Origin of the sequence: Vibrio sp. Isolate32, assembly GCF_022397955.1 — a bacterium.
In the GTDB taxonomy this organism is placed as follows: domain Bacteria; phylum Pseudomonadota; class Gammaproteobacteria; order Enterobacterales; family Vibrionaceae; genus Vibrio.
This window is the reverse complement of sequence record NZ_JAKEUQ010000005.1, coordinates 57,672-115,342: the sequence shown is the minus strand read 5'-3', so window position 1 is coordinate 115,342 and position 57,671 is coordinate 57,672. Positions and strand designations below refer to the sequence as shown.

Here is a 57,671-nt window from a genome sequence, read left to right as displayed (position 1 = left end):
GTATCAGACCAATTCTTAGACCAAAAGGTTTGAACACTTTGTTCAAATGATATGAGCCAAATATTGCTCATATCATCGATTCTTCGCTCTTAATGAATATGTTCTTACTCACTTAGTTTTTATCTAGATCTCTTAGGTGATCAAGTAAGTATTCAGTGTAGTAAAGTGGCATCACTATGTGCTCTTTCTCTGTTGCTGGAGAGCCTTGAGTACCTGTAAGTTTGATCGTCTTGTGGGGCTTGCACTTTTCGATGTAAGACTGCAATGATTTTGCACGGGTTCGCTTACCGCTCTTCACTTCTACAGGCACAATACGGCCTAGGTCGTCAGCGATGATGAACTCTATCTCAGCCCTTGCGTCTCCCCAAGAGAAACTTGGTTCAATACCTAGTGCGGCGATTTCCTGTTGAACATAGTTTTCTACGACATACCCCTTGTATTCATAGCCTTGCTGTTTGATTTCACGGTAACCCGTACCGAGCATATGGTTCAACAGGCCTACATCAAAGAGAAATAATTTAACCGCATTTTCCTTCTGATAAGCAGCTAAAGGAGCACGAGGTTGTCCTTCAATAGGGTGGTTCTTTAGCGCAAGTCGACACTTGTGAAGCCATGTGATCGCACTTTCATATTCAGCATAACGAGATCTGCGTTCGTGAACGCCCTTGAATTTGAACCGCTTAACGGAGTCATCGAATACCGAAGATAACTGGGCTGGGATGCTTCTAAATACAGACTCGATGAGTTGCGCATCCACTTTTCCAGAGTATTTTCCGAAATCACGCATGTAGCCTTCAATTAAGTTTCGATGGACTTCAGAGACGGCTTCAATTCGGTCAATGATACTGAGTTGAGAGTTTTCGAACCACGAGTTTACGGCTTCAGGCATGCCGCCAACGAAGTAATAATCGGTTAGCAGCTCGATTAGCTTGGAATGAGCCGCAGAAGAACTCAGCTTTTGGTCAAACGCTTTTTGAAGAGCTTTCTCTCCAGATGCCCACAAAAACTCCCTGAAAGTCAGTGGTCTTAAGTTGTGCTGTTCAACTTTTCCAACAGGGAAGGAGGTGAGCAATCCAATATTGGAACCACTTGCAGCAACATAAGCTTTGGGAGCCTTTTCTGCAAAGTATTTAAGTGCGGTAACCGCTCTAGGGCATTCACCAATTTCATCTAAAATAAGTAGATCTGTAGATGGTTCGAAGGTTTGCCCTGTTAAGAGTTCAATATTGGTGATGATGTCATCAGGATTTAGAGAGCCAGAAAAAGCTTCCATTAACTCAGGACTTTCTAAGAAATCGATCCTTAGGACATTTTCGAATGTACTTCCTAACAGTTCCTGCAATAAGAATGTTTTGCCAGTTTGTCTAGCACCGTCAATCAGTAAAGGCTTCCTGGTTGGCTTGCCTTTCCAGGTGAGTAGGTTTTCAAGCAGTGTTCGTTTCATCTAGCCACCTCAGTGATAGCGATTTCATGTTCGATGTTCATTACATAAAAATGCGCGATAAAATGCAAGGGTAAACATTTTAACGCGCATTAAAATGCTTTTTTTGACATTTTTATGCGCGTAAAAGTGTGTATGTTGGTGTGCGCATGATTATGTGTGGTGGTGGGGGCTAGTCGCGATGATGAGTATATGGTGAGTGATTCATACCCAGTATAACCAACGACGTTATCAAGTGTTTATTTTGATGGTAAGACTTAAGTGATTGTTATTGTTGGTTTTATGGTTTATCTGAAATTGAATAATCAAAACAACAAGGTAAAAAGCTGCGTCATGTTATGGCAGAATTGGTGAGGTCTCGATTTAAGTATCATAAGGAATATTATGAATATCCAGCAAGTTTTTGAAGAGCTAGAAAAAGCGAGTGACTTTGAACTATTTCGGATCAAATCAGCCATAGAGAAAGTTTTAGAAGATCCAGATAGAGCAAAGGCTTTAAAAGCCAAAATGACGGTAGGTATGGAGGTGGAATATTTTTGTACTGAACGAAATCATTATATGCTTTGTAGCATATTGAAAGTCGGCAGGACTCGGGTGGAGATCCGTGAGAAAGAAACAGGTAAAGGTTGGTCATTGCCCTTTTACTTTTTGAACCTTGATCACATTGATACTGAGTTAATATCAAATAAAGCTGTAGGGCTGTCGAAGGCTGAGCTATCTATCGGTCAAACGGTGGGCTTTATCAGTAGTCGAGACAACCAAGAGTATATTGGACAAGTTTCCAAACTAAACCCCAAGAGAGCTGTTGTATTAGTGGCTAATACGGCTTGGACAGTACCGTATTCAATGCTATTCCCAGTGCTAGATTCAGAAGCGGGTCTGGTGAAACAAACATTGATACTTGGAGGTAATGTCGTGAAATAGTGTTTAGCGGTGTTCAATTTTTTCGGTTTGTTCATAAAAAATGAACGCTTGATGTGGCTCTTATCTTGAAGAGACCTCGCTAGCGTATAGGTGGCTATGGCATTGAGGGCAGATTGGTGTACTAGGTAGCGAAACTTGCCACTGGCATTGACACATGATGCACTCAAATTGAGCTGAACGTTTTGGTATAGGTGTTGGCAGGATAGCTTTCGTTGTTGATTGCCATGAGTCGGAGCGATGAAGGTTGACATTCCTCTGGTTGCGATGACGATATTGGTCATTACGAAAGCTCGGAGTAGGTGGTGGTGTGTACTGAGATGCCTTTAAGGATAATCGCTCAGTCGCTTCTTGTTCCAACTGAGCGTAGCGCGGATGAAATACCCACACTTTAGATTCGACATCGTTTTGAAGGTAATCTTTTAGTCTGTCCAGTTGCCGAGTCCCTGACACTTTATCGCGTGTAAATAGGTGATGTGTATCATCCAACTTGATTTCGAGCACACCGCATTGCCTGTTATGTGGTGTGAGCAACTCACTTGGAAGTGGACGGTTTGGGTGGGTGAAATAAATAACAAAGATGAACTCACCGACTCTGCCCATTACATCCACAATACATTTATCAAATAAAACTTCTTTATCGACGTTATCAAGTAAGATGGTGGATGATTTAGCAACCAAAAAATCTTCTGTGAAACACTTTCCTTTCGCTTGTTTTGTTAGAGAACTTCTGTACTCAGGAAGAACAATTGATATACCAGTTTCTATCACTTGTCTCGCCATCATGCGCACAGAAACAAAAAAAGAAAAATCACATTCTTTGTCAGTTCCTTCAACCTTACGGCTCGCATGAGCAAAGTGCCATTGCTTTTCTTCACCTTGTCTCGCAATCAGTGGTGTGTGGCAAGAAGGGCATATACAGCCGCAATTCTTCCCTCGCACAACATCAGCGACATCAACGAATGTCTGATCTTGGATTCTTAAGCCGAAAGGCACATGTTGAAGCAGCATCAAAACGTGAATAACTCTCAATTTAGCGACGGTATGTACTGATTTTAGGCAAGAATGCTTTATAAATATGTTAGATAGGTTGTGAATTGTGCCTTTGTTTTCGTATTGTCTTTTATACAATCGGTTATTAACTGCATGAAAGTGATGTAATTGTCGGGGTTAGATATGGATGAGCTTGAGCTAATTGAACAAAAGATTCATGAGCTGAAAAAGGATCTGGCTCAACTTGAACAGCAGAAGCAGCGTCTATTGACGCAAGGAGCGATTGAAAAGGAAGCTGCATGTGAAATGTCACCTCAGCAAAAACTGTCTATCTATCAGAGTTATTTTAAAGGCAATACTCAATGCTATTCGCATAGGTGGCAGAACCAACAAGGCAGAAGTGGTTATGCGATTGCTTGCGAAAACGAGTGGCATCAAGGTGTATGCGGTAAACCTAAAGTAAAGTGTTTGGAGTGCCCCAACCAAGCATTCAAGCCGTTAGGTGACGATACTATGTATGCCCACCTTACTGGCAAAGAGGTTGTTGGTTTGTATCCTATGCTGGCGAATAACACTTGTTGGTTACTAGCGGTTGATTTTGATAAAAGTGATTGGCAAGAAGCCTCTCTTGCGTATGTCGAAGTGTGCAAACTAAAAGGCATCGATTGTTTATTAGAACGATCTCGCTCAGGTCAGGGGGCACATGTATGGATTTTCTTTACACAGGCGACTGATGCAAAAGTAGCTCGGCAGTTAGGGTTCTATTTACTTGATGAAGCCATGAAAATTCATGGTGCTTTGTCATTTGATTCCTATGACCGCCTATTCCCTAATCAAGACGTGCTACCTATCGGGGGAATTGGGAATCTGATTGCTTTGCCGTTACAAAAACAAGCTCGTTTAAATGGAAACTCAGTGTTTGTCGATCACTCTTTTACACCATACCCTGATCAATGGGAGGTGTTAGCGTCGACGGGACGATTATCTATTGAGAAAATAGAATTACTTCTCGAAAGCAGAGTGGACCATCGAAATAATAGTGAAGATGGCGCATCAATCAAGCCATGGGAACGAACTGTGAACACAAGCGCTGCCATCTCAGACAAACCTAAGGCGTTAGACATCGTTCTCGCCAATCGATTGTACTTACCGATAAACCAAGTTCCGAATCCTCTAATTGCTCAGTTCAAAAAATTGGCATCCTTTTCGAATCCTAAGTTTTTCAAAGCCCAAGGGCTACGTTTGTCGACCAACGGAATTGCGCGTTTTATATGCTTGGCGGAATTAGACAGTGGTTACTTGAGCTTGCCGAGGGGGTGTTGGGATGACTTACAGGCTATTTGCTTAGAATTAGGGATTGCTCTCCAAGTTACGGATAATCGTTTTGTTGGTCAGGTACTAACGGACATGACATTTGTTGGCTCTTTGCGCTCAGCGCAAAGTAAAGCGATTGATGAGCTAATGCAGCATGATATTGGTGTTCTTCACGCTCCAACGGCCTTTGGTAAAACGGTAACGGCAATTGGTTTAATACAAAGGCGAGGAGTCAATACTCTGGTATTAGTGCATAACAAGCAGCTTGTTGACCAGTGGCAGGAGCGCTTAAAAGCTTTCACTCAGGGTATCGATATCGGCGTGTATACAGGAAGCAAGAAGAAACCGACTGGACAAGTTGATATCGCGACTTATCAAAGTTTGATAAACAGAAGCGACAATAGTGTTCATGCACTGGTGAAAGAATATGGTCAAATCATTGTGGATGAATGCCACCATCTATCAGCACCACAATATGAGCAGGTGTTATCTGAAGCGCATGCTAAGTACGTCGTTGGGATTAGTGCAACACTTGAAAGGCGAGATGGGCATCAACCGATCATATTTATGCAAGCAGGTAGAGTAAGGCATACCATAAAGTCAGAGCGAAACAATCAGTTTGCTCAGGTGCTAGATCGCCGAGAGCTGAACCTGGAAGTGCCTTTGCATTTATCTTCGAATGACCCAAAACCTCATATTTCCGAGATTTATCGTTGGTTAATGCTTCACCCTATACGTAACGCCACCATTGTTGAGGGGATTCAAAAAGAGGTCTCCAATGGCCGAGTTCCGATCGTGTTAACCGAGCGGAGAGAGCACGCCAATATCATTGCTGGTTTGCTTAATGATGTGGGGATCACACACCAAATATTAGTAGGTTCGATGAAGAAAAAGCAGCAAGCAGAGGTGATGTCGAAGCTAGGTAGTACACAGGTCATTGTTGCTACGGGACGTTTTGTAGGAGAGGGCTTTGATCTTCCACGCTTAGATACTTTGATATTGGCGCTGCCTGTGTCTTGGAAAGGCTCGTTAATCCAATATGTAGGACGAATACAGCGAGATTACAAAGGAAAAGAGGAGGTGAAAGTGATCGACTATATTGATACAAAAATTCCAATGTTGCTCAGGATGTTCAACAAGCGAGAAAAAGGGTATCGGGCATTAGGGTTTTTCGACAATGATCAGAGCACGTGGCAAAATAGCCTCATCTAGCTAGTTCTAAACTACAATTTTGCTGCGCGTACAACGTGATAGGGATAAAGGGAAAATGGATAGTAACAGTGAAATAAGGAAAATAGTTTTAGATCTATTTGTTCAAGAAGAACTTGCAGATGAATGGTTGAATACGCCCAAATGGTTTTTTGATGATTTGACTCCGTTAGAAATGCTACAAAAATCAGAAGGGAAAGAAGCCGTTTTATCCATTTTGGAGCGAATTCGCTATGGTGATTTCTCATAACATAGGATTTTGATGTTGGAAAAATAGAAGAAGTCATCCAAGTATCACTACAACTAATATTTAGCCATGGCACCTTTCAAATATGTGCCAGTTGTAGCAACCAAAGAAGATATGATTTGGTAATAAAGCCAGTTCATCACCATTTTTAAATAAAAAATAAATATAATTTCTGTATTACTTTTTAATTAATTATTCAACATTGAGTTTTGAATAAATTATTCAAGCTCATATACTTTTCCTATGTAAAAAACGATTTGTGATGAGTTTAATTTAAAGGACATTCGGCCTTTTTGGTCTTGGTTGATTTTTGCACAGCATGAGTGCGGTGTAAAAGTAGGCTCAATTTTAGGTCGCACTCTACCTTTGCCAAACTTGGCAGTGAATGTGCCAACATTGACAGTCGATGTGCCAAGTTTGGCAGAAGAAATTTATCTCGATTGGCTGCTTATTTCTTTAATAGAATGCAAATTTTTCATCCACTCCTTATATGTAATTATAACTTTATAATAGTTATAACGGTTATAATAGTTATAACACAAAAAATATAATTATTAAATCTAAAATTAGATCCTAAACGTTTATATTCTGATCTTGTTTTATTACCTGATCAATATTAATAAATGGTACTGCTGTTTAGTTTAATCATTTAATTTATTGGCGGCATAATTAAATGCTTTACTATTTGAATTTTATTTGATACTTATTTGTATATATTAACTATCACGTATTTTGGAATGTTTATTATGTATAAAGGTCAAACGTTATCTTTAAATAAAACAAATAGAAAAGAAGCTTTGAGAGGTTCTCAAAGCAGTAAACAAGATATTCAGGTTAAAGAGAGCCGTGTTCCTGGCTTGTATGGTTGTAATCGCTATAAGTCATCAAAGAGAAAGATTGAAGGTAGCAACATTGCGTTCAATCCATTTTAGAGTGGCTCCTAGTGGTATTAACAAACATCCGTATATTGATACCAGCTTTTGTTTAATTATGTGGGTATCATTAATCTATGGTATATAGTTTATGATACGAAAAGTTTATGATACCCCTATATTTGATACCAAAACTAGTAATGAGTGATTAATGCGTATTTTTGCATACTGTCGTGTTTCTACGACAGAACAGTCTACTGAAAATCAAATTATTGCTATCCGTCAAAAGGGATACGAGGTGAATGACTCTCGTGTTATCAGCGAAACGGTGTCTGGTTCTGTTGAGGCGATGAAGCGAGACAAATTTAAAATGCTGGTGGAGCATCAATTGGAATCCGGCGATATGCTGGTGGTTCTAAAGCTAGATAGACTTGGGCGAGATAACATTGATGTTCAGAAGACGATAACAGTGTTAGGGAAAAAAAGTATTAAAGTCGTTTGTTTGGATTTGCCAGTCGCCGATTTATCGAGTGCTGAAGGTAAGCTTATGCTCCAAATGTTCTCGGCTTTTGCTGAGTTTGAGCGAAATCGAATTAGGGAGCGAACCAAAGAAGGGCTTGAGCGTGCCAAAGCTGAGGGAAAAAAGCTTGGCAGACCTGCTGCTTTTGAAACAACTCGTTTAGTTCAGGAAAAAAAGCGAGATGGACTGTCTCAATCCAAAACAGCAGAAACGCTAGGTATTGGGATCGCCACCGTAAAAAGGCACTGGAACAAAAATATCAAATAGGTGTGGTTGGTAGCCTCAATATTATGCTGCGATTTGAATCTATAGATCTTGATAGAGTAGTTTCATAATAATTGAGGTAATACAGTACCTAAGAGCCACTAATACGTTAATATACCAATCAATAATTTATCGAATGTTGAGCTAGCTAGTTATGGATAAAAAGAAACTAACAGAACGAGATATTTGTACAAAATTCATCTTGCCCGCAGTTAAAAAGGCTGGTTGGGATATTCATACACAAATTCGTGAAGAGGTTTCTTTAACCGCTGGTCGCATTGTCGTTCGTGGTCAGATGGGCGCTCGCACTAAAGGGAAACGAGCAGATTTCGTTCTATATCACAAGCCTAATCAACCTCTTGCTATTATCGAAGCGAAGAAAAATACCTTACCAATCGCTGCGGGTATGCAGCAAGGCTTATCCTATTCTGATATCTTAGAAGTACCGTTTGTGTTCAGTTCAAATGGTGATGGCTTTATCTTTCATGACAAAACAGGCCTTTACCCTCAAACAGAGCAAGAGTTAACGCTTGATGAGTTTCCATCTCATGAAGAGTTATGGAGTAAGTATCAAGAATGGAAAGGCTACAAGCCACAAGAACTTGCTGTCATCACTCAAGATTATTACGAAGATGGGAGTGGAAAATCTCCGCGCTACTACCAGATGCATGCGATTAACAAAACTGTTGAAGCTATTGCTAAAGGACAAGATCGAGCTTTGCTAGTTATGGCAACGGGTACGGGGAAAACCTACACAGCATTTCAAATTATTTGGCGATTATGGAAAGCCGGAACTAAAAAGCGAATCCTGTTCCTTGCTGATCGAAATATCTTAGTTGACCAAACTAAAACCAACGACTTTAAACCGTTTGGTAGCGCCATGACTAAGATCACTGGTAGAAAAGTTGATACATCTTACGAGATATTCTTGTCTCTTTATCAGGCTATTACTGGCCCCGAAGAACATCAAAAAGCCTACAAACAATTTTCACCAGACTTTTTTGACCTAATTGTTATAGATGAGTGCCATAGAGGCAGTGCAGCCGAAGATTCTGCTTGGCGTGAAATCTTAAATTACTTCAGCAGTGCTTCCCATATTGGCTTAACGGCTACACCTAAAGAAACGGAAGAAGTCTCAAACTCAACTTATTTCGGTGAACCCGTTTATACCTACTCACTAAAGCAAGGTATTGATGACGGGTTCCTTGCACCTTACAAAGTTGTTAGGGTCGATTTGGACAAAGATTTACAAGGCTGGCGACCAACTAAAAATCAGTACGACAAGAACGGCGAACGGATTGAAGATCGCATATACAATCAGCAAGACTTTGACCGCACCTTAGTGATTGAAGAACGTACACAACTGGTCGCTAAAATTGTCAGTGATCACCTTAAAGCTACTGACCCGATGGCTAAAACTATTGTGTTCTGCCAAGACATAGATCACGCTAACAGAATGCGACAGGCGCTTGTAAACGAAAATCCAGAGCAAGTTGCCAAGAATCGAAAATATGTGATGAAAATTACAGGTGACGATGCAGACGGAAAAGCTGAGCTAGATAACTTTATTGACCCTGAATCACCTTACCCCGTTATCGCCACAACATCAGAGCTAATGAGTACAGGTGTTGATGCTAAAACGTGTAAGCTGGTGGTGTTAGATCAACGTATTCAATCAATGACCAAATTTAAACAGGTCATTGGTCGTGGTACTCGAATTGATGAAGAGTACGGTAAGCTTTGGTTCACCATTTTAGATTTCAAAAAAGCGACAGATAGGTTCGCAGATCCTGATTTTGACGGTGAAGCTGAAGTTATTTTCAAACCGAATGGTGGCGATTCAACTGTACCGCCAGAAGATGAGCTTACTGACACAGGTTCAGCCGATGACCCAACAGGTGGCTTAGACGATCCGTTTGCCCCTTCATCTGGTGAAAATGGTGAAGAGCCATATAAAACTGATGGAGGTGAACCGTTTACTGGTGGTTTTAGTGGCACTGATGGTGTAAATGAGCCCCGTATCAAGTATGTAGTTAAAGGTGTTACGGTCAGTGTACTTGCTGAGCGTGTTCAATACATTGGAGCTGATGGCAAATTAATCACTGAATCTGTTAAAGACTATACAGTAAAAACTGTACAACAAGAATACGCTACTTTGAATGATTTTGTTCGTAAGTGGAGCAGCGCAGATCAGAAACAAGCAGTCATTCAAGAACTGCAAGAGCAAGGTGTCATTTGGGAAGCGTTAGCACAAGAAGTGGGCAGCGAATATGACGCATTTGATTTAATATGCCACGTCGTTTACGGGCAACCACCATTAACGCGAAAAGAGCGAGCAGAGAATGTTCGTAAACGCGATGTATTTACCAAATATGGTGAGCAAGCAAGAAAAGTATTAGATGCTTTACTAGACAAGTATGCGGATAAAGATGTAGGTGAAATTGAAGAAGTTACCGTTCTAAAAAATGCCCCGTTCAATGAGCTAGGAAGGCCTATAGAGCTTCTAAGAGAGTTTGGAGGTAAGCCTAAATATCAAAGAGCGGTGCAAGAGCTAGAGAAATTTTTGTATGACGATGTAGCGAACAAGTGATACATCGGCATCAAGCAATAAATCCAGAGAGAAATATGTCAATTACAAGTATTGTAAAATCTATTCAAGATATCATGCGTAAAGATGCGGGCATTGACGGTGATGCACAACGTATCGGCCAAATGTCATGGTTATTATTCCTAAAAATTTATGACGCTCAAGAAGAAGAGCTTGAATTAATGGAAGATAATTATGAGCCACCAATCCCAGAGGAACTATTGTGGCGTAACTGGGCAAGTGATAACGAAGGCATTACTGGTGATGTATTACTAGAGTTCATTAATAACAAACTATTCCCTAAGTTAAAAGAGTTGCCAGCTACGGCAACTACCAATCCTCGTGGTTTTGTTGCCAAAGAAGCATTTAGTGATGCATTCAACTATATGAAAAACGGTACATTACTTCGCCAAGTAGTTAATAAAGTTGATGAAATAGATTTTCACTCTTCAAAAGAACGTCACATGTTTGGCGATTTATACGAACAAATCTTAAAAGACTTACAGTCTTCAGGTAATTCTGGTGAATTTTACACACCTCGCGCAGTTACGAGATTCATGGTCGAAATGATTAACCCACAGTTGGGTGAAAAAGTCATGGATCCTGCTTGTGGTACGGGCGGCTTCTTAGCATGTTCAATCGACCACTTAAAAGCTAACAATAAGATTGAAGATGAAGAAGTAAACAAGAAAGTTCAGAAACAAATATACGGTGTAGAGAAAAAGCAGTTACCGCATTTGTTATGTACTACAAATATGCTATTACATGGTATTGAAGTACCAAGCCAAATTAAACACGACAACACGCTTGCTCGTCCCTTACGTGATTACACCAACAAAGACAGAGTTGATGTGATTGTTGCTAACCCACCATTCGGTGGTATGGAAGAAGACGGTATCGAGCTTAACTTCCCGGCAGCATACCGCACGCGTGAAACGGCAGATCTTTTTTTACAATTGATCATTCATTTGCTTAAAGAAAGTGGTAGAGCCGCGATCGTATTGCCAGACGGCACATTGTTTGGTGAAGGGGTTAAAACCAAGATCAAAGAAAAGTTATTAACTGATTGTAACCTGCATACTATCGTGCGCTTACCTAACTCAGTATTTGCTCCATACACCAGCATCAAAACCAACATCCTGTTCTTCGACAAAGGCAAACAAACAGAAGATGTATGGTATTTCGAGCAAAAGTTACCTGAAGGTGTAAAGGCGTATAACAAAACCAAACCGATGAAGGCTGAAGAGTTCAAAACTTGTAAAGAATGGTGGCAGAACCGAGAAGCGGAACAATACCAGCACCTAGCTTGGAAAGTGTCTTTTAGCGAAATTAAAGAGAAAAACTTTAATCTTGATATTAAGAACCCATACCAAGAAGAAGCTATTTCACATGACCCTGAGGTGTTACTTGCTAACTATAACGAGCAACAGCAAGACATACAAAATCTTCGTAACCAATTAAAATCGATTCTATCTGAAGCATTGGCAGGTAAATCTTAATGACAGATATAAATAAGCTAATCACTGATAATATTGATGTTTGGTCTAGCGCCATAGAAAATAGGAACCCGAATGGTCGAGGTAGTTCCAGCAAAATAAAATTGGTAGGTATTAACAAACTACGTAATTTAATACTAGAGCTTGCTGTTCGAGGACGATTGGTTTCTCAAAACGAGAAAGATGAAGAAGTTTCTAAATTATTGCAAAAAATTAATTTGCAACGAAACCTTCTTATTTCGGAAAAAAAGATAAAACAACACAAGGTGTTACCTGAAATTACTATTGAAGAGCAACCATTTGATATCCCCGATAGTTGGAGCTACCAAAGATTTGGTGATGTTATGTTTAATCGTGATGGGGAAAGAAAGCCTGTATCAGCTTCTGAACGAAAAGGGATGCAAGGTAAGTATGATTACTATGGAGCTTCAGGTGTAATAGACCAAGTTAATGACTATCTATTTGATAAGACCTTACTGCTCATTGGAGAAGATGGTGCGAACCTATTAAGTAGGACTACACCTATTGCCTTTTTGGCTCATGGGAAATACTGGGTTAACAATCATGCACACGTTTTAGATGGTATTCATACGGATTTTCTTGAATTTGTTGCTCTGCATATCAATGCTATTTCGCTCGAAGACTATATAACGGGAACAGCTCAGCCGAAAATGAATCAAGCCAAAATGAACAGTATAGTTTTGGCAATTCCTCCTGAAGAAGAACAAAAGCGTATAATCGCCAAAGTTAGTGAATTAATGGCTCTTTGTGATCAGCTTGAACAACAAACTGAAGTCAGTATCCATGCCCACCAACTATTAGTTGAAGAATTATTATCGACACTTATCAGTAGTGAAAATGCACAAGAATTTGAACACAACTGGGCTCGGTTCGCCGATCACTTCGATTTGCTATTTACCACCGAACATAGCATCGAGCAATTAAAGCAAACAATACTGCAATTAGGTGCAATGGGTAAACTTGTTCCGCAAAACTCCAACGATGAACCTGCCTCAAAATTACTTGAAAGAATCGTCCAAGAAAAAGAGCAATTAATCAAAGATAAAGTAATTAAAAAGCAAAAATCTCTACCTGTAATTAAGGACTGCGAAAAAGCGTTTAGTTTACCTAAAGGTTGGGAATGGGAAAGGTTTGGAAATGTATATGAGTTGGTATATGGGGACAATTTGCCAAAACCTAAAAGAACCGAATCTGGCGAATTTAATGTCTATGGCTCAAATGGTGTTGTTGGCACTCATAATGAAGCTTGCGTTAAGTCACCATGTATTGTTATTGGTAGAAAAGGTTCTGCAGGTGCCTTAAATAAAAGCGAACAGAAGGGCTGTTGGGTGACTGACGTCGCTTACAGTTTAAGTCCATTTGCAAGCATGAACCTTGATTTTATTTTTTATCAACTACATACATGTGGTTTAGACAATTTAGGTAAAGGTATAAAGCCTGGATTGAATAGAAATGAAGCCTATGAATTGTGTATTGCAATTCCTCCTATAGAAGAACAACAGCGTATAGTAAACAAAATCGTCAAACTCTTTGAGCTATGTGACTCTATAAAGAACCTAATCAGTGAAGCTCAAAACACTCAATTGCGTTTGGCTACTACGATAGTTAACTCTGCATTAGGCCGTTCGTCATTTATAAAACTTGAAGAAAAAAAAGAGAGAAAAGCCATGAAGATATCAACTGAACTTTCTTTAGGAAGTGTTGCTTATGATAAATCTGCTATTTTGGCTCCTATAATTGGTGAAAGTGGCGGAGATGCTAAATCTATTTGGTATAAATGTGGATTAACACTACCTGATTTTTACAAACAGCTAAAATCAGAAATCGCTTCAGGCTTTGTTTCTAAACCAGCTAAAGCTGAGTTTGTAGGATAAACTAGAATGAAATTAAAGGAACTAACAATCCCCAACTACAAAGGGTTTAGTAATTTCACAACAACCTTTGACCAAAGCTCTCCAATAACCACTGTTATCGGCCAAAACGGAGTAGGTAAATCCAACCTTATTGAAATAATTGTTTTGATTTTTCGGGCAATTGATTTAGGTGAAAAAACAGAATTTAGCTATACGCTTATATACGAATGTCGTGGTCACGAAATTCAAGTTAGATTTGATGTATATAACTCTAAGAATAATTTAGTTATTGTAGATGGCGTTAAGAGATCCCCTTCTTATTTGAAAAGTAATGCCAATGAATACTTACCGATGAATGTATTTACTTATTATTCTGGGACCAATTGGCGTGTAGAACAACTTTTTCTTAAGCATCAAACTCAGTTCTATAATAGGTTAACAGAAGGTGAGGAAAGGTTATTACGTCGTTTTTTTTATTGTCGAGATGTACACAGTTTCTTTGTGCTTCTCGCTTTTCTTGTCGATGATGACCCAGCCTGTAAAGAAATTCTTAAAAAGTTAGATGTTGAGTCGCTCGATTCAGTTTTATTTTGTCTTAAAAAGCCTTACTGGGCTAAAAACAAGCCTAAAGGAATTATGTTATCGGAAGGTGATCCACGTTTTTGGTATTCTAGAGGAGTTGTGAAAGATTTTCTCAACAAACTCTGGGATCACTCTATTGCACCAATTGATAACAAGGAAACTAAAACTATCGATTTTAGAGGAAGAACAGAAAAGCAAGAAAGACTGTATATGTTTTTGCCTGACAGAGAAGCTTTGACCGAGCTCAACAGCCATTATTCCGATACGGCGACTTTATTTAAGAATATAGAAAGTACCTATATCGCAGATATATTAGAAAGTGTTGAAGTAACCGTTAACCTTAAAAATAATCAAAAACTGACTTTTGACCAGCTTTCAGAGGGCGAACGTCAGTTATTAACCGTACTTGGTCTAATGAAGTTTACACGAGATGATGAATCTTTGTTTTTGTTGGACGAGCCAGATACTCACCTTAATCCTCGTTGGAAATTGAATTATTTTGAACAAGTAGAAAAGATTCTAAATCATAAAATTGATGGCAGTGATAAAACTGCTTGGGATTCTAGCCAAATAGTTTTGACCACACATGACCCGATAATGCTTACTTCGTTACATGCAAAGCAGATCCGTGTGTTAACAGAAGATAACGAAGGTAAGTACTCTCAAGAGCCTGAGGAAGATCCAATTAATATGGGAGTTGAAGCTATCATCCAGTCGGACTTATATGGTATCAGAACTAGTCTTGATGATAGTGTTCAAAAATTGATTGATAAGCGAAACACACTACTTTCTCAACTGAATGAGGCAAACCAAGAAGACGAGCAATCGACGGCAATAAGACAAAAGCTAAAAGGAATCAATAAAGAGCTAGATGACATTGGTTTTTCTAGTTCACATCCTAACCCGTACTTCTCTAACTTTGCCAAAGCTCTAAGTCGTAGCCAAGAATTTAAGCAACCTTTTTATACTGATGAACAGCACAGTCGAATTCAGAATTTGTCGGATAAATTGTTAGCAAGGGTTATTAAGAAAAGGAACAACAATGATAAGAGTTAAAGTTCCTTTTAAGTTGGAAGATTATGACGCCTTAGAGAGTGATGACACATTGCAAAACGATGTTAAGCAATGGCTCGCTAAAGTTTCTAATGTAAACAAAGAACTATCTAAGGCTAAAACTGTTCAACAACATAAAGCTACAGTCGAGGACAATGATGGATTATGGAAAGATGATAAATTAAAAGAGTGGATGCTATCTCAAAGTAATGACAAGTGTTGGTACACCGAGGTTAAATGTGGCGCTGAATATTTAGAAGTCGAGCATTTTCGACCTAAAGGAAACGTAAAGGACGATACAGGTAGAAGTGTCTCAGATGGCTACTATTGGTTGGCATTTAACCTTTGTAATTATAGGTTATCCAAGCCTATGCCAAACAGGAAAAAAGGGAGCTATTTCCCTATATTGAATGAAAAATTCAGAGCAAAATCAAATCAAGATTGTCATTTAGATGAGCTGCCCTACTTTTTAGACCCGTTGTCACCAAGAGACCATTTATTGTTAAGTTTCAATGATAATGGCAAGGCTGTTCCTGAATTAGATATTCGTCCAAATCAAATCAAGCGAGTAACTTTTACAGTTAAACATTTAGGGCTAAATCATCAGCTACTAAACCGCAGAAGAAAAGAAGTCTGGAAAACTACTAGGCAATTATTTAATAGGTATACTCAATTACTCATAAAAGCAGATAGTGGAAGTATAAGAGCTGAGTCAAAAGCTGAAGAAGTAGTAGACCAGCTTTATGAACTGGTTTCTCCAAGCTCTGAGTTTTCATCTGTCGCAAAAGCAGCGCTTATGAAAACAGGTGACAGTATGGCTCAAAAAATAGCAGCGTCTAGTTAGGTGAATAAAGTGGCAATTTATCAAGTAACAGATAACGAAATCAAAGCAATCTCACGAACTACTTTTTCTGAATCAGGACTCAAGGAGCGAGAGGATTTACAGCGTCTACTTAAACACCAAATCGAGATCATCTCGCCAGACACATTAATTGTTGCTGAAGAGTTTGGTGAATGGGATGAAAGCCGAAGACGTATTGATTTGTTGGGTGTTGATAAGCAAGCTAATATCGTTGTTATCGAACTAAAACGCACCGAAGATGGCGGTCATATGGAGCTTCAAGCCGTGCGATATGCAGCTATGGTATCAACGCTTACGTTTGATCGTTTGGTTGATATATACGGCGACTACATAAAAGCCAATGACCTTAACTTAGATGCTGAAGCCTCAATCCTTGAGTTCTTGGGGTGGGACGAAAAAGAAGAAGACGAATTCGCTCAAGAAGTGAAAATTGTACTTGCTTCTGCTGAATTCTCGCGCGAGTTAACAACAACTGTAATGTGGCTAAATGATTACGGCTTATCTATTCGTTGTGTTCGTATGCACCCATATGAAAGTGACGGTAAAATATTGCTAGATGTTCAGTCTGTAATACCTATTCCTGAAATTGAAGATTACCAAGTTAAGATCCGTGAGAAGCGCCAAAAAGAACGAGCCTCGCGTTCTGGTGGCAGAGACACAAGCCGTTATTCAATTTACTTTAATGACGAGCAAGTCCACGCTCATATCCGTAAATCAGATATCGGTTATTGCACCGTGCAATTACTTAACAACAAAGGGATGATTAATCAGGATGTTTTTGAGTTCTTGAGGGCTGATAGTACCTGTGCGTTCCAGTTGCTTAAGTTAGAGTCAGAAGTAACTGAAACCAATAAGAAATATAATAAGTATCGTGTGTCTCGTGATCCCGAGTTGATCTATGATGGCAAGGAATATTATGTTGCTCGCAACTGGGGTAAAGAAAGTGCTGAGATGTTTGCTAACAAGATTACGGTGAAATTCCCAGAGATTACTTACCAATTGCATACTGAATAGCCTTATACGATTGAAAGTTTCCACTCTTAACTGAAGTAAAATGGCTATTCATTTTTCACTAGTGAATATGGTTCGAGTTGTTTTGCTATGTTCGTTAATCCATAACAGTCTAGATACTCCCCCTGTAATTTTTTAGCTAATAGCGGTAAGGGGGAGATCAGGGAGAATTAGTGGTATATCTAGACAACTTTGAGCTGCTTAATTCCTGTAACAGACAGCGTGCCTTTGCTCGCTTCTTCAATATGTCCACTCCACCAGCACATCATCGGACGGCGCCGTTCCAGATAGTCGGTGCGGTTGTAGGCACTGCGAACCTGATTGCTGTCCACATGCGCTAGAGATGCTTCAACTAAATCTTTGTCAAAACCTTGTTCATTCAGTGTTGTACTAGCCAGCGAGCGTAGGCCGTGGCTAACGAGTCTACCTGCAAATCCCATACGCTTAAGTGCCATATTTGCTGTTTGGCTGTTACATGGCTTTTTAGGATCTCGGTCAGAGGGGAAGATAAATTCACGGTGTCCACTAATCGGCTTTATAACCTGAAGTAGCTCCAGCGCCTGTTCTGTTAGTGGAATACGGTGCTCTCTTCTTTTTTTCATTCGTTCAGCTGGGATGGTCCATACCTTCTCACCCCAATCAATCTCTTCCCACTTAGCACCAGAGGCTTCACTTGGTCGTGTCATAGTATGAAGCTGCCACTCGATTAAGCATCGCGTCGTGCGCTTTATGCTTGCGTTGGCGATAGCTCCCATTAGTTCAGGTAGCTCGGCTGGAGCTAAAGCTGCCATATTCTCTTTCTTTGGCTTTTTGAATGCAGCTTTGATACCCGTTAGTGGGTTAGCTTGTACCAGTCCGCAGTTAGTTGCGTAGTTCATAACTTCGTTCAGGCGCTGTGCGAGACGTTTGACGGTTTCTAAGCTGCCTTTGGCTTCTATCGGCTTAAGAAGCTCTATAACTTGCGGAGCAGTGATTTCACGGACGGGTACATCGGATAGGTGAGGGAATATGTGTAGTTCAAGAGAGCGCCATATATCAATGGCATAGTCCGCAGTGACATCATCCTTTTTGATTTCAAACCACTTGGTCGTCACATTGAGGAAGGTGTCTTCATGAACAGCTTTTAGCTCTTGCTGGTGGCGCTTTCGCTCTTCTTGAGGGTCAATGCCTTGAGCTAGGAGTTCTTTTGCTTCCATTGTCAGCTTACGAGCCTTGGCTAAGGGGAGGTCAGGGTATTTACCAAGACTGAGGTTAGCCCGCTTGCGATTAGCTGGTCGATAGTAATTGAGTATCCAGTGTTTGGAACCATTCGGTTTGATGCGCAAGCGAAGCCCATCACCGTCGAAAAGGTTGTATTCTTTTTCGCTTGGCTTTGATGCTTTGATTTCTTTATCGGTAAGGCGTGTTGTTATTTTTGCCATTGTGGGTACACCGTATTGAACTTACAAATTCAGTGTACCTTGTGATGTACCTATAAATCAAAGAAGCTATGGGACGTCATTAGATGATAAAAGACGCTAAGTTATTGATTTTACGTTTCTGAGGGTACAAAAAAAGACGCCCTAGGACGTCTTTAAATGTAGAATTGGTGGAGCTGGCGGGAGTTGAACCCGCGTCCAAAAACTATTCATCATTGGTACTACATGCTTAGTCGATCTTTAAATTCACCAGCAACCTGCGAACCGACACGCTAGTTAAAGGCTAACCTGAATTATAATTCGCGCTTTTCCTCTCAGGTGGGAGAAGCCACGCTAGCTTGTTTGGGTTTGATCTCTTGTAGGTCCCCGTCTTACGAGCGGAAGCTAGGGCAAGAGAGCTCTGAGCAGGTTATTAAGCTGCTAGTGCGTAGTTTTCGTCGTTTGCGACTATTTTTTTGCGGCTTTTTACGTGGCCAACCGCCCCACGGCATGCACCTCAGACTTCAAAATTCCTGTCGAATCCTAAATCAGCCCCAAGTGTTATTTGCATAGTACCAGAAAAGCTTACCCTGTCTAGCACTGTGCGTTTAAGTGCTTAAAATTAGCGCAAATTACTCTTCATAATTCGTGCTTTATCTCTCGCCCAATCTTTTTCTTTCATATCAGTACGTTTATCGTGCAGCTTTTTACCCTTCGCTACGCCGATCTTAATCTTCGCCCAAGAGCGAGACCAGTAAAGTGCGGTTGCGACAAGTGTCATGCCTTCACGGTTAATACGACCGAATAGGTTGTCGAGTTCTTTTCTCGACATTAGGAGTTTACGGACACGTGTTGGGTTCGCCACGATATGAGTACTCGCTTGAGTAAGCGGAGTGATCGTCATACCACTAATGAATGCTTCGCCATCACGGATGTAAACGTAGCTTTCTGCGATATTCGTTTTGCCTTCACGTAGGGATTTTACTTCCCAGCCTTGTAGCTCAAGCCCCGCTTCTATCTCATCATCGATGAAATATTCGTGGCGAGCTTTCTTGTTAAGCGCAATGGTATTGCTACCGGCTTTTGATTTTGATTTATTCTTTGCCATAATGGCCTCATTATACGGATTGCACCCTAGTTGGGGAATCCTTTTTATTTGCGCTCTGGCCCAATACAATTAAAATTGCAGTTTGTGTTAATGTAACGCTGTCTTTAACAGGAGTCTATATGCCAAAGGTTACTCGTTCAGCATTAGTGTCGTTTAGTGCCGACCAGATGTTCAGCTTGGTCAATGATGTTGCTCGTTATCACGAGTTTTTGCCAGGGTGTTCTGGTTCACGTGTGATCGAATATTCAGATTCAACTATGGTGGCTTCGGTTGATGTCTCTAAAGCGGGTATCAGCAAAACATTTACAACATCGAACCGTTTAGCGGATGGCGCTGAGATTTTGATGGAACTGGTGGACGGCCCGTTCAAGAAACTGCAAGGCGGTTGGTACTTTACCCCATTGGATGATCAGGCCTGTAAGGTCGAGCTCAAGTTAGAGTTTGAATTCTCTAGCCGAATGATTGAAATGGCATTTGGTAAGATTTTCAATGAGCTAACGACCAACATGGTTAGCGCATTTACTCAACGAGCGAAACAGGTTTACTAAACCATGACTATTGAATCAGATATGATCCACGTAGAAGTTGTGTTTGCACTTCCGCATGAGCAGCGTGTGTTTACTTTGGTTGTGAACAAGAATGCGACTGTTGAAGAGATTGTTGCGCAGTCTGGCATTTTGGAGTTGTATCCAGAGATCGACTTAGCGAAAAACAAGGTTGGCGTGTTCAGCCGTAACGTGAAGTTAGATGCAACGGTTCGTGATAAAGACCGAATTGAAATTTATCGAGCACTGATGGCCGATCCAAAAGAGATTCGCCGTAAACGTGCTGAACAAGCGAAAGCCGCTGCTGCTAAGTAGCTGCGAAGAACGGATTGAATTCATAGAGAGCTCGCCACATTGGCGAGCTTTTTTGTATCTGTGAGTGAGATGCGGTGGGTTGATTTGTACGCAAATATTAAAAAGCCTGCTCAGTGAGCAAGCTTTTGAGATTATTTATTGAGAGGTTGTCTACTGAAAGCTAGCGAAGGCTTTCGAAGAACTCATCACTGGCTTCAAAATCACCGTTGATCGTGACTAGGGTGCCTGTAGCATCAAAGTTCACGACGAGGTTTTTCTGAATCGGGTCTTCATGACCTTTTTGGTGGTGGTAAATGTAGTACCACGTATCTGGGTAGCCATTTTCGATAAGCATAGGTGAGCCCATAACGTAACGAACTTGTGTTTTTGTCATGCCAAACTTGAGCTGGTCGACAGCTTCTTGTTCAACATAGTTACCCTGATTGATGTCAATTCGATAAACCAACTTCTCTAGTAGAGAGCAACCGGTCAACATTGTTAGTGCAAGTGGAACTGCAACTAACCACTTTTTAATTCGCATAGTTTGAGATCTTTCTTCGCTAAAATACTGCCTGATAATAAACAAGCTCCAGCAAGAAGTAAAAAGCTCCTTGCGCTTTGAGCTTGTTATGACTGGCAATTTTGAATTTAGTTGCAAAATTGCCAATATTTTTCGTCAAATTATCAGAAAGTTGCTGAAGATTTAATCTAAGCCGCGACTAATAACTCTTTTGCGTTGGCAAGAGTCGACTCGGTGATTTGGCTGCCGCCAAGCAGTCGAGCCAGCTCTGAAACGCGTTGTTGCTCATCAAGTGTGTGCATTTGAGTTTCGGTTTTACCTGATTTCGTGTTCTTTGCAACAAACAGCTGTTGGTGACCGCAACCGGCAACTTGAGGTAAGTGAGTAACACACATTACCTGCGTAGATTCGCCCAGTTTTCGCAGCATCTTCCCGACTACAGCGGCGGTTGGACCACTGATACCCACATCCACTTCATCGAAAATCAGACTTGGTGTATCGACTTTTTGTGCGGTGATCACCTGAATTGCTAAAGAAATACGTGATAGCTCACCACCAGACGCCACTTTAGCGATTGGCTGCATCGGTTGGCCTGGGTTTGTAGAGACAATAAAGGTCACGTTATCCATACCCAATGGTGATGGGTGAGTGTTGGTGTTGTTTACTTCAATCGCAAACTGCGCTCTTTCCATGCTGAGTTCATGCATGCTTTGCGTGATCAGTTTATTTAGCTCTTTCGCGTAACGAACGCGAGATTTATGCAGTTTCTCAGATTTTGCTACGAATGACTGGTATTGGTTTTCAACGTCATTCGCTAACTCTTCAAGCTTCTCATCAGAGCAATCCAACGCTTTAACTTGTTGTAGCAAGTCTTGGTGGTGTTTATAGAGTTCTTCAGGCAATACGTGGTGTTTACGTGCCATCGACATCACTTTAGAGAAGCGCTCTTCAACGTAAGCCATACGACCTGGATCGACATCGATGCTATCAAGATAAGTTCTTAGCTCGCTGTTAGTCTCTTCAATCTGAATAATGGCTTCAGACAGCATATTTGGTAGCTCAGCAAGTCGCTCGTCTAATTCTGCGAGTTGAATTAGGGAGTGATTGGCCGATTGCAGAATACCAAGCGCATTAACTTCTTCACCTTCGTAAATAAGCTCGATAGCTTGCTGGCAGGTTGAGGCCAGTTCTCCGCTATTGGAGAGGCGCTTATGCTCTTGTTCGAGGTCTTCATATTCTTCCTCCCCAATAGATAACTCATTTAACTCTTTGATTTGGTATTCAAGTAGTTGTTTTTGAGCTTGGTTTTGCTGGCTATTTTCACGTAACTCTTTTAAGTGGTTATCCGCTTGTCGCCACGCTTGGTAAGCATTACGTGTCGATTTCAATAGGTTCAAGTGACCTGCATATTGATCAAGCATGGCCATTTGGTAATCGTTTTTCATCAACTGGTGATGCGCGTGTTGGCCATGGATGTTGATCAACAGTTGTCCAAGTGATTTCAATTGTGAAAGAGGAACCGGGCTACCGTTAATGAATGCACGCGAGCGACCTTCTTTAGAGATGGTTCTGCGCAGGATGCACTCAGTGCCGTCTAGAAGTTCGTTATCTTCTAACCAGCGGGTTGCGTGCAGATTGTTCTCAAGTAAAAAAGCAGCACTGACTTCGGTTTTTTCTTCACCTTGTCTAACCATTCCTGCATCGGATCTCCCTCCAAGACACAAACCCAAAGCATCGATTGCGATAGATTTACCCGCACCGGTTTCCCCGGTGATTGTTGTCATGCCTTTAGAAAGTTCTAGCTGTAAAGACTTAACAATAGCGAAATTATTAACACTTAAATGAGCCAGCATTTTTATTTACCTGTATAACTGAATAATACTGTATATAAGTTCAGTATATACTGTTTCTTTATACAGTAAAGTCGACAGGTGAAAATTTTTTGTGATAACTCTCAGAATTGTACTTGTCTGTAGTTCACTGAAACCACTATAGATTCCCAACTCAGTCGTTCCTCCTTCTTGGGAATGACAATCTCTGGGATTTACGTGAAGGCAGAGCAGGCGGGCGTTATACAGGTAATAAAAAAGGCTAACGAATATCGTCAGCCTCTGAAATTTTCGGTTGTTGCTAGAGTGCCATGAGTTAGAACAGCTTGCTCGACCAGCCCAGTTTGTTCCGTAGGACATGGTAGTAGTTGTAGTCTTTCGGGTGGATCAGCTTGAGCACATTTGGGCTTTGGTAAATGTGGATCTCGTCGCCTGGCGATACAGGTAGCGAGATTTGACCATCGCAGCTGACTTCTTGAGTGCCGCGGTTATCAGGCGATACGATCAGTTTAATGTGACGTTTCCCATCGACAACAAGTGGTCGGCTTGAAAGCGTGTGCGGGAACATAGGTACCAAAGAGATGGCATTCAAGCTTGATGACAAAATTGGGCCGCCGCCAGAAAGTGAGTAGGCGGTAGAACCTGTTGGTGTCGACACGATTAAACCATCAGAACGCTGCGAGAAGGCGAAGCTGTCGTCGATGTACACTTCAAACTCGATCATGTGTGCGACTTGGCCGGGGTGAAGTACCGCTTCGTTGAGTGCCGCATTGTGGCTTTTTATTTGGCCATGGCGGTGGATCTCTGTTTCAAGCAGGAAGCGTTCTTCTTCCATGAACTCGCCTTTGAGAACATCGGTCAGCGCGCTCTGGAAGTTTTCTGGGTTGAGATCGGTCAGGAAGCCAAGGTTTCCTCGGTTCACGCCAATCACTGAAATATCGAAACGAGACAAGATTCGAGCGGCGCCGAGCATGTTTCCGTCACCACCGACTACAATGGCGAGATCGGCACGTTTACCTAAGTCGACCAGGCTAGAAAAATGTTCTTTTGGGATATCGTCTAAAATACTGGCGAGTCTGTCATCAATAAACACTTGATAACCCTCAGCACTCAACCACTGATAGAGTTCTCTATGAGTCTGAATTGCTTGCTGATCTCGAGGTTTGCCGATAATGGCGATGACTTCAAATGGCTTTTTCATAACGTTTCCAAACGAATTAGGCTTGAATCAAAATTCTTCATCCCCATAATAAAGGCAAGTTGAACGTCTATGCGAGTGTTTTATATCAATTTGAGGCGCAAACCCGCCTGTCACTTGCATTGGAAACGAATTCTGGAGATATCATGAGCAACGAAGAAAACAAAGTAACCGAAGAAGAACTAGATCAGATCATTGCTGAAGCAGAAAAAGTTGAAGAAGCGGAACTGAACGCAGACGCTGCTGATGAGCAGGAAGCAAAGATTGCTCAACTAGAAGCGGCATTGCTAGCTAGCGAAACTAAAGTGAAAGAGCAGCAAGACTCTGTTCTTCGCGCTAAAGCTGAAGTTGAAAACATGCGTCGCCGTAGCGAGCAAGAAATTGATAAAGCGCGTAAATTCGCTTTGAACAAGTTTGCTGAAGGTCTGCTTCCTGTAATCGACAACCTAGAGCGTGCAATGCAAGCTGCAGACGCTGAAAACGAAGTGGTTAAGCCACTGTTTGAAGGTGTTGAGCTAACGCACAAGACGTTCGTAGACACAGTTGCTAAGTTTGGTCTTAAAGAGATCAACCCTGAAGGTGAAGCGTTCAACCCTGAATTCCACCAAGCAATGTCTATCCAAGAAAGCCCAGATCACGAATCAAACACGGTTATGTTCGTGATGCAAAAAGGCTACGAGCTAAACGGTCGTGTAGTTCGTCCTGCAATGGTAATGGTTGCTAAGTAATTGAGTGGTGCTTGCATAGTGAAAGGTTCGACCTTTTACTGATCAAGCGAGCTGCAGTTACGACATAATTCACTAGTTGATGTGAAATAAGAAGAGAGGCTTATGCCTCTCTTTTTTTGTGCCTGTCACTTGAGAATCCGCGTAAATAGTCCGTCAAAGTGCATTAAGGATGTCGTTCTTTTTATTTCATTTAGATCTGCGATTTAGAGTTTTGTGTTATGAAACTTGTTGTTATTGAATAAATGTTTTGATGTCACATTTGTGATGTTTTTGTAAATAAATGCTTTTAATTGTTATCTTTGTATGTAAAATCCACTGCCATGTAGTAATTTTACTCGCATATATAACTATAAAAGTACAAATCTTAAACACAACAAACTGGAGAAGGACGATGGATAAATCGCTCTCAAGTAAAATCTTTGTAGGCTTGTTCGCTGGTCTGCTTATTGGTACTGCTATTCAGTACCTATTCAGCGGAATCGCTATTTTTGACACTTACCTACTTGGTGCTGCAGAAGGCGCTGGTGGTATGTTCGTATCACTTATCAAGTTGCTGGTAGTGCCTCTTGTATATGTATCTATTGTTTGCGGTATCGTTGAACTAAAAGATATCCGTTCATTTGGTCGTCTTGGTGGTAAAACCTTTGGTCTTTACATTATTAACACCATCATCGCGATCTCTGCTGCTCTAACGATTGGTCTTATTTTCCAACCTGGTGCTGGTGCAAACCTAGCAGGTACGGTTTCTGAGACGATTGCACTTACAACAACAGAAACACCAGACATCTTCTCTCTTGTTGTGAACATCGTTCCTAGCAACCCAGTACAAGCATTCGCAAGCGGCGATATGCTACAAATCATCTTCATGGCGATTCTGACTGGTCTTGCTATTCAAGCACTTGATTCTCGTGGTGGCCCAGCTATCAAGACATTCAAGATGGCTAACGAAATCATGATGAAGCTTATCGGCCTAGTAATGAGCCTAGCGCCATACGGTGTATTCGCTCTGATGATCCAACTAGGTGCAACACTGGATGCAAACACGCTAATGTCAGTAGCTGGCTACGTGGCGCTTGTTGTTGCAATGCTTGTGTTCTGGATCTTCTTCTTCTATCCAATGATGGTGGGTTCATTCACTGGTATTTCTCCAAAGCAGTTCCTACGTGCAACTCGTGAGCAAGTTCTATTCTCACTATCTACTGCAAGTTCGAACGCGACAATCCCAGTAACAATGCGCACTCTTACTGACAAGCTAAACGTATCTAAGTCAGTAGCGGGCTTCGGTGTACCACTAGGTGCAACAATGAACATGTCTGGTGTATCTATCTACATCGCACTAGCGACTATGTTCGTAGCAAACGCATTTGGTCAGCCAATCAACACTGCTGATATCTTCACTCTAGGTCTAACTATCCTGCTACTGTCTATCGGTGCTGGTGGTGTTCCAGGTGGCGGTGTAGTAATGGTAGGTGTTCTATTGCACCAACTAGGTCTACCACCAGAAGGTCTAGCTATCGTTGCTGCTGTTGACCGTATCTGTGACATGTTCTGTACTACTTCAAACGTAGTGGGTGACACAGCGGTAAACACTATCGTTGCTAAATCTGAAAACGAAATCGGCGTTGAAGCAGACGAAGAAGTTGAACTGAAGAAAGCAGAAGCTTAATTAAAAGCTCTTCCTTCTATAGACAATGTCTATGTTGAAAGCCTTGATTGAAAACGGAGCCCAAGTGGCTCCGTTTTTTTTTGGGGTTGATAAAGATAAATGTTATTTGGAGTGCAGTGGGGCAGCATGGTTTCGGCTGTGATGAGTTTGTTTCTTTACGCCTTGAGTATTAACCATAAGGCTTGTACAAGCAGTAACAGATGTCATCCACACAAGATAAAATGGGGCTTTTGAATCGAATTACGGGTTTATTAGCGTGTTAATGATATGCATTCTTACCCAATCATTCCTTTTATTAAAATAAATGTAAAAAAATCCCTTTTCACCCTTGAAAAGGCTTCGTGAGCCCTTATCTATGGTGCATACGAAAGCAAATTACATTTGCACTTAAATTTTGTGTATTAGGGTTGAATCCCTGATTACCGCCCCCCACATATGTGGGTATAGCAAAAACTAATATAGATTATATTTCGGAGATAGCCTGATGGGTCGAATCATTGGTATTGATTTAGGTACTACTAACTCTTGTGTTGCTGTTTTAGACGGCGACAAACCACGCGTACTAGAAAATGCTGAAGGCGAACGCACAACAGCATCGGTAATCGCATACACTGACGGCGAGACGCTAGTTGGTCAACCTGCGAAACGTCAAGCAGTTACTAACCCTCAAAACACGCTATACGCAATTAAGCGTCTAATCGGTCGTCGTTTTGAAGATGAAGAAGTTCAACGCGATATCGAAATCATGCCTTTTAACATTGTTAAAGCTGATAACGGTGATGCGTGGGTTGAAGCGCAAGGCCAAAAAATGGCTGCTCCTCAAGTATCTGCTGAAGTTCTTAAGAAAATGAAGAAAACAGCTGAAGACTTCCTAGGCGAAGAAGTAACTGGCGCAGTTGTTACTGTTCCTGCTTACTTCAACGATGCTCAACGTCAAGCAACTAAAGATGCTGGCCGTATCGCTGGTCTAGATGTTAAACGTATCATCAACGAACCAACTGCTGCTGCTCTAGCTTATGGCCTAGACAAGCAAGGTGGTGATCGCACTATCGCTGTATACGACCTTGGTGGTGGTACATTCGATATCTCTATCATCGAAATCGATGAAGTAGAAGGCGAGAAGACTTTCGAAGTTCTTTCAACTAATGGTGACACTCACCTTGGTGGTGAAGATTTCGATAACCGCATGATCAACTACCTAGTAGATGAGTTCAAGAAAGAGCAAGGTATCGACCTTAAAGCTGATCCACTAGCAATGCAGCGTGTTAAAGAAGCAGCAGAAAAAGCGAAAATCGAGCTTTCTTCTACTACTCAAACTGACGTAAACCTACCTTACGTTACTGCTGATGCGACTGGTCCTAAGCACATGAACATCAAAGTGACTCGTGCGAAGCTTGAGTCTCTAGTTGAAGATCTAGTTCAACGTTCTCTTGAGCCACTAAAAGTTGCTCTAGCAGATGCTGACCTATCTGTAGGCGAAATCACTGACGTTATCCTAGTTGGTGGTCAAACTCGTATGCCTATGGTTCAAGCAAAAGTAACTGAATTCTTCGGTAAAGAGCCACGTAAAGACGTGAACCCTGACGAAGCAGTAGCAATGGGTGCTGCTGTTCAAGGTGGTGTACTAGCTGGTGACGTTAAAGACGTACTACTTCTAGACGTTACTCCTCTATCTTTCGGTATCGAAACGATGGGCGGCGTGATGACTAAGCTTATCGAGAAAAACACAACTATCCCTACTAAAGCGGATCAAGTGTTCTCTACAGCTGAAGACAACCAAAACGCAGTAACTATCCACGTTCTTCAAGGTGAGCGTAAGCAAGCGACTTACAACAAGTCTCTTGGTCAGTTCAACCTAGAAGGTATCCAACCAGCACCACGTGGCATGCCACAAATCGAAGTAACTTTCGACCTAGATGCTGACGGTATCCTAAACGTATCTGCGAAAGATAAAGCGACTGGTAAAGAGCAGAAGATCACTATCCAAGCATCAGGCGGTCTGTCTGAGGAAGAGATCGAAGCAATGGTACAAGAAGCAGAAGCTAACAAAGAAGCGGACAAGAAGTTCGAAGAGCTAGTAACTGCACGTAACCAAGCTGACCAAATGATTCACGGTACTAAGAAGCAAGTAGAAGAAGCTGGTGAAGCTCTACCTGCAGACGAGAAAGAGAAGATCGAAGCAGCTATCGCGGCACTAGAAGAAGTTAAGTCTGGTAACGACAAAGAAGCTATCGACGCTAAAGTTCAAGAACTTATGCAAGCAGCTCAGAAGCTAATGGAAATTGCTCAACAACAAGCTCAAGCACAGCAAGCTGGCGCTGAAGCTGGTGAGCAACCTAAGCAAGACGACGATGTGGTAGACGCAGAGTTCGAAGAAGTTAAAGACGACAAGAAGTAATTTCGTCACAGAGTAGCCTGATTTCGTTGTCGGAAGTGCTCACCTACTAGCGTAGGCTGCGCGCTTCCTCCTAGAACTCAAGCTATCTGCTTAGAAATTTGTCTCGAAGACTTATTAATACGGGCGTCAGAGGTAACTCTCACGCCCGTAAATTTGTATTTAGACTTGTCGATCTAGATAATAGCTTTATTCGGTGATTCAGCCGGCAGAACTTTTATCTAGATTGATACACAGACTACTGAAATTACTTTTCGGTAGTAGCAATTATTTTGGTGACCTAGAACATGTCAAAACGTGATTTTTACGAAGTATTAGGCGTAAGCCGCGATGCATCAGAGCGCGATATTAAAAAAGCGTACAAGCGCTTAGCAATGAAATTCCACCCGGACCGTAATCAGGGTGATGAGAGCGCAGCGAACAAATTTAAAGAAGTAAAAGTAGCGTACGAGATCCTAACCGATCCTCAAAAGAAAGCAGCTTACGACCAATACGGCCACGCAGCTTTTGAACAAGGTGGCATGGGTGGCGGCGGTTTCGGCGGCGGTCAAGGTGACTTCGGCGATATCTTCGGTGACGTATTTGGCGACATCTTCGGCGGCGGTCGTCGTGGTGGCGGTCAAGCGCGTGCACAACGTGGTTCTGATTTACGTTACAACATGGAGCTTTCTCTAGAAGAAGCGGTTCGTGGTGTTTCTAAAGAAATCGAAGTTCCAACACTTGTTGAATGTGATACCTGTGACGGAAGCGGTGCGAAGAAAGGTTCTTCAGCGCAAACATGTGGCACTTGTCATGGCCACGGCCAAGTACAAATGCGTCAAGGTTTCTTCGCGGTTCAGCAGACTTGTCCTACTTGTAATGGTAAAGGCAAGATCATCAAAGACCCATGTAACTCTTGTCACGGTCAAGGCCGTAAGCAGAAGACGAAAACACTTAACGTTAAGATCCCTGCTGGTGTTGATACTGGTGATCGTATTCGTCTATCTGGCGAAGGTGAAGCGGGAGAGCAAGGCGCTCCAGCTGGCGACCTATACGTACAAGTTCACGTAAAAGAGCACAACATCTTCGAACGTGACGGCAATAACCTTTACTGTGAAGTACCAGTAAGCTTCTCTATGGCTGCTCTAGGTGGTGAAGTTGAAGTACCAACACTGGATGGTCGTGTAAATCTTAAAGTGCCAGAAGAAACACAAACGGGCCGTATGTTCCGTATGCGTGGCAAAGGCGTGAAAGGCGTTCGTGGCGGCGGTGTAGGTGACCTAATCGTTAAGCTAGTGGTTGAGACGCCAGTTAAGCTAAGCTCTCGTCAGAAAGAACTTCTACGTGAGTTTGAAGAGACATGTGGCGGCGAAGCGGCAAGCAAGCACAAGCCTAAGTCTGAAGGTTTCTTCAGCGGCGTTAAAAACTTCTTCGATGACCTAACTAAGTAATTAGATTATAGAAATATTAAGTTATCGATACTTTAACTTAATGACGAAAATAGAAAGCCTGCTCTTGTAGCAGGCTTTTTTGTGACTATAGAAAAGAGAAAAGAGAAAAGTGGTCACACATGGGCTTGATTGGCTGACCTCATTATTTCCAACACGCTGATGGCTCTGAGATACCAGAGTGGTGTAACTCTAAAATATCAGTTGTCGAGTCTAAGCAGTCATCGTTTGTCTGTGGGGAGTGCGGCTCAGCTTGGACAGTATAGGTGGTGGTGCTTGCTGAAATAGCGAGTGTGTATCGGCTTGTATCGGTATCGCAAAAACTGCATGTCCCGGCGGAAATAATCCCTTGCGCTGCGGATGCATAATCGCCCGTATATAGGGTTTCCATCTCTAATTGTATCTTGGTTATGTCGGCCAGCGCAGTCACACGATGCGCCTTCATTACATGATTAGTATAACTCGGGTAGGCGATTGCCCCAAGTATTCCCACGATGACTACAGCCAGCAATAACTCGATCAATGTCATCCCTCTCATGCTTATGTTGTTGCTGTTGCATATAATTTTTCGAATCATCGCGAGTAGTTTCCTTTCATAACTCCGTACATTCTTCTCCGGTGGTAGCATCGCTGCAAGATTAAATACGGTTACGCACTGAATTACATAGGAATTTGGGAAATGACTCGCGGGTTTACTTTATTAGAGCTGTTAATAATGGTATCGGTACTGTCGATACTGATAGCGACGGCTGCCCCGAGTTTTAGTTCGGTGACTCAATCCGTTAAGATGCAGCGGTTGGCAGGGGAGCTCAATGGTTTCTTAATTCAAGCTAAGTCTGAATCGGTGAAAAGGAATCAAGACCTCTGGGTGCATTTCTCTACCGCAAAAAATGAAGTGCAATCTACTGGTGACTGGACGGTATGGTTGAAGCCGACTGAAGATCTCACTGGCGAAACTTTGCTGCAGTTGTCGGGCGAACCATTTCGCGATGTCTCATTTTCTCACAACTACACAGGGGAAAGAATCAGCTTTGAGAGTGTCAGGGGAAGACCTGCCAGAGGTACGATCTATCTTTCTCCCAATACATCTTCAACCGACCGTTTATTGATTAAATTATCTAGCCCTCCTGGGCGCATAAAAGTGTGTGGTGAGTCGAGTGCGCAGTATGGCTATGATGCGTGTTAAGCCTGTTGTGGTAGGACCTAGCAAGCAACAAGGCACCTCATTGGTTGAGTTAATGGTGGCCTCTGTGATTGGTATCTTCGCTATCTCGATTATCGGCAGTGTTTTTATTACAGGGCAGAGAATAGCCAAGGATAAAGGCATTGAGTTACTGTTGCTACAAAACCTAACCAGCACCATGCAAGTGATGAAAGAAGACATTCAACGAGCGGGTTACGACGGCTTAAACGGTTACTCAATCAAGTTGTCTGGCGCAAGCAATACGATTCAAGTGAGTGGTGGCGTTGCGGTCGGCTTTGTTTATTTCAGAGAGGGTTCTAGCGACAATAAAAACCACCGCAATATTGTTTACCAAAAAAACGGCACCAAGCTGCAAATATGCGAAAAGGGCACCACAGTATCAGAGGCGATCCCCACGTTTGAACAGGTTACTGGCTGCTATTCACTGTTTGATGACACCATTATGGATGTCGATGAGTTCAACATTACGTCTCGGGTATTAGAGCAAAACTCGATAAAGAGCACGCTTACGGATATCAGTATTACCGCATCAATTCCAACTGCAGGTATTTCCAAATCGGTTTCGGTTTCCGTTAAACAAAGGAACTGGCAATGATGATATTTAGAAAGCAGCGCGGCGTGGTGACCTTGTTGGTGACATCGGTTCTTTTAGTTGGAGCTTTAGTGGTGATGTTAGGCACGTACCGCAGTGTTTTCCATCAAATTAAAGTCGCACAGAATGAAGTACAGGGCAGACAAGAACATTGGCGCTCGGAAGGGGGCTTAGAGTGTGGCTTCACTTACATCGTTGAAAATGATCTGACTACTATCCCTAATGATCTAATGGATTACTGTCAGCAGTCGAAAGTTGTTACGTTGGGATCAGAAGCACTCACGCCGAATATATTGGTGTCGAGTTCTGAGTCTTTATCGTTGAACAAAGAGATTAGCTTTGAAGACGCTTCGGGATTAGGAGTAATGCAAACCAATTCGAGTTTAGAATTTATTTCTGATCACAATATCGATATCAATCCTGATATTGCTCTTACTGCTGTTGATGGTATTAACGAGTGTGTATCTGTTCGATTTTTAGATAGTGTCATCTATAAGCAAAAGGGAGGGGGACGTTTAAAGACCATCGCTCCAGAGTCACCTCCTTTTCCCACTTTCGAGTCTTGCCAACAAACCACCAATATTAGCAGTGATGCATCCATCGATTCTACAGGGGCATTGCCTTCAAACTCTTTTCAATCAGACTTCAAGTTCGATCCTGATATAGATACGTTCTCTAATTACTTTGGAGTACCTAAAACGTTAGAGAACATTGACCAAATTAAGCTTGATTATCATGTTGTAGACCTTATTGATCGGACCGTCTCCCCCCCTAAGCATATTGATTTGGTTGATGGTGAATATGAAGGGAATAAGTGTAGCACAGCCATTAATGATGCCTTTTCAAGTGGAGAGAATAAGGTATGGGTTATAGGTGATTGCGTCGTTTATTCACCTGCGATTAATGTAGTTGAACCTATCCCAGGGGTTATTACGCCACGCTCTCTGGTGATTCAAGATGGCATCGTTGCGAACGGCAACGCGAGCGTATTTGATGGGTCTTTTTATCATCTAAATGATATGAGCGTATTCGATAACCCTAACACTCCCGATCCTGATACCGACCTACTTGGTGGTTTATGGGCTAAAGTTCCAGATACAATTCCTATCACTGATTTAGTACAGAGTAATTCGGTTTATATTGGATTTGCTTCTTTTTTTCCTAAAGGAGGGATGTTCTTTGATTCCGTTGGTGGGGTGTCGACAATTCAGGGTTCAATCAATTTGGATTATACCGGTGAATATAACCCTCATAGTGCTCCTTTGAAAGCGAAGTGGAAGCGAGGCTCATGGAATGACTTCTAAACAACAAGGTTTCAGTCTGATTGAGGTACTTATCTCTTTTCTGCTGATTGGCGTTGCGTCGTTAGGGCTGGTTAAATTACAGGTATATGCGGAACAAAAATCGGATCATGCGCTCCAGAGTGTGGAAGCTTTGCATTTTGCAGAAAGGCAGATGGAGTATTATCGAACTCGCGCGTTCAATGTCAGTGGCGCGGTAGGGCTTATTCCTTTTGAGGAACTAAGCGAGGCGAATCATTGTCTCAACATCGCGAGTTCAGATCCCTTATCCGGTTTATCAGGCTCTGCGTATTCGATGAAATGTGAAGTCACTAATGCGAGCGGAGCCTTATCTGGCGCCCTCAAAAACATTATTGTCACAATTGCATGGCAGGATCGTATGAACCGCGCACAAAGCATTTATCTCGAAACTATGCTCTCCAAATACAGTGAGTTTGACTGATCCCTAAGTAAACGTTTACTGCATGCCAAGGCTTACGCCACTCCATTTACGGACAATTTTCACCCCTCGGCCATTATTTGATTGCTGGTTAAATAAATGTGTATGGGTTTGTGCTTTTATGTTTTTATATTGTTTCGCTAGCATGATATTTTTGCAAAATATGTCTCCATTTATGAAATTTATGGTGGAACCTTGTGCTTTTTATGTGGGCTTTTAATAGAATATGTGTTGTACCAATAGGCCGTGGTAAAACTTATATTAGGCCTAAACAAACAACATCACATATGGAGTTACAATGAGTAACCAAGCCGTAAAAAAAGCACCATCGACTGATAAGATCAGTGGAATGGATCGCTTTCTAAACTTCATTGAACGCGCCGGCAACAAAATTCCAGATCCAGCAATCCTGTTCTTCTGGGCTCTAGTTATCGTATGGGTAGCATCTGCACTTTTGTCGAATCTTTCATTCGATCTAATCAATCCTCAAACGGGTGCTGCTCTAGAAGTAAATAACCTACTCACTGGTGAAGCGCTTGCTAGCTTCCTAGCGAATATGGTTACTACGTTCACAGGCTTCGCACCACTAGGCATCGTACTTGTTGCTATGCTAGGTGTTGGCGTTGCAGACTCTTCGGGCTTCATTACGACTGGTCTTAAGAAGATGCTGAACTTCACACCAGCTAAGCTACTTACGCCAATGCTAATCTTGGTTGCTATCGTGTCTCACACAGCAGCTGATGCAGGTTACGTTCTAGTAATCCCTCTTGGCGGTATCATCTTCCACGCTGCGGGTCGTCACCCCCTAGCGGGTATTGCTGCAGCATTTGCTGGTGTATCAGGTGGTTTCTCTGCGAACTTCATTCCTTCAGGTATCGACCCGCTACTAGCTGGCTTCACGCAAACAGCGGCAAACGTTCTTGACCCTGAATACGTGATTAACCCTCTAGCGAACATCTTCTTTACTGGCCTATCTTCCGTTCTTATTGTTGCTATCGGTTGGTACGTAACTGAGAAGATCATTGAACCTCGCCTAGCGAACACGCCAGTGGATGAAGATGCTGAAGAAGCACCTGATCTAGGTACGTTCACTGCAATCGAGTCAAAAGCATTCAAATACGCAGGTTGGGCAATGGTTGCTGGTATTGGTCTGCTTGTTGCGGCCCTAATCCCTGAGAACTCTGCTCTGCGTTCTCCTGAAGGTGAGCTAACAGCATTCTCTGCACCAGTTATGAAGTCAATCGTTCCTCTGATCTTCATCCTGTTCATCATCCCAGGTATTGTTTACGGCCGAGTAGCGGGTACATTTAAGAACAGCAATGACGTAATCAAGGCAATGTCTGAAACAATGGCTACAATGGGCGCGTACATTGTAATGTCGTTCTTCTGTGCACAGTTCCTATCGGCATTCGGTCAATCAAACATCGGTACTATGCTGGCACTTTACGGTGCTGAGGGTCTGAAAGCGATGGACCTTCCTGGTGAGGCGACAATCGTTGGTATGATTTTACTAACGGCTTCAGTTAACCTTCTTGTTGGTTCAGCATCGGCTAAGTGGGCGCTTATCGGTCCAATCCTAGTTCCAATGCTAATGGTTGTAGGTATCTCTCCTGAGCTATCTCAAGCGGCTTACCGTGTTGGTGACTCAGTGTCTAACATCATCTCTCCACTAATGGTGTTCTTCCCACTGGTTGTTGTTTATTGTCAACGCTACGTTAAGTCTACAGGTATCGGTACTCTAGCTTCTCTAATGATGCCGTTCTCGATTGCAATGCTAATCGGTTGGTCTATCTTCCTGCTAGCTTACTGGGCTCTTGGTATTCCACTAGGTATCCAAGCACCTTACACTTACACAATGTAAGATTGAACTAAGCAAAATTAAGCTTTATTCATTACTAAGCCCGCACCGAAATGTGCGGGCTTTTTTGTGCTATTTTTCCGCTCTATTTTCATATCCAAAAATTTTTATATCAAAAAGAAAGGTACTCAGCTTATACTCCGGATTACGGCTAATTGTTGGCCGGTAAAATTAGGAAATCCAAAACATCATGAAAATTCTGCTTCTGGTAGGGTTAATTGTTTTAAATGGTCTGTTTGCCATGTCTGAGATTGCATTGGTAGCAGCAAAAAATAGTCGGCTGAAACGCTTGGCCGAAAAGCACCGTTCTGCTCAGATCGCACTTGAGCTTAAAGAAAATCCAACTCGCTTCCTCTCAACCATTCAAATCGGTATTACAGTCATAGGCCTGCTCAGCGGTATCGTGGGCGAGGCGACGCTATCTGCACCATTAGCCGTTCAACTTGAACTGTGGGGCATGGATGCAACGCAAGCGAATGTTTTGTCTACCGCGGTCGTCGTTGTCGGTATTACTTACTTTGCCATTGTTGTTGGTGAACTCGTACCAAAACGCTTTGCTCAATCTCAAGCGGAAACCATAGCTGTGTTGGTCGCTATGCCAATCTATTGGTTATCTAAAATCGCGACGCCGTTTGTTTTTGCTTTGTCTGCTTCAACCGAAGGTATTCTTAAGTTGTTGGGCCGAGGTGGTGAAGAAGACAGTGTGACGGAAGATGATATTCATGCGCTTGTTAAAGAGGGCTCTGACTCTGGTGTGATTGAGCGCGGTGAGCAAGAGATGATTCGTAATATCTTGCAGCTTGATGACCGCTTGGTTAGCTCGCTGATGACGCCACGTCGAGACATCGATTTCTTGGATGTCGACCAACCTGTTGAGCATATCTTGAAGCAATTGCGCTCATCAAAGCACAGCGTATTTCCTTTGTGCCAAGATCACCTGAATAAGGTGGTGGGTACGGTGTCTGCCAAGGCTTTGCTGAATCAGGCGGGTAACCTAAGTATTCAAGTGATCATGGGGCTGTCTAAATCTCCGATTTATGTCCCGGAATCGATGAAGGCGCTACGCCTCCTTGGTTATTTTAAAGAGTCGGGCACTGAGATGGCATTCATTGTCGATGAGTATGGCGATGTTCAAGGTCTTGTTACTCACTACGACATTCTTGAGGCGATTGCGGGTGAGCTATCAAACAATCCGAACGACCTTTGGACTGATTCTTTGCCAGATGGCTTGATAGTGGATGGATTAATCCCGATCAGCGAGTTAAAAAACCGCTTGGAGCTTGCAGAGTTAGAAGGTGAAAGCGAGGGCTTCCAAACTCTAAACGGACTTATCACATGGCTGCTCGGTCGCTTGCCTGAGACGGGAGAGGTCGTTGAATGTCAGCAGTGGCAGTTTGAGATTATCTCGGTTGAGAATAACCGTATTGTGAGCGTGAAAGCGACGCAAATCGTCAATGATTTGGTTGAAGCTGAAAGCTAGACTGCTAGTTAATCATCGAGTCTATGGCTATTGGTGGGCATCTCTTTGTTGTCCATCATTACTAAGATTAGGTATGCTTCATCGCATACTTTTTGTTTCTATTGTTTGTTTTTGGAGTCCCCTTTGTCAGACCATCAATTCACCCCTCAAGATGAAATCTTCATGCGACGTGCCATCGAAGTGGCCAAAAAAGCGGAGAGTGAGGGAGAGGTACCCGTCGGTGCCGTGCTGGTAAAAGGTGGTGAGATTATCTCTGAAGGGTGGAACCGTTCGATTGGCAGCCACGATGCTACGGCACACGCAGAAATTGAAACTCTGCGTAAAGCAGGCCAAACCTTAGAAAACTATCGCCTGCTCGATACCACGTTATACGTCACGCTAGAGCCTTGCCCAATGTGTGCAGGTGCTTTGTTACACAGTCGAGTAAAGCGCATTGTGTTTGGCGCGCCAGATTTAAAAGCGGGTGCAGCAGGGACGGTGTTGAACTTGTTTGAGAGCCAAGCTTCCTATCACTATACCGACGTTGAACATGGCTTGTTAGAGGAAGAGTGCCGTGAGCAATTACAAGCGTTTTTCAAGCGTCGTCGAAAAGAGATAAAAGAGAAGCGAAAGCAAGAGCGTTTGTTGGAAGAGCAGCAGCTGGAAGCTGACAAGGCTCGTAAAAAGAAATAGCAGCGAGTTTAAGGCACTCTCATAGGTAGAGTGCCAAACAAACTTACTTGGCCCTAGTGTTTACTCGGCAATCATCTGCATGAAAGCACGGTTGCGCCAAATGATCTTCTTTTTGTTATTTGAAAGCATACGCTTACGACGGTTTGCTGCAACGGTCTTATCCAGGCGCTTCGATTTCAACTTCTTCATCATTTCAATGATTTCCTATTGGTCGTCTGACTGTGTCGTTTGGACTAACGACTTAATTATAGTGTGATTCGTTTGTTTGGTCTGTCGCGCAGAGGCTGATATAGAAGAGCAACTCTAGTCTCATGCCTCTAACTTTGGCCAATAGCCAAGTGCAACAGAACGCTAATCTTGATTGTGGTGTGTCGTTATAAGGTGCGATTGTTACTGTAATATGACACCGCCTTTATCACGGTCTTTTATCCGTATCTCTCCTTTGTGTAAGCGATAGAAAGCGCAATAAAAAAGAGCAATGCGGGAAGGCATTGCTCTTTTGGTTTCTATTTCGAAGACTCAGAACCACTTACTGTTGATTCTGCAGCGCTTATACTGGATTCAGCCCCAGAAGTCTCTAAAGGTGGAATAACGATCAACCCTTCAAGACTCTCTCCTTGTTCTTTATTACGCTTATTAACGTGGCCGATGATACTTTGGTAATAACGGCGAATGTTCTCTACATAGTTTCTAGCTTCATCACCACGGGCATAACCATAGCGAGTTTGGCTGTAGTATTTCTTCTGTCTCAGTAGAGGCAGTCTGTCTTTTACATCACCCCAAGCATCAGGATCTCCGCCTTGCGCTTTAGTGAGGCGACGTGCATCCATCATGTGTCCGTAACCGACGTTGTATGAAGCGAGTGCAAACCAGATCTTTTCATGTTGCGTGATTGAATCTGGTACTCGGTTCACGATGCGACGCAGGTATTCAACACCACCTTGTACCGACTGTTTAGGGTCGAGACGGTTGGTCACACCAACACTCTTCGCTGTCGGCAGTGTCAGCATCATCATGCCACGAACACCGGTTGGTGAGCGAGCGACCGGGTTCCAGTGTGACTCTTGATAAGCCAGTGCAGCAATCAAGCGCCAGTCAAACTCTTGCGAATACTTCTGAAACAGTGGCGACCATTTTGGTAGCTTGCTATCTAGAGCACGGATAAAGGCACGAGTATCAACGTAGTCAAAAGTCCCAATATGACCGATGTATTTTTCTTCTAGCGAAGCAAGTTCGCCAGACTGTTTTAGATTGCCGAAGAACTCAATCAGCAATGCGTAAAGGCTTTCATCTTCAGACTTCTCTAAGTACCAAGAGATAGGTTGGTCTTCAGTTAGCTCAAACGCCAACGCTACGTCTGGGTATAAACGTTGTGCTAGCGACAGTTCGATTGAGTCGGCAACCGTGAATAGGCGTTCGCCTGTTGATACTTCTTTTAGCAAGTCATTGATATCAGCATTTCCAACTGCATCGTAGATGAAGTCCTCGTGTGTGTTCTGTAATTGCTTAAGTGTTGGTTCGAAGTGCGAGTCTTTGACTACAACCAAAGAAGGCGTCAGAGTCTCGTTAGGTGACGCGTCTTCTGATTCAGCTTGAGCTTTGATGAATTCAGCCTGGCGTTTGTTCTCAAACTTGATCAGTTTATCTAGGCTTCTTGGACGCCATTGGCCTTTTTTGTACACCACCTGTTGGCTTACGTAGTAATAAGCAGGTGCTGCACGATAAGCACGAGTCAGCTTGTTATTTTGCGTTAATCCTGTAGCGATAAGGTCAATCTCGCCTTTCTTTAAAGCGGGGAATAGGCCGGATAGACGATAAGCCGGTTTAACCTCAAGCTTAACACCCAATTCTTGTGCAAACTCACGAGCCAATTCGTAATCGAGGCCAGCAGGGCCATCAGGACCAATATAATAAGAGAGTTGGTTATTTAGAGTACCGACACGAAGCACGCCACGCTCTCGAATCTGCTCTAGGACACTTTTAGGTTCAGATTCAATCTGGCATGCGGTTAGCCCAAACAGAGCGATAACCAGCAGAAAGAACTTAGACGAAAATATGAGAGAAAATTTAGGCATCAAAATGAAATCTCGAAAAGGGGAAGCCCCTTTATACCAAACCCCGCCAGACTGGCAAAGCAGGTTTCATTAAACATATGTAAAAGTGGTGATAAATGCAGCAAAAACACCATTTGCTCAGAAACATGAAAAAAAATAACGCAAACGGTTGCTTTTGGTGTTACGTCACAAAAAAAAATGCTTTATAATGCGCTCGCATTGAAGAGGTGGAATCGGCATAGGTTTTTAAACCTTCGGGAATAGCTTCGAAGAAAACAGTTAGGTTTTTCCTTTAACCCACTGAATTTATTCCAATATCACCTTAATCAACTGCATAAGAGACCTAAGCACATGAGAATTTTGCGTGGCTCCCCAGCTCTATCTGAGTTTCGTGTTAACAAGCTTTTAGAGCTTTGTCGTGAATTAAGCTTACCTGTAACAGGTATTTACGCTGAGTTTGCCCACTTTGCTGATTTAACAGCAGACCTAGACGCGTCTGAAGTTGAGAAGCTAGAAAAGCTACTGACTTACGGTCCAACGATTGAAGAGCATGAACCTGAAGGTTTACTGCTGCTTGCTACTCCTCGTCCAGGTACTATTTCTCCTTGGTCTTCAAAATCTACTGATATCGCACATAACTGTGGTCTAGCGAAAGTATCTCGCTTAGAGCGCGGTACGGCTTTCTACATTGAAACGTCTTGTGAACTTTCTGAACTTCAACTTGTTGAGCTGAAAGCGATTCTTCACGATCGTATGATGGAAGTGGTTTTCACTGACTTCGAATCAGCAGCAGCACTATTCACCGTTGCAGAACCAGCACCTTATACGGAAGTTGATCTTCTTACTGGCGGCCGTAAAGCGCTTGAAGAAGCAAACGTTACCCTAGGTCTTGCTCTTGCGGAAGATGAGATTGATTACCTACTTGAAAGCTTTGTAACTAAGCTGGAACGTAACCCGACTGACATCGAGCTAATGATGTTTGCACAAGCGAACTCAGAGCACTGTCGTCACAAGATCTTCAACGCTGACTGGACTATCGACGGCGTTAAGCAAGAAAAATCTCTGTTTAAAATGATCAAAAATACGTTTGAAGTGACACCTGATAACGTACTTTCGGCATACAAAGATAACGCAGCGGTTATGACGGGCTCTGAAGTAGGTCGCTTCTTCCCAGATCCAGAAACTCGTCAGTACAACTACCACCAAGAGAAAACACACATCTTGATGAAAGTTGAAACGCACAACCACCCAACGGCTATCTCTCCATGGCCGGGCGCATCAACAGGTTCAGGCGGTGAAATCCGTGATGAAGGCGCAACAGGTATCGGTGGTAAGCCAAAAGCAGGTCTAGTGGCGTTCTCTGTATCTAACCTTAAGATCCCGAACTTTGTTCAACCTTGGGAAACAGACTTTGGTAAGCCAAGCCGTATCGTCACTGCATTGGATATCATGCTTGAAGGTCCTCTTGGTGGCGCGGCATTTAACAACGAATTTGGTCGTCCAAACCTACTAGGTTACTTCCGTACTTACGAAGAGAAAGTAAACTCTCACGCAGGTGAAGAAGTACGTGGTTACCACAAGCCAATCATGCTGGCTGGTGGTCTTGGTAACATCCGTGACGAGCACGTTCAGAAGAAAGAGATCCCAGTAGGTGCAAGCCTGATCGTTCTGGGTGGTCCAGCGATGAACATCGGCCTTGGTGGCGGTGCGGCATCTTCAATGGATTCTGGTTCTTCTTCTGAAGATCTTGATTTCGCTTCGGTACAACGTGAAAACCCAGAGATGGAACGTCGTTGTCAGGAAGTTATCGACCGTTGTTGGCAGTTAGGTGATGCGAACCCAATCGCATTCATCCACGATGTGGGCGCGGGCGGTATCTCGAATGCACTTCCTGAGTTAGTAGACGATGGCGAGCGTGGCGGTATCTTCAACCTACGTGACGTGCCAAACGATGAGCCGGGCATGAGCCCACTTGAGATCTGGTGTAACGAATCTCAAGAGCGTTACGTAATGGCCGTTGCAGACAAAGACATGGCAACGTTCGACGCAATTTGTAAGCGTGAACGCGCACCTTACTCTGTGGTTGGTAAAGCAACGGAAGAACGTGAACTTAAACTTGAAGATTCACACTTTGACAACACACCAATCGACATGCCGATGGACATCCTATTAGGTAAAACACCTAAGATGCACCGTGACGCGAAAATGCTAAAAGCGAATAACCCAGCGATTGACCGCTCTGGTATCGAAATGAACGAAGCGGTTGACCGTGTTCTTCGCCTACCAACCGTCGCTGAGAAAACATTCCTTATCACTATCGGTGACCGCTCGGTAACTGGTCTTGTTGCTCGTGACCAAATGGTTGGCCCATGGCAGGTTCCTGTTGCTAACTGTGCGGTGACGGCAGCAAGCTACGACTCTTACCACGGTGAGGCTATGTCTCTTGGTGAGCGCACGCCAGTGGCACTACTAGACTTCGGCGCATCGGCTCGTCTAGCGGTTGGTGAAGCAATCACTAACATCGCAGCGACTAACATCGGCGATATCAAACACATTAAACTGTCGGCGAACTGGATGTCTCCAGCGGGTCACCCAGGTGAAGATGCAGGTCTTTACGAAGCGGTGAAAGCAGTTGGTGAAGAGCTATGTCCTGCACTGGGGCTAACTATCCCTGTGGGTAAAGACTCAATGTCTATGAAGACTAAGTGGGAAGAGAACGGCGATAAGAAAGAAGTAACTTCTCCGCTATCCCTTGTTATCACTGCATTTGCTCGTGTCGAAGATGTTCGTAAAACAATTACGCCTCAACTACGCACCCCGAATAACCTTGAAGGCCTAGGCGCTACAAGCCTAGTACTTATTGACCTAGGTAACGGCAAAAACCGTCTAGGTGCAACGGCACTAGCGCAAGTTTACAAGCAGCTTGGTGATAAGCCAGCAGACGTAGACAACGCAGCGCAACTAAAAGGCTTCTACGAAGGTATTCAAGCACTGGTTGCTAACGACCAAGTTGTGGCTTACCACGATAAAGGCGATGGCGGTCTATTCGTTACTCTAGCTGAGATGACATTCGCAGGTCACTGTGGTGTTAATGCAAACATTGAAGCTCTAGGCGAAGATACTCTAGCTGCACTATTCAACGAAGAGCTAGGTGCGGTAATCCAAGTTCGTAACGACGACCTAGACGCGGTTCTTTCTACGCTTGCAGCCAACGGCCTAGAAGCGTGTTCACACGTTATTGGTTCAGTTGAAGCTTCTGACGAGGTAGTGATTAAGTCTGGTGAATCTGTAGTGATTGAACGTAACCGTACTGAATTACGTACTATCTGGGCTGAGACAACGCATAAGATGCAAGGTCTACGTGACAACCCAGCATGTGCCGACCAAGAGCATGAAGCGAAGAAAGACAACTCAGACCCAGGTCTGAACGTGAAACTGAGCTTCGATGTTAATGAAGATATCGCTGCACCGTTCATCAACACGGGCGCTAAGCCTAAGATGGCAATTCTACGTGAGCAGGGTGTTAACTCTCACGTTGAAATGGCAGCAGCATTTGACCGTGCAGGTTTCGAAGCAACTGATATTCACATGAGCGATATCCTTACTGGTCAAGCGGTACTTGATGAGTACAACGGCCTTGTAGCATGTGGTGGCTTCTCTTACGGCGACGTGCTGGGTGCTGGTGAAGGTTGGGCTAAGTCGGTTCTGTTTAACGATTCGACTCGTGAACAATTTGAAAACTTCTTCAAGCGTGAAGATACCTTCTCTCTAGGTGTGTGTAACGGTTGTCAGATGCTGTCTAACCTGCGTGAACTTATCCCTGGTGCAGAATACTGGCCACGTTTCGTTCGCAACGAATCTGAGCGTTTTGAAGCACGTTTCAGCCTAGTTGAAGTTCAGAAATCAGATTCTGTATTCTTCAACGGCATGGAAGGTTCTCGTATGCCAATCGCGGTTTCTCACGGCGAAGGCCGCGTAGAAGTGCGTGACAACGACCACCTAAACGCGATTGAAAACTCAGGTACGGTTGCTCTACGTTACGTTGATAACCACGGTAACCCAACGCAGCAATACCCGAATAACCCGAACGGTTCGCCAAACGCTATCACAGGTTTAACTACGACGGATGGTCGCGTGACTATCATGATGCCTCACCCAGAGCGTGTATTCCGTACGGTGGCTAACTCTTGGTCTCCAGAAGGTTGGGGCGAGAATGGTGCTTGGATGCGTATGTTCCAAAACGCACGTAAGAACTTGGGTTAATCATGCCGCGCTAATCTGATTAGATTAAGCAGAAGTCAAAAGCGCAGATCGAAAGGTCTGCGCTTTTTAAATTCATTTGGCCAGTATGTTTGAAGGTTGTTCAATAATTAATTGTTATTATGAACGAGGAAATTGTTTTTTATCATTAGATCTATTTAATCTCAGATTTGATGACATCACTTTGGTTCAAATAATTGAATCGCTTGCTTCATTTGGTAAGGCAATTTTTGATAAAGACTCAGTCAGATCATCCTCCAATTTATCAAGTAGAGCGTACCTTTTTGAGTAAAGATTACGCTTACTTCTTTTTAAATGAGCCAGGTCTTTGCGTTCTAATTCAACTGGAATTTGATAAAAGAATTTACTTACTCTTTGTCCGCCCATTTCTTCCCACAAAGAGTCATAATCACTGCTAATAGCACCTCTTTTTGAACCCAAGTATCGCAAAGCCTGATATATATGGCCTTTATTTGATACTGCGATCACTTTGTTCACTTCAAAATACCTAGCAAACATTAAGCTCAAATTGAGCATTAGAGCTTTAGGACGGAGGCCGTGAAGTGTTCGAGTTATTTCTTTAATCTTAATCTGACTATCAATGACATGGCGGTTGGTTCCTTGTAAGCAACCTATGTGTAAAACTCTGTCACTTCCTTGTCTAGAGAGGTTACACGTAATTGAATATATGGTCTGGCCAGAATGCAATTCTACAAGCTTAATACCGATAGACCCCTCTCTTGACTCACCTGGATAAAGCTCAATCGTGTAAGATTGACCATTCCGATCTTTGAAGGTTGTTATCTCGAATGGCTTTTCGTAAAGGTTGATAACTTTGCTATTAAACTTATCAGTTAAAATTTGAAAATGTGATCGTATGAGCTCTAGCCTCTGTGTGGATGAGAAACAAGGAGAGATGAATGGTTTCAATGGCTTTTCAAAGAGCTTGTAGTTGTTTTCAAAGATTGCTGTTAGTTTTTTATCTTTCTGTAAATCGTACATTCCTTGAGTAACTTGACGATTGAGCAATCCCCACATAACAAATCGAATGTTTTTACGAAGGTAATCTACTCCATAACAATGCGGGTGAACTTTCTTTGATAGATGGTGTAGTTTTTTTAAACTGTGCATGAGAATTTTGTTCGAAATGAGTGGTTCAATTAAGGTGATTATATACAACAATAAAACACTGTTCAAAATTTCATGACCATTTAGTTAGTTGTTAGTAGGGAATTTGGTCCTCTGAGCTGTTTCTGCCACGTGTCACTGGATAAGATGAGTTTGTTAGAAAATGTGTATGTTAACAGGTATGTTGGTGGATTAAGGGGCGACATACTTTTGGACACTAGCAAAAGAATGAAGAAAGCCGCTGGATTTCACCCCAGCGGCTTCGTATTTTCTAGCATCGAGTACTTAGATTAGTTGTTGCTGTGTAGCTCGCTGTTCAGTTCAACAGCTGACTTGTTCGCAAGACACTCAATTTGACCAGTGATCGAGTTACGACGGAACAGCAGGTCAGAAACGCCAGCTAGATCGCGAGCTTTGATAATTTCTACTTCGTTGCCTTCTTTATCTAGCATGCGAACTTTCGTACCAGCCGTTACATATAGACCAGACTCAACAGTACAACGGTCGCCCATTGGGAAGCCAAGACCTGCGTTTGCGCCTAGTAGGCAGTTTTCGCCGATAGAGATAACCATAGTACCGCCACCCGACAGAGTACCCATGATTGAAGCGCCGCCACCGATGTCTGAGCCGTTACCTACAACAACACCTGCAGAGATACGACCTTCAACCATGCTTACGCCCGTTGTACCCGCGTTGAAGTTGATGAAGCCTTCGTGCATTACTGTTGTGCCTTCACCCACATGTGCGCCTAGACGAACACGAGAAGTATCAGCAATACGAATGCCTGTAGGTACAACGTAGTCCACCATTTTAGGGAATTTGTCTACGCAATCTACAGACAGGGCACGACCTGCAAGGCGAGCTTCGATTTGACGCTCAGCCAGTTCAGGAAGGTCGATTGGACCTTCGCTTGTCCATGCGATGTTGTGTAGTAGACCGAAGATGCCGTCTAGTACTGTACCGTGTGGTTGAACTAGGCGGTTAGAGATGAGTTGCAGTTTTAGGAAGCCTTCAGCAACAGATGCTGGCTTCTCGTCTGTCGCAAGAACAACAAGAACAAGTGGCTGTTCAGATGCTGCTGCTTTTTCTGCGAAATATGCGTTTGCTGCATCGTCGTTTGCTGCGAATGCTTTCGCTAGTTCTGCGCTTTGTGCAGCAGAGATTTCGATAGCTTGGTTGCCTTCAGTGTAACCTGCTACTTCACCAACAGCCGCTACTAGAGCGTCGCTTGGGTTTAGAAGTGGGCTAGGGAAGAACGCTTCAATGATTTTATTGTCGCGGTTTTTGGTTGCCGTACCGAAGGCTAGTGAAAAGAAAGCCATGTTGAATCTCCATGTGTTGAGTCTTGATTTTGCTATTTCATAACAGCGGCTCGAATAACCAGCGCTGTCGTTAGCAAAGTTAATTTAATTGCGTTCATCATAAAGAGAGCGCCCTCGTTATGAAAGGGCGCATTGGGATAAAGTCTGTAAAATGATATTGCTTGTCTTTTGAGAGATATTTTTCTGCAATGAGAAAACGCTGAAGATCAATACAAATGGTGGATATATGAGTCAATATTCCCTTTGAATGACCATTTAAACAAACAGTGCTTTATGAGCTTGCTCGATCCCTTCAATCAACATCTGCATACCGATAACTGCCAGTATCAAACCCATCATTCGAGTAATCACGTTCAGTGCGCTTGGCCCTACGGCTTTCACGAAGCGTTCGCCAAACACGAACAATACGTAGGTTAAGGTACACAACAGACCAAATGCGATCACGGTGATGACGGTTTCATAGATGCCTTCGGTGCTGGCAAAGTTCATCGCGGTGGCAATTGTCCCCGGACCTGCCAGTATCGGCATGGCCAGTGGTGATACTGCGATACTTAGCGCCGCGTCTTGTTGGGGGGCTGAGTTAACCTTCTCTTTCGCCTTCGAGTGTGTCGATTCACCTTGAAGCATGTGAAAGCCAATCAAGAAGACCAGAATACCGCCTGTGATGCGCAGGGCATAAAGCGTGATACCAAAAAGGTCGAAGATCAGCTTGCCAGAAATGGCAAAGGTACTGACGATGATAAATGCGATAAACACTGAGCGGAACGCGATCGACTTAACTGTCTCCCTGTCGTTGTTACCTGTTAAACCAAGAAAGATAGGCGTGTTAGCGATAGGGTTCATGATGGCGAAAAAGCCCATGAATACAGTGATGGTATGAATGATGAGCTCTTTCATATTATTCCTTTAAAAAGATGCAGTTAAATACACATGTTGAATAAGAATAGATACTAGAGCAAGTGTGAATAAAAAACAGCCAGCATAGGGCTGGCTGTATAGTTTAAGTGATGGGAGTAGAGTTTTGATTGTGTGTTGGTGTCGATTTTTCAACTAAGGTTCCGGCTTGAGCCGTTTGATGCTAACAATCACCTCTATCGTTATGCGCTTTGAGATTCACTCACTGCGACAGCCAGTGCAACCGTTGCACCCACCATTGGGTTGTTACCCATGCCGATGAAACCCATCATAGCAACGTGAGCAGGAACTGAAGAGCTACCTGCAAACTGAGCGTCTGCGTGCATTCTGCCCATGGTATCTGTCATGCCATAAGATGCAGGACCTGCAGCAACGTTGTCTGGGTGTAAAGTTCGGCCTGTACCACCGCCTGAAGCGACAGAGAAATAAGGTAGACCTTGGCGAGTGCGCTCTGCTTTGTAGATACCCGCAACAGGATGTTGGAAGCGTGTTGGGTTGGTTGAGTTACCCGTAATGCTCACATCCACCTCTTCTCTGTGCATGATTGCCACACCTTCACGAACATCATCGGCGCCATAGCATAGGATCTCTCCGCGAGGGCCATTTGAGAAACGGCGATGTTCTGTTTCAACGAGTTCACCGGTTTGGTAGTTGTACTGAGTGCGCACGTAAGTGAAGCCATTGATGCGTGAGATTAAGTAAGCCGCATCTTTACCTAAACCATTCAAGATAACTTTTAATGGATTTTTACGTGATTTATTGACGTTCAATGCGATTTTGATTGCGCCCTCAGCGGCTGCAAATGACTCGTGACCAGCAAGAAAAGCAAAGCAGTGACTCTCTTCATTCAGAAGACGAGCAGCAAGCGCGCCATGACCAATACCCACTTGACGTTGCTCCGCAACACTGCCGGGTTTTGTGAATGCTTGAAGGCCTTCACCAATGATGTTGGCTGCTTGTTCGGCGTTGCTCGCTTTGCGAAATAGTGCCATGGCTGTACCTAGGGTGTATGCATCGGCTGCGCTTTCAAAAGCAATTGGTTGAGTGTCCATCACCAAGGTTTTTGGGTCGACATTGTGTGCTTTACAGTATTGCTCTGCTTGCGCCAAAGAGTCGAAGTTCATTTCTGCCAATGCGCGAGTTACTGATTCATTAAATTGAGTGTTCATCATATCTTTCCTCTAAATTGGCAAAAACTACTGTTGGCGTGGGTTAATCGTGGTCACGGCTTCGTCGAAGCGACCATAAGTCCCTGTAGCAAGGTCGGCCGCTTCGTTCGCTGGCACACCTTGATTAATCGCCTTCATCATTTTTCCGAGGTTGAGATACTCGTAACCAATCACTTCGCTGTGGTCATCAAGTGCAAGTTTGGTCACATAGCCCTCTGCGAGTTCTAGGTAACGGACGCCTTTTGCTGCGGTTGAATAGCTGGTACCAACTTGGCTGCGCTGGGTTTGACCTAAATCTTCTAATGCAGCGCCAATTTCTAGGCCACCTTCAGAGAAAGCAGATTGAGTTCGACCGTAAACAAACTGCAGGAAGATTTCGCGCATCGCGACGTTGATCGCATCACACACCAAGTCAGTATTGAGCGCTTCTAGAATGGTTTTTCCGGTGAGGATTTCAGCGGCCATCCCGGCAGATTGCGTCATGCCTGAGCAGCCGATAGTTTCAATGAGTGCTTCTTCGATGATGCCGTTTTTCACGTTAAGAGTCAGTTTTGCCGCACCTTGTTGTGGTGCACAAGTGCCAACACCGTGGCTTAAACCTGAGATAGCGATAACATCTTTTGGACTAACCATGGCACCTTCAACTGGGATTGGAGCCGAGTTATGAAGATCACCCCTTTGAATAGGGCACATGGATTGAATTTCTGAAGAGTAATGCATAATGTTTTCTCACTAATAAAGTCGTATTGACCTAGGGCGTTGAGAAAACAGGACGTGTTGGAAGAGGTGTGGTTAATTCACTACAGATCTTGAGTATCGATAATCCAAAGGAGTCATGGAACCTAGCCTTAATAGACGCGGTTCATTTCAAAATGGAGGAGTAGCGATACATCCAACAGTATTACCTGTTTTCGATTCTGTAGGAGTCATTAGCACGGTTCAAAAGAACGGGCGGTTGAAGCAAAAGCTTAGGTGGAACCCCATCACCTGATAGCTATAGATTAGATCTTTATCACACTTTTGTGCAAGCGAATGTTTAGAGTGATTTCGACTATAAACAAGCATCATTATATTTCGATAAGTATAAAAAAACGCCAATGACTGACTCTGATTAGAGGTGTCATTGGCGTTTTTTAGAAAGCTTCAGCTAATTAAGCTGCATCTTCTTCTGCGTCTTCAACTGCTTCAAGCTTCTTCGCTTTTTTCGGAGCTGGTTTACGCTTCGCACCTAATGCGTAAAGAACTTCTTCTTTGTTCTTAGCTAGGTACATTGCAAGTTCTTCTTGCTTGCCTTCATCTTCAACTAAATCGCTTTTGCCTAACAGTTCAAAAAGCTCATCAGCCATATCCAGCATTTTGTCGTATGCGTCAGCTTCGGCTTTAGAGGTAAAAGTCATTTTCTCTTCTCCGTTGCGTTCCACCACGTACTTGACGATAACAGCCATGGTTAATCCTCTAAGTTTGATAAATTTTACTGGCTTTTTATACAGTTTCTGAGGCTGAAAGTCCAGTTGGAGCCCGCACTATGCGGCCTCAATCTTGATGTGTCGCCCAGTCTTCACAATAACTCATGAAAGATTTCAGTAACGGGCTTTGGTATTTGTCTTTATGGACCAGCATCCAGAATCGACGTTTCATATCGAGTGGCACATTAAGCGCTTTTACTCGGCCTGAATCGATCGCCCTTTGAGCAGCTAAACGAGACAAACAGGCAAAGCCAAGACCGGCAGAAACAGAGTTGATGATTGCTTCTGTGGTGTTTAGCTCAAATGATTCGTACCAGTGCTCGATTCGCGGTGCGACAGCGCGTAGGAAAAACTCACGGGTTCCAGAACCTGACTCACGCAATATCCAGTGGCTGTTCTCTAGATCTTGTAGTGCAATTTGCTCTTTTGCTACCAGAGGGTGTTGATTACTAACGATAATACACATCTCATCGCTACTAAACTGGCTTGAGATTAACTCCGGATGAAGTGTTTTTCCTTCAATTAACGCGATATCCAGTTCATAATCCACCAACTTTTGACAGATCAGGGCACTGTTTGAAATGAACAAGCTTTGGTCTTGGTGCTGCGTTTTTTCTCGAAAGCCAGACAAAATAAAAGGCGCAACCTGATTACCAATCGTGTCACTCGCACCAACCTTAAGATTGCCACTTAATGGCTGGTCGTCGCGGAACAGAACATCGATGCCTGCGGCCCGATGAAGAATCTCATCTGCTAAAGGAAGCAGCTTGTGCCCTTCTTGATTGAGAATTAATCGGTTGTTAACCCGGTCAAATAGAGAATGGCCTAGCTGTTTTTCCATTTCACCGAGTGCCATGCTAACCGCGGCTTTAGAGAGAAACAGAGCTTCCGATGCGGCGGTAAGTGTCGAATGCTGGGTAATGGTGACAAACACTTTTAGTTGTTTGATTGAGATATTAGCCATCAGGTTCCTAGTTTTACGCTGCTGGTGGAATTAGTTGTTCAGCATTGGTGAACGCTTGTTATATATAATTGGATATTACTTAACGAAGTGCAAGCGTATTATGGCTTCAACAAGCTGATGAGTTCACAAGTTTAGTGAATCAAGTTCAAGAGAGGCTCACATGATTCAACGTATTAAATATAGATTAACAGGAGCTCCAACACCCATGGCAGGGTTAGCACTAGCAATTGCAAGTTTAGGCTGGTGTTGGGATGGCGTTTTAGTCGCACAAGGTATTTTGCACACCCCAGGTTTAGTGCAATGGATCAGTGCTGGCATCGCGGCGGTCTTACTTCTTGTTTTAGCTGTGAAGTTTCTGATTCATGGTCATCTATTGCGTGAAGATCTTGCTCACCCTGTAGTGGGTAGTGTGGTTCCAACATTTGCGATGGGCTGCATGGTGGTATCAGCATCTTTAGCGCCGATTTCTCAATTCTTACAAGAGGCGATGTGGCTAGCGGCGGTTGCTTTACATGTTGTGTTCTTAGTGAGCTTTTTGTACCACAGAGCAAAACAGTTTGAGATTCACCACATGGTGCCAAGCTGGTTTGTGCCACCAATCGGTATCATTGTGGCAGACGTTTCTTTCTCTGGTAATCCAGTTTTGGAGCCTGTAGCGAACGCGACTTTGGTATTCGGTTTATTGGTTTACGCAGTAATGCTACCAATGATGGTTTACCGTTTGATCTTCTCTCACGAAGTGCCAGATGCTGCAAAACCAACGATCGCGATTATGGCGGCACCTGCAAGCCTATCTTTAGCGGGTTATCTAACCGTGACAGCGAGCCCTTCGCCAGTGATCATTGGTCTACTATTTGGTATTGCGGTGTTGATGACGTTTATTATCTATGCAGCGTTCTTCAAACTACTTCGTTTACCATTTAGCCCTGGCTATGCAGCGTTTACTTTCCCAATCGTGATTGGTGCAACAGCCTTGTTTAAATTGGCTGCGTGGATGCAAGCACAAGGCATCGAGGCGCATTATATTAACCAAGTATTTAACCTGGCTTATCTAGAGCTGATTGTTGCAACCTTAGTGGTAGGTTATGTCGCTGTTCGTTACTACATGAACTACAAACCTCATCGTGTTTTAGGTGCGGTAGCCGGTAGATTGTAAAGGTCGATAGTTCAAAAGATAAACGGACCTTAAGCTTTCGGTATTTCATAAGCTTATATTCCTCATCCAAACTCAGCACTTATGCTAATCTGGCAGTATATTGTGGCAAGATTAGCGTGAGTGCACTTTGTTTACTGTTTACCATTCCAATAAAGTTGATACTTTAAAAATTCTTCTCGTTCACTTGATCAAAAGTGACCCTTTAGCCAATCCCTTCGAAAAAGAGCAGATCTTGGTTCAGAGCCCGGGTATGTCTCAATGGCTTAAGATGGAACTCGCCAAAGAGTTTGGTGTAGCAGCAAATATTGATTTTCCTCTTCCAGCCACTTTCATTTGGGATATGTTCACCCAGGTGCTTCCTGATGTACCGAAACGCAGTGCTTTTAATAAAGAGGCGATGACGTGGAAGCTAATGAGTTTGCTACCTGCGAAACTTGACCACCCTGATTTCTTACCCCTACAGCGCTATCTTGAAAATGATGAAGACAGCTCTAAGTTGTATCAATTAGCCGAGAAAATTGCCGATATTTTCGATGGCTACTTGGTGTATAGACCTGAGTGGATGGCGATGTGGGAAGCAGGCGAGCCCGTTGCAGAATTGGTTGATAGTGAAGGGCAACAAGAGCACCCTTGGCAGCCAATTTTGTGGAAGGCACTCTACGAGCAAACACTGTCTCAAGGCCAATCAAAATATCACCGTGGTAACCTGTATCACGACTTCATTGAAGCGTTAGCTAATCAACAAGGGCAATTACAACACCTGCCGAAACGCCTGTTTGTGTTTGGTATTTCGTCACTGCCTCCTCGTTACATGGATGCTTTGAAAGCGCTTGGCGAACAGATAGATGTCCACCTGATGTTTACCAACCCTTGCCAACATTACTGGGGCGACATCCGCGACCGTAAATACTTGGCAAGAGTAGAAGCGCAGCGTCGTAAGCAGTTTGCCCTGGTTGATGGCTCACCTCAGCTAGAAGGCGAAGTCTCGCCACTGAAAGATGGTATTGAAGCCAATATCGAAGATGAGCTGCATACCAGCCAAGCAGTCGGCAATAGCTTACTCGCGTCTATGGGGAAGTTAGGCAGAGACAATTTGTTCTTGCTGTCTCAATCAGACAGCGAAGAGCATGAATTCTTTATTGATGTCGAGAGAGATAGCCTGCTGCATCAGCTGCAAGCCGACATTCTTGAGTTAGAAGAGCACCAAGACGATCACATCTTAGACTCCAGTAACCACAAACAAGTGGTTGAGCTGGGCGATCGTTCATTGACGGTACATGCTTGCCACAGCCCAATGCGTGAGGTTGAAGTTCTTCATGATCAGCTGTTAGCAATGTTTGACGCTGACCCAACATTAAAGCCACGCGACATCATCGTGATGGTGGCAGACATCAATGCTTACAGCCCTGCGATTCAGGCGGTATTTGGTAATGCTCCGGGTGAGCGTTATATCCCTTACTCGATCTCGGATCGAACGGCAGACCAAGAGAGCCCTATTCTGACCGCATTCATGCAGTTGGTCGCGCTACCAAACACGCGCTGCTTAGCTTCTGAACTTCTAGAGCTACTAGAAATCCCAGCGATGATGGCACGCTTTGGTATTGATGAATTTCAATTTGAGCAAGCTAAGCAGTGGGTTGAAGAAGCGGGTATCCGTTGGGGGGTCGATTCTTCTACCGCAACCGAGTTTGATTTGCCTGCCACGGAGCAAAATACCTGGCTGTTTGGTATTCAGCGCATGCTACTGGGCTACGCGATGTCGGATTCTGTAGGTTTGTTTGAAACTGAACATTCTCCAATTGCAGCTTATAACGAAGTTCAAGGCATTAACGCCGAACTTGTGGGTAAGTTAGCGCACTTTATTGATCGTATTGCCCATTACCGTCAACGTCTTGCTAAGACACAATCCATCGATATGTGGCGTGAAACCTTGCTGCAAATGATTGATGATTTCTTCGCCGTTGAGCTAGAAGGCGAGGTGGTGCTTAAGTCGATTCGTGATGCACTTTCTCAACTGAATGAACAGCTTGATGATGCCTTGTACGAGCAAGAGCTATCGCCAAGCATCATCTATCAGTACTTAAACAATAAACTGTCAGGCGCGCGTATCAGTCAGCGTTTCTTAGCGGGGCAAGTGAACTTCTGTACTCTGATGCCGATGCGTTCTATCCCGTTCAAAACTGTTTGTCTATTAGGCATGAATGATGGGGTTTACCCTCGCTCAATGCCACCAGAAGGGTTTGATTTGATGAACGGACGTACTCGACCTGGTGATCGTTCTCGTCGAGATGATGACCGCTATCTTTTCTTAGAGGCGATGTTGTCGGCGCAAGAGTGTTTGTACATCAGTTATGTCGGCCGCTCGATTCAAGATAATACTGAGCGAGTGCCGTCGGTATTGGTTTCAGAATTGATTGAGTACTGCCAGCAGAACTACTGCCTAAGTGACGATCAAGCGCTACCAAGTGATAATTCTGGTATCAAGCTGACTCAAGCGATCAGCTTTGAGCACACCATGACTCCGTTCAGCCCGGCAGCTTTTACACAAGGTGATGAAAGCCATGTATTGAGCTACGCCAAAGAATGGCTTCCTGCGGCTAACCGTTCTGGTGAGCGCAGTGGCGAATTCAATCGTGCCTTGGATGACTATTTGCTTGGTGCGACTTATCCATTGGAGCTCGATCTGGTTGAGCTACAGCGTTTCTGGCGCTTGCCAGTGCAATACTTCTTTAATCGACGCTTAAAGGTAGTGTTTGAGCCACCGCTTCCGGTAATGGAAGACGACGAGCCATTCGTGCTTAATGGCTTAGAGAGCTTCCAGCTTAAAGATGCTTTGCTCCAAGTACTACTCGATTACCCAGAAGGGGCAGATGAAGCGGTTCGCTTGTTTGTTTCTGAACAAAAGGCACAAGGTCGCTTACCGGTTGGTGCTTTTGGTGATATCGAGTTTGAAACCAACCGTGTTCAAGCGGAAGATTTAGCCAAAGAGATTCGATTTGTAAGTGGGCAGCCACAACAAGATCTCGAGGTAAATATTGAATTTGACGTGCTAGGCGAGGGCAAGCCGGTTCGTTTGATGGGTTGGCTGACTCAAAATTATCAATCGGGCTTAGTACGCTTCCGTAGCGGTAAAATTCGTTCGCAAGATTACTTGGCTGCGTGGATTGATCACTTGTGTTGCGCGGTGATGGGGCACGGCAAAACGACTCATATTATTGGCTACGACAGAAAAGAAGGTGTGGTGCACCAAACGCTACAACCTATCGGCGATGTGCAGCAGGCGAGGGGTCTATTGGCTGAGTTAGTACGACTGTTTTATCAAGGCATGACTGCACCATTGCCGTATTTCCCGAAAACCGCCTTGGCCGGCGTTGAAGCGGGTTTTAGCCGTGGTAAATGGGTCGATGATGAAGAGAAGTCTCTCAAGAAAATGGCCGATACTTTTAATGACAGCTTCGCTTTCACGGGCGAGGGTCGAGATACCTATATCTCGCGTATTTGGCCTAAGTGGGACGATGAGCTGGCTGCTGAGTCGCGTATGTATTCAACACTTGTGTTACAGGCGGTAAGGTTGGCTGCTGCCGATCTGGAAGATCAGGAGTAAGTGGCTGTGATCGACAAGATCAGTAGCGTATGCGCTGACTTAATGAAAGACGAAATAGAGTCGCTGGTAAGCATTTGGGGTGCTTGCTTTCAGTGTGAAAGGAATCAAGGGAAGAGAAGCAAGGTACAGGAAATAAAGTGGCCGCCAGTAAATCATTATTAGTGTAGGGCGTTCGCTGTACGGCCACAGGTCAGAGGGACCATTATTCTGTGGTTCTAAGTAGGCAATGAGTATAAAACTCGAATCGCGCTCCTGAACTCGTGGGCGCATAGTAGCGAGGCGATCCGAATTGATCCGTGAGAGAGATCGCACTAACTATTAACAAATCAGCGTAGGACGTAAATTGAATGACGTTTTCCACGCTAGGTCACATTTGTAACAACATATTTATCAGAAGGCAGTAAGGCATGACGACCACAAGCAGTGTTCAGGTAATTGCTCCACAGACACTCAACACCATGACGTTTCCACTTCATGGCGCGCGTTTAATTGAAGCATCGGCGGGTACAGGTAAAACATTTACCATCGCTGGCTTGTACTTACGCCTATTGCTTGGGCACGGCACGGCTGCACCGCAAGGTGAACTCGCGGAAGCTACCCGACACCATGAACCGTTGACCGTAGACCAAATTCTGGTAGTGACCTTTACCGAAGCGGCAACCGCAGAGCTGCGTGACCGTATCCGTGCTCGAATTCATGATGCTCGCATTGCGTTTTCTCGCGGGCAAAGTGACGACCCAGTGATTGCTCCTTTGCTGCAAGAGATCGAAGACCATGCTGGCGCTGCGAAAACACTGCTCAATGCCGAAAGGCAAATGGACGAAGCGGCGGTGTACACCATTCACGGCTTCTGTCAGCGAATGTTGACTCAAAATGCCTTCGAGTCTGGTAGCCGATTTGATAATGAATTTGTGACTGATGAAAGCCATCTTAAGGCGCAAGTGGTAGCCGACTATTGGCGTAAGCAGTTTTATCCGCTGCCGATTCAACTGGTTGGTGAGGTTCGTAATATCTGGGGTTCACCGGCTGCATTATTAGCAGACGTCAATCGTTATCTGACGGGCTCTCCATTGAAGCTAACCGTCGATGCGATGTCGGGGGATTTGCAAACACTGCACAACCAAAACCTAGATAAAGTAAAGCAACTTAAAGCGCTGTGGTGTGAATCCGAAGCGGACTTTTTGGCTTTGATTTCAGGTTCAGATGTGAACAAACGCAGCTACACCAAGAAATCTCTGCCGACTTGGTTAGAAGCGGTAACAGCATGGGCGCAGAGCGACACTCATGATTACCAGTTTCCTGATAAATTAGAGAAGTTCTCACAAGCAACGTTAATTGAAAAAACACCAAAAGGTAGTGCGCCTCAACACGCGGTATTTGAGGCTATTGAGAACTTCTTAGACTCTCCTTCAGATCTGAAAGCTCCGTTATTGGCGCATGCGATTACTCATTGTCGAACTATGCTCGCCAAGGCGAAACAGCAGAAGCAATGGTTATCGTTTGATGATTTGCTGACTCAGTTATCTGCGTCTATTGATGTCGATGAGCAATCACTGCTGGTGGAGAGAATTCGTACGCTCTACCCGGTGGCGATGATCGATGAATTCCAAGATACCGATCCGCTGCAATACAGTATTTTTAGCCGAATCTATCTCGATAGCCCGCAGTGTGGTTTGTTTATGATCGGTGACCCGAAGCAGGCTATCTATGGCTTCCGTGGCGCAGATATCTTTA

45 protein-coding genes, 1 other RNA gene and 1 riboswitch (1 of these 47 only partly in view) are annotated in these 57,671 nt (G+C 43.5%); of the genes, 28 read left to right on the top strand and 18 right to left on the bottom strand.

What is annotated here, in order from left to right; translation table 11 throughout:
* Nucleotides 1-112 precede the first annotated feature (112 nt).
* Nucleotides 113-1,444 (bottom strand): AAA family ATPase, encoded by a 1,332-nt coding sequence (locus L1D11_RS05740; RefSeq protein ID WP_239862253.1) that lies wholly within the window; start codon nt 1,442-1,444, stop codon nt 113-115.
* Between the two features lie 381 nt (nt 1,445-1,825).
* Between L1D11_RS05740 and L1D11_RS05735 the strand changes: the two genes are divergently transcribed.
* Entirely contained in the window at nt 1,826-2,365 is a 540-nt protein-coding gene (locus L1D11_RS05735; RefSeq protein ID WP_239862251.1) for a hypothetical protein, read from the top strand.
* A 60-nt stretch (nt 2,366-2,425) separates the two neighbouring features.
* On the opposite strand, the gene L1D11_RS05730 is transcribed toward L1D11_RS05735, so the two are convergent.
* A complete protein-coding gene (locus tag L1D11_RS05730) occupies nt 2,426-3,373 on the bottom strand; it encodes a competence protein CoiA family protein (RefSeq protein WP_104038539.1) in 948 nt (315 codons plus the stop codon).
* Between the two features lie 165 nt (nt 3,374-3,538).
* Between L1D11_RS05730 and L1D11_RS05725 the strand changes: the two genes are divergently transcribed.
* The 10 genes from L1D11_RS05725 (at nt 3,539) to L1D11_RS05680 (ending at nt 17,249) form a co-directional block, all read left to right on the top strand.
* On the top strand, nt 3,539-5,881 hold the full coding sequence (locus tag L1D11_RS05725; protein WP_239862289.1) for a DEAD/DEAH box helicase: 2,343 nt from the start codon (nt 3,539-3,541) through the stop codon (nt 5,879-5,881).
* A 55-nt stretch (nt 5,882-5,936) separates the two neighbouring features.
* Complete coding sequence (locus L1D11_RS05720; protein ID WP_239862249.1) at nt 5,937-6,128, top strand: MbcA/ParS/Xre antitoxin family protein; 192 nt, start codon at nt 5,937-5,939, stop codon at nt 6,126-6,128.
* A gap of 743 nt (nt 6,129-6,871) precedes the next feature.
* Nucleotides 6,872-7,057, top strand: a complete 186-nt coding sequence (locus L1D11_RS05715) for a hypothetical protein (RefSeq protein WP_239862247.1) — start codon at nt 6,872-6,874, stop codon at nt 7,055-7,057.
* A gap of 151 nt (nt 7,058-7,208) precedes the next feature.
* Nucleotides 7,209-7,784: a recombinase family protein gene (locus L1D11_RS05710; RefSeq protein ID WP_239862245.1), complete on the top strand. Its 576-nt coding sequence runs from the start codon at nt 7,209-7,211 to the stop codon at nt 7,782-7,784.
* Nucleotides 7,785-7,935: 151 nt separating this feature from the next.
* Nucleotides 7,936-10,371: a DEAD/DEAH box helicase family protein gene (locus L1D11_RS05705; protein ID WP_239862243.1), complete on the top strand. Its 2,436-nt coding sequence runs from the start codon at nt 7,936-7,938 to the stop codon at nt 10,369-10,371.
* Nucleotides 10,372-10,406: 35 nt separating this feature from the next.
* Nucleotides 10,407-11,867 carry a class I SAM-dependent DNA methyltransferase gene (locus L1D11_RS05700; protein ID WP_239862241.1) on the top strand — a complete coding sequence of 487 codons (1,461 nt, stop codon included), beginning with the start codon at nt 10,407-10,409 and terminating at the stop codon, nt 11,865-11,867.
* Nucleotides 11,867-13,759, top strand: coding sequence for a restriction endonuclease subunit S (locus tag L1D11_RS05695; RefSeq protein ID WP_239862239.1), 1,893 nt, complete (start codon nt 11,867-11,869; stop codon nt 13,757-13,759). Before L1D11_RS05700 ends, L1D11_RS05695 begins: the two co-directional genes overlap by 1 nt.
* Nucleotides 13,760-13,765: 6 nt before the next feature.
* Complete coding sequence (locus tag L1D11_RS05690; protein ID WP_239862237.1) at nt 13,766-15,376, top strand: AAA family ATPase; 1,611 nt, start codon at nt 13,766-13,768, stop codon at nt 15,374-15,376.
* Entirely contained in the window at nt 15,363-16,217 is an 855-nt protein-coding gene (locus L1D11_RS05685; RefSeq protein ID WP_239862236.1) for a hypothetical protein, read from the top strand. The genes L1D11_RS05690 and L1D11_RS05685 overlap by 14 nt, the downstream gene beginning before the upstream one ends.
* A gap of 9 nt (nt 16,218-16,226) precedes the next feature.
* A complete protein-coding gene (locus L1D11_RS05680; RefSeq protein ID WP_239862234.1) occupies nt 16,227-17,249 on the top strand; it encodes a hypothetical protein in 1,023 nt (340 codons plus the stop codon).
* 179 nt (nt 17,250-17,428) lie between these two features.
* Here L1D11_RS05680 and L1D11_RS05675 read toward each other — a convergent pair whose 3' ends face one another.
* From L1D11_RS05675 to smpB, 3 genes are all read right to left on the bottom strand, one after another.
* Nucleotides 17,429-18,667 (bottom strand): integrase domain-containing protein, encoded by a 1,239-nt coding sequence (locus L1D11_RS05675; RefSeq protein ID WP_239862232.1) that lies wholly within the window; start codon nt 18,665-18,667, stop codon nt 17,429-17,431.
* Between the two features lie 165 nt (nt 18,668-18,832).
* Nucleotides 18,833-19,199: a transfer-messenger RNA gene (ssrA, locus tag L1D11_RS05670) on the bottom strand.
* A gap of 66 nt (nt 19,200-19,265) precedes the next feature.
* Nucleotides 19,266-19,751 (bottom strand): SsrA-binding protein SmpB, encoded by a 486-nt coding sequence (smpB, locus tag L1D11_RS05665; RefSeq protein ID WP_004737567.1) that lies wholly within the window; start codon nt 19,749-19,751, stop codon nt 19,266-19,268.
* Between the two features lie 119 nt (nt 19,752-19,870).
* Here smpB and L1D11_RS05660 point away from each other — a divergent pair, with 119 nt between their 5' ends.
* Together L1D11_RS05660 and L1D11_RS05655 are read left to right on the top strand one after the other, a co-directional pair.
* Complete coding sequence (locus tag L1D11_RS05660) at nt 19,871-20,299, top strand: SRPBCC family protein (RefSeq protein ID WP_239862230.1); 429 nt, start codon at nt 19,871-19,873, stop codon at nt 20,297-20,299.
* Nucleotides 20,300-20,302: 3 nt separating this feature from the next.
* On the top strand, nt 20,303-20,611 hold the full coding sequence (locus L1D11_RS05655; protein WP_239862228.1) for an RnfH family protein: 309 nt from the start codon (nt 20,303-20,305) through the stop codon (nt 20,609-20,611).
* Between the two features lie 160 nt (nt 20,612-20,771).
* Here L1D11_RS05655 and bamE read toward each other — a convergent pair whose 3' ends face one another.
* The 3 genes from bamE to nadK form a co-directional block, all read right to left on the bottom strand.
* A complete protein-coding gene (gene bamE, locus L1D11_RS05650) occupies nt 20,772-21,131 on the bottom strand; it encodes an outer membrane protein assembly factor BamE (protein ID WP_004735159.1) in 360 nt (119 codons plus the stop codon).
* Between the two features lie 167 nt (nt 21,132-21,298).
* Nucleotides 21,299-22,963, bottom strand: coding sequence for a DNA repair protein RecN (gene recN, locus L1D11_RS05645; protein WP_239862226.1), 1,665 nt, complete (start codon nt 22,961-22,963; stop codon nt 21,299-21,301).
* Nucleotides 22,964-23,255: 292 nt separating this feature from the next.
* Entirely contained in the window at nt 23,256-24,140 is an 885-nt protein-coding gene (nadK, locus tag L1D11_RS05640) for an NAD(+) kinase (protein WP_239862224.1), read from the bottom strand.
* A gap of 143 nt (nt 24,141-24,283) precedes the next feature.
* Here nadK and grpE point away from each other — a divergent pair, with 143 nt between their 5' ends.
* The 4 genes from grpE to dnaJ all read left to right on the top strand — a co-directional run bounded on the left by grpE (nt 24,284) and on the right by dnaJ (nt 30,356).
* Complete coding sequence (grpE, locus tag L1D11_RS05635) at nt 24,284-24,865, top strand: nucleotide exchange factor GrpE (protein WP_239832035.1); 582 nt, start codon at nt 24,284-24,286, stop codon at nt 24,863-24,865.
* A 391-nt stretch (nt 24,866-25,256) separates the two neighbouring features.
* Complete coding sequence (locus L1D11_RS05630; RefSeq protein ID WP_239862222.1) at nt 25,257-26,531, top strand: dicarboxylate/amino acid:cation symporter; 1,275 nt, start codon at nt 25,257-25,259, stop codon at nt 26,529-26,531.
* A gap of 484 nt (nt 26,532-27,015) precedes the next feature.
* Complete coding sequence (dnaK, locus tag L1D11_RS05625; protein WP_239862220.1) at nt 27,016-28,929, top strand: molecular chaperone DnaK; 1,914 nt, start codon at nt 27,016-27,018, stop codon at nt 28,927-28,929.
* Between the two features lie 284 nt (nt 28,930-29,213).
* Nucleotides 29,214-30,356, top strand: coding sequence for a molecular chaperone DnaJ (gene dnaJ, locus L1D11_RS05620; protein WP_239862218.1), 1,143 nt, complete (start codon nt 29,214-29,216; stop codon nt 30,354-30,356).
* Between the two features lie 142 nt (nt 30,357-30,498).
* Here the strand turns inward: dnaJ and L1D11_RS05615 are convergent, their stop codons facing one another.
* Nucleotides 30,499-30,930, bottom strand: a complete 432-nt coding sequence (locus L1D11_RS05615; protein WP_239862216.1) for a type IV pilin protein — start codon at nt 30,928-30,930, stop codon at nt 30,499-30,501.
* A 102-nt stretch (nt 30,931-31,032) separates the two neighbouring features.
* Between L1D11_RS05615 and L1D11_RS05610 the strand changes: the two genes are divergently transcribed.
* The 7 genes from L1D11_RS05610 to tadA all read left to right on the top strand — a co-directional run bounded on the left by L1D11_RS05610 (nt 31,033) and on the right by tadA (nt 37,899).
* The gene (locus tag L1D11_RS05610; RefSeq protein ID WP_239862214.1) at nt 31,033-31,539 is read left to right on the top strand and encodes a GspH/FimT family pseudopilin; all 507 of its coding nucleotides are present in this window, start codon (nt 31,033-31,035) and stop codon (nt 31,537-31,539) included.
* Nucleotides 31,520-32,152, top strand: coding sequence for a pilus assembly protein PilW (locus L1D11_RS05605; RefSeq protein WP_239834422.1), 633 nt, complete (start codon nt 31,520-31,522; stop codon nt 32,150-32,152). The genes L1D11_RS05610 and L1D11_RS05605 overlap by 20 nt, the downstream gene beginning before the upstream one ends.
* Nucleotides 32,149-33,453, top strand: a complete 1,305-nt coding sequence (locus tag L1D11_RS05600) for a hypothetical protein (protein ID WP_239834420.1) — start codon at nt 32,149-32,151, stop codon at nt 33,451-33,453. Before L1D11_RS05605 ends, L1D11_RS05600 begins: the two co-directional genes overlap by 4 nt.
* Nucleotides 33,443-33,892 (top strand): prepilin-type N-terminal cleavage/methylation domain-containing protein, encoded by a 450-nt coding sequence (locus L1D11_RS05595; RefSeq protein ID WP_239862212.1) that lies wholly within the window; start codon nt 33,443-33,445, stop codon nt 33,890-33,892. The genes L1D11_RS05600 and L1D11_RS05595 overlap by 11 nt, the downstream gene beginning before the upstream one ends.
* Before the next feature lie 295 nt (nt 33,893-34,187).
* Entirely contained in the window at nt 34,188-35,750 is a 1,563-nt protein-coding gene (locus tag L1D11_RS05590; RefSeq protein WP_061033252.1) for an AbgT family transporter, read from the top strand.
* Between the two features lie 187 nt (nt 35,751-35,937).
* Entirely contained in the window at nt 35,938-37,227 is a 1,290-nt protein-coding gene (locus tag L1D11_RS05585; protein WP_239862210.1) for a hemolysin family protein, read from the top strand.
* A 123-nt stretch (nt 37,228-37,350) separates the two neighbouring features.
* Nucleotides 37,351-37,899: a tRNA adenosine(34) deaminase TadA gene (tadA, locus tag L1D11_RS05580; RefSeq protein ID WP_239862208.1), complete on the top strand. Its 549-nt coding sequence runs from the start codon at nt 37,351-37,353 to the stop codon at nt 37,897-37,899.
* 60 nt (nt 37,900-37,959) lie between these two features.
* On the opposite strand, the gene L1D11_RS22615 is transcribed toward tadA, so the two are convergent.
* Both L1D11_RS22615 and mltF read right to left on the bottom strand, forming a co-directional pair.
* Nucleotides 37,960-38,091, bottom strand: coding sequence for a hypothetical protein (locus L1D11_RS22615; RefSeq protein ID WP_017059878.1), 132 nt, complete (start codon nt 38,089-38,091; stop codon nt 37,960-37,962).
* A 314-nt stretch (nt 38,092-38,405) separates the two neighbouring features.
* The gene (mltF, locus tag L1D11_RS05575) at nt 38,406-39,974 is read right to left on the bottom strand and encodes a membrane-bound lytic murein transglycosylase MltF (RefSeq protein WP_239832029.1); all 1,569 of its coding nucleotides are present in this window, start codon (nt 39,972-39,974) and stop codon (nt 38,406-38,408) included.
* Nucleotides 39,975-40,304: 330 nt separating this feature from the next.
* Here mltF and purL point away from each other — a divergent pair, with 330 nt between their 5' ends.
* Nucleotides 40,305-44,216 (top strand): phosphoribosylformylglycinamidine synthase, encoded by a 3,912-nt coding sequence (gene purL, locus L1D11_RS05570; protein ID WP_239862206.1) that lies wholly within the window; start codon nt 40,305-40,307, stop codon nt 44,214-44,216.
* Nucleotides 44,217-44,402: 186 nt separating this feature from the next.
* On the opposite strand, the gene L1D11_RS05565 is transcribed toward purL, so the two are convergent.
* The 7 genes from L1D11_RS05565 to L1D11_RS05535 all read right to left on the bottom strand — a co-directional run bounded on the left by L1D11_RS05565 (nt 44,403) and on the right by L1D11_RS05535 (nt 51,177).
* The gene (locus L1D11_RS05565) at nt 44,403-45,344 is read right to left on the bottom strand and encodes a VirK/YbjX family protein (RefSeq protein ID WP_239828539.1); all 942 of its coding nucleotides are present in this window, start codon (nt 45,342-45,344) and stop codon (nt 44,403-44,405) included.
* Nucleotides 45,345-45,631: 287 nt separating this feature from the next.
* Nucleotides 45,632-46,663 carry a 2,3,4,5-tetrahydropyridine-2,6-dicarboxylate N-succinyltransferase gene (gene dapD, locus L1D11_RS05560; protein ID WP_239832026.1) on the bottom strand — a complete coding sequence of 344 codons (1,032 nt, stop codon included), beginning with the start codon at nt 46,661-46,663 and terminating at the stop codon, nt 45,632-45,634.
* 255 nt (nt 46,664-46,918) lie between these two features.
* Entirely contained in the window at nt 46,919-47,560 is a 642-nt protein-coding gene (locus L1D11_RS05555; RefSeq protein WP_239862204.1) for a MarC family protein, read from the bottom strand.
* A gap of 200 nt (nt 47,561-47,760) precedes the next feature.
* Nucleotides 47,761-48,750, bottom strand: coding sequence for a GGGtGRT protein (locus tag L1D11_RS05550; protein WP_239862202.1), 990 nt, complete (start codon nt 48,748-48,750; stop codon nt 47,761-47,763).
* Nucleotides 48,751-48,774: 24 nt separating this feature from the next.
* A complete protein-coding gene (locus L1D11_RS05545; protein ID WP_239862200.1) occupies nt 48,775-49,467 on the bottom strand; it encodes an iron-sulfur cluster assembly scaffold protein in 693 nt (230 codons plus the stop codon).
* 193 nt (nt 49,468-49,660) lie between these two features.
* Nucleotides 49,661-49,744: riboswitch (Fluoride riboswitch) on the bottom strand.
* A 154-nt stretch (nt 49,745-49,898) separates the two neighbouring features.
* Nucleotides 49,899-50,192, bottom strand: a complete 294-nt coding sequence (locus L1D11_RS05540; protein ID WP_008223840.1) for a YebG family protein — start codon at nt 50,190-50,192, stop codon at nt 49,899-49,901.
* Between the two features lie 88 nt (nt 50,193-50,280).
* Entirely contained in the window at nt 50,281-51,177 is an 897-nt protein-coding gene (locus tag L1D11_RS05535; protein WP_008223843.1) for a LysR family transcriptional regulator, read from the bottom strand.
* 205 nt (nt 51,178-51,382) lie between these two features.
* Here L1D11_RS05535 and L1D11_RS05530 point away from each other — a divergent pair, with 205 nt between their 5' ends.
* The 3 genes from L1D11_RS05530 to recB form a co-directional block, all read left to right on the top strand.
* A complete protein-coding gene (locus tag L1D11_RS05530; protein WP_128162692.1) occupies nt 51,383-52,333 on the top strand; it encodes a TDT family transporter in 951 nt (316 codons plus the stop codon).
* Nucleotides 52,334-52,460: 127 nt separating this feature from the next.
* Nucleotides 52,461-55,937, top strand: a complete 3,477-nt coding sequence (gene recC, locus L1D11_RS05525) for an exodeoxyribonuclease V subunit gamma (RefSeq protein ID WP_239862198.1) — start codon at nt 52,461-52,463, stop codon at nt 55,935-55,937.
* A gap of 407 nt (nt 55,938-56,344) precedes the next feature.
* On the top strand, nt 56,345-57,671 hold the start of the coding sequence (recB, locus tag L1D11_RS05520) for an exodeoxyribonuclease V subunit beta (protein WP_239862196.1). 2,348 nt of this gene lie beyond the right edge of the window; only the first 1,327 of its 3,675 coding nucleotides appear in the window; it begins with the start codon at nt 56,345-56,347; its stop codon lies off the right edge, out of view.

What these genes read in the sequence shown, in the direction of transcription:
- L1D11_RS05720 (WP_239862249.1), top strand. Translation starts at nt 5,937, where the DNA reads ATGGATAGTAACAGTGAAATAAGGAAAATAGTTTTAGATCTATTTGTT.
- L1D11_RS05540 (WP_008223840.1), bottom strand. Translation starts at nt 50,192, where the DNA reads ATGGCTGTTATCGTCAAGTACGTGGTGGAACGCAACGGAGAAGAGAAA.
- L1D11_RS05550 (WP_239862202.1), bottom strand. Translation starts at nt 48,750, where the DNA reads ATGATGAACACTCAATTTAATGAATCAGTAACTCGCGCATTGGCAGAA.
- L1D11_RS05705 (WP_239862243.1), top strand. Translation starts at nt 7,936, where the DNA reads ATGGATAAAAAGAAACTAACAGAACGAGATATTTGTACAAAATTCATC.
- L1D11_RS05675 (WP_239862232.1), bottom strand. Translation starts at nt 18,667, where the DNA reads ATGGCAAAAATAACAACACGCCTTACCGATAAAGAAATCAAAGCATCA.
- L1D11_RS05585 (WP_239862210.1), top strand. Translation starts at nt 35,938, where the DNA reads ATGAAAATTCTGCTTCTGGTAGGGTTAATTGTTTTAAATGGTCTGTTT.
- recN (WP_239862226.1), bottom strand. Translation starts at nt 22,963, where the DNA reads ATGCTGGCTCATTTAAGTGTTAATAATTTCGCTATTGTTAAGTCTTTA.
- L1D11_RS05690 (WP_239862237.1), top strand. Translation starts at nt 13,766, where the DNA reads ATGAAATTAAAGGAACTAACAATCCCCAACTACAAAGGGTTTAGTAAT.
- dnaK (WP_239862220.1), top strand. Translation starts at nt 27,016, where the DNA reads ATGGGTCGAATCATTGGTATTGATTTAGGTACTACTAACTCTTGTGTT.
- L1D11_RS22615 (WP_017059878.1), bottom strand. Translation starts at nt 38,091, where the DNA reads ATGATGAAGAAGTTGAAATCGAAGCGCCTGGATAAGACCGTTGCAGCA.
- L1D11_RS05660 (WP_239862230.1), top strand. Translation starts at nt 19,871, where the DNA reads ATGCCAAAGGTTACTCGTTCAGCATTAGTGTCGTTTAGTGCCGACCAG.
- L1D11_RS05725 (WP_239862289.1), top strand. Translation starts at nt 3,539, where the DNA reads ATGGATGAGCTTGAGCTAATTGAACAAAAGATTCATGAGCTGAAAAAG.
- smpB (WP_004737567.1), bottom strand. Translation starts at nt 19,751, where the DNA reads ATGGCAAAGAATAAATCAAAATCAAAAGCCGGTAGCAATACCATTGCG.
- grpE (WP_239832035.1), top strand. Translation starts at nt 24,284, where the DNA reads ATGAGCAACGAAGAAAACAAAGTAACCGAAGAAGAACTAGATCAGATC.
- L1D11_RS05600 (WP_239834420.1), top strand. Translation starts at nt 32,149, where the DNA reads ATGATGATATTTAGAAAGCAGCGCGGCGTGGTGACCTTGTTGGTGACA.
- purL (WP_239862206.1), top strand. Translation starts at nt 40,305, where the DNA reads ATGAGAATTTTGCGTGGCTCCCCAGCTCTATCTGAGTTTCGTGTTAAC.
- mltF (WP_239832029.1), bottom strand. Translation starts at nt 39,974, where the DNA reads ATGCCTAAATTTTCTCTCATATTTTCGTCTAAGTTCTTTCTGCTGGTT.
- L1D11_RS05590 (WP_061033252.1), top strand. Translation starts at nt 34,188, where the DNA reads ATGAGTAACCAAGCCGTAAAAAAAGCACCATCGACTGATAAGATCAGT.
- nadK (WP_239862224.1), bottom strand. Translation starts at nt 24,140, where the DNA reads ATGAAAAAGCCATTTGAAGTCATCGCCATTATCGGCAAACCTCGAGAT.
- L1D11_RS05655 (WP_239862228.1), top strand. Translation starts at nt 20,303, where the DNA reads ATGACTATTGAATCAGATATGATCCACGTAGAAGTTGTGTTTGCACTT.
- L1D11_RS05605 (WP_239834422.1), top strand. Translation starts at nt 31,520, where the DNA reads ATGGCTATGATGCGTGTTAAGCCTGTTGTGGTAGGACCTAGCAAGCAA.
- dapD (WP_239832026.1), bottom strand. Translation starts at nt 46,663, where the DNA reads ATGGCTTTCTTTTCACTAGCCTTCGGTACGGCAACCAAAAACCGCGAC.
- L1D11_RS05555 (WP_239862204.1), bottom strand. Translation starts at nt 47,560, where the DNA reads ATGAAAGAGCTCATCATTCATACCATCACTGTATTCATGGGCTTTTTC.
- L1D11_RS05695 (WP_239862239.1), top strand. Translation starts at nt 11,867, where the DNA reads ATGACAGATATAAATAAGCTAATCACTGATAATATTGATGTTTGGTCT.
- L1D11_RS05710 (WP_239862245.1), top strand. Translation starts at nt 7,209, where the DNA reads ATGCGTATTTTTGCATACTGTCGTGTTTCTACGACAGAACAGTCTACT.
- L1D11_RS05595 (WP_239862212.1), top strand. Translation starts at nt 33,443, where the DNA reads ATGACTTCTAAACAACAAGGTTTCAGTCTGATTGAGGTACTTATCTCT.
- L1D11_RS05730 (WP_104038539.1), bottom strand. Translation starts at nt 3,373, where the DNA reads ATGCTGCTTCAACATGTGCCTTTCGGCTTAAGAATCCAAGATCAGACA.
- dnaJ (WP_239862218.1), top strand. Translation starts at nt 29,214, where the DNA reads ATGTCAAAACGTGATTTTTACGAAGTATTAGGCGTAAGCCGCGATGCA.
- L1D11_RS05735 (WP_239862251.1), top strand. Translation starts at nt 1,826, where the DNA reads ATGAATATCCAGCAAGTTTTTGAAGAGCTAGAAAAAGCGAGTGACTTT.
- L1D11_RS05715 (WP_239862247.1), top strand. Translation starts at nt 6,872, where the DNA reads ATGTATAAAGGTCAAACGTTATCTTTAAATAAAACAAATAGAAAAGAA.
- L1D11_RS05565 (WP_239828539.1), bottom strand. Translation starts at nt 45,344, where the DNA reads ATGCACAGTTTAAAAAAACTACACCATCTATCAAAGAAAGTTCACCCG.
- L1D11_RS05685 (WP_239862236.1), top strand. Translation starts at nt 15,363, where the DNA reads ATGATAAGAGTTAAAGTTCCTTTTAAGTTGGAAGATTATGACGCCTTA.
- bamE (WP_004735159.1), bottom strand. Translation starts at nt 21,131, where the DNA reads ATGCGAATTAAAAAGTGGTTAGTTGCAGTTCCACTTGCACTAACAATG.
- L1D11_RS05610 (WP_239862214.1), top strand. Translation starts at nt 31,033, where the DNA reads ATGACTCGCGGGTTTACTTTATTAGAGCTGTTAATAATGGTATCGGTA.
- L1D11_RS05545 (WP_239862200.1), bottom strand. Translation starts at nt 49,467, where the DNA reads ATGCATTACTCTTCAGAAATTCAATCCATGTGCCCTATTCAAAGGGGT.
- L1D11_RS05530 (WP_128162692.1), top strand. Translation starts at nt 51,383, where the DNA reads ATGGCAGGGTTAGCACTAGCAATTGCAAGTTTAGGCTGGTGTTGGGAT.
- L1D11_RS05740 (WP_239862253.1), bottom strand. Translation starts at nt 1,444, where the DNA reads ATGAAACGAACACTGCTTGAAAACCTACTCACCTGGAAAGGCAAGCCA.
- L1D11_RS05630 (WP_239862222.1), top strand. Translation starts at nt 25,257, where the DNA reads ATGGATAAATCGCTCTCAAGTAAAATCTTTGTAGGCTTGTTCGCTGGT.
- L1D11_RS05700 (WP_239862241.1), top strand. Translation starts at nt 10,407, where the DNA reads ATGTCAATTACAAGTATTGTAAAATCTATTCAAGATATCATGCGTAAA.
- L1D11_RS05535 (WP_008223843.1), bottom strand. Translation starts at nt 51,177, where the DNA reads ATGGCTAATATCTCAATCAAACAACTAAAAGTGTTTGTCACCATTACC.
- L1D11_RS05615 (WP_239862216.1), bottom strand. Translation starts at nt 30,930, where the DNA reads ATGATTCGAAAAATTATATGCAACAGCAACAACATAAGCATGAGAGGG.